Raw genomic sequence first — 53,743 nt, forward strand, 5'->3', positions numbered from 1 at the left:
GCAAACTGAAGAGAAGCTCGTCCTCGCGATTCGTCAGCCCTAAAGGCGAGTCGCGAGGACGAGCGCGAAACCGTCATACCCCGAGTCGCCGCCGCCCCGCCGCCGCCTCTCCGCCCGCGCGGACCGCGTTACCGCGATCCTGCTGCTCGTCCTCCTGCTCGTCCTCGGTGTCGTCCTGTCCTTCTTCGTCCTGGTCGACCACCTGGCGGTCGATCGGTGCGGCGGAGCCTCCGGCGAATGCAACTACGGGCTCCTGAACGCGACGACCGCGCTCGTCCCAGGAGTCGTCACTCTGACCTTCCTGGTGACGGTCATCGCACTCATCCGACCGAACAGGTCGCGTCGCATTTGGTCGATCCCCGCGATCGGCGCAGTGGCCGCCGTCCTCGCGTTCCTGCTCGCGTCGGGCCTGATCTTCGTCGCGGCGCACGGAACACCTCGACTGCCCCTCGGTCAAGCCTGGGCGTGGCGCGGGCGACAGATGTCGGTTGCGCAGACCAGAATCGCGGAGCTGAGAGGGGCCTCGATCGACCCGTCGGCGCCGACTCACGTGGTGCTCGTCGAAGCTTCGACGGGACTCCGGTGGATTTCGCGTGGGGCCTGTATGTCGTTGGGCCCGTGCCGCGTTCGGCGATCCGGTTGTGGGACGGCGCGGGCGACGGCGCCGGTCGTCGCGGCCGACGGCGACTCGGGGTATGACGGTTTCGCGCTCGTCCTCGCGACTCGCCTTTAGGGCTGACGAATCGCGAGGACGAGCTTCTCTTCAGTTTGCAGATCCCTTACCTACATCGAGGCGCAAGTCCGACACTGGCGATAGCCGCTGGTGCCCTGTCGCCTGTTCGCGGCAGGAATCTGTTGGCCGGTCGGGCAATCAGAGTGCACGTGGTGCACGTCCGGGTCGCTTGGATTAATGGAGTAGTACGCGTTGACTCGCATGATGTCTCCTTCGCTAAAACAGATGGCACTTCTTGAGTCATTAGATATCAGAGACCTCCCAAATCGCAAGAGATCGAAGGCAGCGCGCACCGGACAGGCCCTTCGTCAGTCGTCGCTGGATGGACTGAATTGAGCGGAACGATCGATCCAGAAGCCCGCGCAGCTAACGGCTTGTTGGACAATCAGCCCGCCTCGCGAGAAAAGTGCTGTTCGAGTAGCCCGCGTAGCGCGGCGCATCGAGATCTCGGTGAGCAGCACTAGCCAGCGAGAGCCTCGCTCGACCAGGCTTCACGCCCGCAGGACACCCGAGACGGACTCGCCCAGGCACTCCGATCGACCCCTACGACGTTGTCTCCGCGACCAACAACTCCCGGCTCGTCGTCGCCCTTGGCTGGGCTTAGCACCACAGAGCATAGGAGGTCTCGGACGGGCAGCGCATGGTGTCCGCTAGGGACCCGATGAATCATCGTTGCCGCCTCGGACGACACGAATCAGGCCATAGGGAGTGGCTACCGCGGGCCGCGGCGCTGTACTGCGGGTCTATTGAGCAGCTCGTGGGGCGGGCTCTTGCAGGCTAGCGATCGTGACGGTGGACTAGGCGTCGGTTGAAGCTCGAAGGCGCGTCTACCAAAGGAGTCGCGTCTACGAAGGCCGGTGGTCCAGGCGTCGAAACCTCCAAGTGGGGCACAGTTCTGACGTCGAAGCTCAGGTTATCACCTGAGGGAGTCGAGTTGCGCTTCGATTATGCGTACCAGGTCGTGTACCTGATCGGGGGATACGACCACAATCCGGCGGTCGTCAATATCCAGCACCGCCGCCCGCATGAACTGCCGCGGGACGACAACAGCGGCGGCGATAAAGTCCGGACTAGTAAGAACGCGATTCAATCGCTGACGAGTTAAGTTCGAGATCGATCGAGTCCAGTTGTTCTTGAATTCGACTGCCACCGACTTTCCTCGCAATGAGAAAACTGCGTCAACGCGAGGCGGCCTCCCCTTCGAAGGTACGGATACGTCGACCTCTGTTCGAAGATCGGGTAGATCTAAACGCCCAGCCGAATTCTGGTCGATTAACTCGTTCTCGAAGGACTTCTCGTCCTCACCAGACGCCTCAGCCGTTTTGACGGCCGCATCGACGGCGTCAGGAGTGCGCGTTCCTCCTCGTGCTAGCGCGGCGACCTGATCGAAAATGTCGGGAGCTTCCGCCTTCACTATGCTTAAGATTTCTTCCAAGGAATCACGTTTGAACTCGACCTCCCACTGACCCACGCTGAATCGGTCAGGAAACCTCCCGATCGCGGCGAGTAGGACCGCAACTGCACCGAGCGTGACAAGCGCGGTGCCCCCGATTTCAGGCGTTTGTGCGCGAAAAACCGCTGCAACTCCAATTCCGAAAGAAACGATACCGAACACATTGACAGCCACACGAAGCCCGTTCGCGAAGTGTTGATGCGATTCGCGTCGAGCGAACCAACCCGGACGCGGCTGAGCTTCTTTCACAGTGAATGACATCGTTCGAGTATATTGGTGACTATCGCCAGATCAAAGCGCTAGGGCTGAAATTACGCAGAACTACTCAAAGGATCAGCTGGGGTTCATTCGACCGGCTCGACCGCGCCGAAGTCGACGACTGTTGCAAGTGGATCAAATATGATAAATGCTGTTCCTCCTGGCCGATCCTGGTAGTGGGTAAGTCGGGATCTGCTTTCAATACATCTCGGCGGTGGCTATGGCGGTAGCGTGAGCTGCAGATACGAGTGGATCGAAGAAGTCGTTCGAGCCGACCAGCGCGTTGCGGTCGAGAAGCAGATTCATCGACTCACATGACGTCTCCGGCGCCATGAGGCAAGAGTGACAGGCTGAGAGATTCAATCCGCCGATGCTCTGTGGCGAGGACCCGGCACACACCGGATCGTTGGCATCAGCCACCGACATAAGAAAATGTCAAGACATCGATAGAGGCGTTCGAGCTTCCCGCACGGAACTGGGAGGGGAATGGCCTCCCGCTCGTAGAGCGCAGCATCACTTTCTTCAAATGCCGGCGTTCGCGAGTTGCAGCAGGACCATTCGATCGAGCACGTCGATGTCGTGAAGGCCGTAGAAGGCGAGGAGATGCTCCATCCGGCTCGTCTGATTGTCTTCCGGTGCGAGGCGGGCGGCTGCGAGCGCCTCGCGCAGGGGTACCTCCAGCAGACGTCGCGCACCGAGCGGACGCACTCGGACGTCTGAAGTCCCGACCACTCGTAGTGCTCGCTGGGAGCCCAACCCAGGGAGTTCGAAGTCGTCGGCCTCGATTCGACGTGCTTCGAGCAACGCCTCGATGGCGGAGCCCATCGCCGCGTCTGCGGAACCGAGGATCGATTCGTCCTCGACCGCTCCTGCGATCAGTCGACGCAGCCTCGACTGCAGAACAGGGCCCTCTATCGCGACGGCGCTCTCGATCATGTCTTCGAGTGCGGAGGACTCGAGGAGCTGAGTGGCCGAAAGCGCAGCCGGGCGGCTGTAGGCGAGGTAGGACGGTTCGACGAGACCGAGTGCCCGATCGGGAACGTCTGCGTCGGGGACGACCTCTGCCGAACCCGCGCCGCTCGCTGTCTGCTGATCCTTCGTGACCGCTGCCGTTCCGGTGACCGCTGCCGTCGAGAGTTGCACCACCTCTTCTACGAGAGTCCTGATCTCATCCGGCTCGAGAGCTGAGGACTGCACGAAGGCGAGGAGTCGCCTAATCCTCTTCGTCGTGTCCCGAACGACAGCTCGGCGCTCGTCGGAGACGTCCGCGAAGGACCGAGCCAGAGCGCGGACCAGGGGGCCGTCACCTCCGATCGATCGCCGTTCGAAGAGCTGATTCAGATCGCTCTCGGAGAGCTGACGGAGAAGCTCCGGTTCAGGGCGGAAGGCCTCACCCTGCCACCAGAGTCGAGCCCACGTGTGACGGGTCAGGTCGCTGCCGATCCAACGTTCCTTGTTCTTCCGGCCGAAGCGCCACTCCGTCAATTCGGGTAGGACGGCGAACGCGACGAAGGACCAGACGTCGCCGGCGGCCGCCTCCGCGAAAGGGACGTCCACGAGTTCTCTGACAACGAAGGCTGCTTCGCGGTCGAAGCGCCCGAGCGCGTCCGACGACGTCGACTCGGGGTAACCGTGGCTCTGCGCGAGCTCCGTCATTCGCTCGCGGAGCCGCGCAAACTCCTGTTCGTCCGCGCGATTACCGATTGCTCGCCACTGCACGTCACGGAGGAGGGAAGAGCCGGTCGCCGCCTTCGCGCTCTTCACCCGTTCCCATTCACCGGATGCGACTGCTCTACTCAGTCGGGGCCAGATGATCATGCGATCTGCCGCCCTACCCCGAGACCGCGAACCTTGGACATGATCGAGGAACGCCACATGGCCAGTTCCGCCGGAACGGTCGGCACGGATCCGAGATCATCCGCGCGGGTGAGGAGGGAATGTAGGACGTGGCCGACAGTGTCGTCCTCCCACGACGATTCCGCGGTCAGCTCGTGCTGGAGCATCGACGCGGATTCGAGAAGAAGCCCGAGCACGCCCTCTTCGAGCGCGTCGAGCAGCATCCGTTCGCGATCACTCGGGTTGCGAGAGCCGATCGCCTTCGTCAGTTCGGAATCACGCTCATTGATCTGCAGGCGGAATCCCGCCAAGAAGGTCTGGTCCAGCTCCTGAGACGTCTCGAGGTGCCAGCTCGCCTTGTTCGGCAACCGCGTCTTGGCGAAGTCGACGATCTCCACCGGGAACATTCCGACGGTGCCCTCGAGCGCGACGGTGAAACGGCGGTCGGTGAGGACGGATCCCCGTCGACGTGCCGTTCCGGCGCCGACGTCTGCACGGGGCAGCGCCACGACCGCGGTGGTGACCTCGACGTTCCCGTCCAGGCGATCGCCCGGCAGTGTCACGATGAAGTGAGTGACTCCGCTTCGGGTCAGGGCTTGTCGAGGAGCGGCGGCTCGGAATCGACTGGATGAGCAGGACCAGGAGACGACGAGCGCCATCTCGTCCAGGCCGAGGCCCGTCTCGGTCTCGACGGCTTGAGGATCCATCTCCACGGAACCGCGGATAGTCAGATCCATGGAAGGGTCCCACCCCTCGATCTCTTCACCGAGCGGGATCCAGGCGTCCCCGTCGAGGAGATCAGGCAGTGACCACTTGATCGTCCCTGGTCGGGGGGTCCTGTAGGGCGCGACAGAGTCGACCACGTCAGTTGTTCCAATCCACGGACAGGCGTACTGCCGCGTCGTCGACGACAGTGGCGGTCAGCCACCATCGCTCACCGGCGTCAGGAGCCGAAGGAAGTATCGGTCCCGCGATGAGGAGATCGTCCTGCTCGCTTCGCCATTCGAATTCTGGTCCGGCCGTCCCCTCCGGTGGGTCCTCCTCCGTTCCACCGCTCTCGAGCACGATCTGAGCGGTGGCGATCACGCTCTGTCCCTCGTCGCTACTCGGCACCTCGACGAGCGCCCGAAGAAAAGCAGTGTCGTTCTCCACGACTACGTCAGGGCCTTCGACGAACCGGGGTTTCGCGGCACGTCTCTTTCGGGACCCGCCACCCCCACCACTGCCCTCTCCCTCGCTACCGCCGCCGGTGGTGCTCGGTCCGTCCGCGCCTGCGCCGGTACCGGAGAAACTCCTGGTCACCGAACCCAGACGAGCTGCCAGGCGGCCCAGACCGGCGGTCTCGGACTTCGCCTTCGACGCTCGCCGAGGGTTCACCTCGTTCTGGATGCGCGCGCGGAGGAACGGACCGAGATCACGGACGACGCCGAGATCTGTACCCCGAAGACCGGCGAGGACCCACGCATCGTGTGTCGGCGGCTCCGCTCGCCCGAAGACCTCGTCCGCTTCTTCGGAGCCGATGAACACACCGGCGTAGCCGAATCGAGGATCAGGATGTTCCTCGCCGACGAAGTAGTCGACCACGAGCTCGACCTGCCTCATGCGGGCGACGTGACGCCTCGGACCTTCGAGAGGGCAGGCAGCACCGAACTCCTCAGAGTCGGAGGGATGCGCCTCCGAGATCTGGAGAGCCAACACGCCTACGTCGAACGGCTCGCGCTTCCGCTCGTACTTCTGGCCTTCCTGTCGGCGGGCCTTCTCGAGAGCGATGACGAACGCCTGCATCGAGGGGATCCGATCGGCGGACGGGACCTGGTCGACTAGCCCATTGACACTCGTCGAGAGGAGAACGACGCCCTCCTGAGCTTCGATCGTCTTCGGCCACAGGTGCCACACCATCGATGAGCGCAGATATGCTATCGCCTCTTCGACCGTGCGGTCTCGGTCCGTGTCGAACATTCCGAGGCTCGGATCGATGATGATCACGTCCGTGCCGTGCTCTCCCTCGGCGAAACCGGGAAGACCGAGTTCGGAGGACAGAGCTGCAGCCTCTTCACCGGTGACCGGGTCGGGAACGCCGCCCACGATGTCACCCCACCAGTGACGCCCGGTGTAGACCTCGTCGCCGTCTTCCCACTTGTGCGTCATCGCCGCACCCATGACGCGCCGCCCCGCCTTGCGGTCGACCGCGTGAGTATCGACGAGGATCGCGCTCGCCTTGCTCACCGAGTAATAGATGCCCTTCCCGAAACCGTAGGTGCCCCCACCCAGGGACTGATTGCGGGGTTCTCCGACGTTGCGGAGGAACTGGACGAAGTCAGGACGTTCGTCCTGCTCCACACGGAGATCGGCGCGGGTGGGACCACCGAGACCGACCGTCCCTCTGTCGCTCACGGTCATCACCAGAGTGTCGGCGTTCCACTCGGTCGAATTGAAGAGACCGCTCGCGCTCGGAAGATTCGACTGGAAGCGATCCCGCCACACGTCCGCGCGGTCCCCGAGGCGCGAGATGTCGATGTTGAATCGCACTTCTCGGCCGGCCCGAGCATCCCAGCTGTTCTGCGCGGCTTCGCGAGCCAGGACGGTCAGCGGGTCGAGCCGCGGCTGACCGAGCTGCTTCTTGATGCCGTCGGCGGCCGCCGATCCTTCGGGCGCGAAACGCTGTGACCACCACTCAGGCATGGAGGACCTCTTTCAGGAGTGTGTCGAGATCTTGTCCCGAGCTGTAGGGCAGGAGAGCCGCCGTCCGAATGCAATAGCTCACTCCGGAGAAGTCCTCCGAGGACGCACCTTCGGACACACTCAATCGTGGTGTGTCACCGGTGACCCGAATCACAATCACGAAGCCGGTGACGAATCGCGCGAGAGTGCTGTCATCCTGCTCCAGGTCGAGGCGAGCCGCGGACAGGGGGCTATGGAGATCGTCGCCGTACCGATCGCGTAGGCGTCGGGCCGTCTCGATGACTGTCGCCCCGTCGTCTGCTTCGGCAACTTCGACCAGAGCGAGATGAAGGTTCTTCGCCTCGTGTTCCGACAACTGCTCGAGCCCGTGTATCTCGACGGTCGCGGCACCGGCCAGAGCCTTGACTTCTATGCAGTCGCGGGCGAATTCGAAGTCATGCGATTCTCGGAACGGGCCGCGCCAGGACGGGATCGAAGTCGCGTCGATGCTCAGTGCGTGCTCCAGCAACATCAGCTCGGCTGCGAGACCCATCTGCTCGATGAACGACAGCCGTTTCGTGCGCTGAAGAGCCAGAAGGCGCCGCCAACGGTCGACGGCATCCAGCGCTGCCGCACCGGCCGTTTCGAGCGTCTCGATCGAGTCGGTCACCTCATCGATCAATAGGTCGAATTCACCGTGCACGGAGACGTCCGTGCAGGCGATGTCGAGGACGAGGCCTGTCTCGTCGCCGAAGGCCAGGGGCAACACGTCGAAGACCACCACCTCGCCGTTCTGCGGAAGCTGCTTCGGTCTCGCCTTGAGCGGAACGAGGAGATGGCGGTGACCTTCGTCGTCGAGGGCGGCGCGGACGTGCCTAGCGCCGACCTCTCTGAGTGAGTAGGACTCGAAACGGCTCTCGGAGGGTCGGCTGAGCACGGCCCAAGCGCCGGCCGTGGAGGATCGGGGACTCACGCCGGCGATTCCGTCTCCGTGTCTTCGCCGATACCTTCTGCACGGTCGTCCGGCGTCTCGATCTCCATCGCGGACAGGTCGACCGACACCTTCGAAGCAGCGACTCGCAGCTCTGACGAGGACTGACTGGGGAAGACGACGCCAATGCCTACAGGCGTCTCGACCGCGTTCATCGACAGTCGCTGCCGCTGCTGGCCCCCTTCTGCCCCCCCATTGGGGTCGATGAAATAAAGAACGAGGAGACCTTGGTACTTCAGAACACCGTCCTCATTACGGTGCAGATCCAGCTTCTTCTCGGCCAGCTCACGCGCCTTCGCTCTCGAGATGTCGAGATCGAGTACGCGATCTTCTTTGCTCATCAGCGTCTTGATGTCTGCTCGCCCCGGGTGTGGGTAGTCCTTATCATCCACTACACCTCGAGTCACCATGCGCACGCTCAAATCGCCGACGGTCGTCTCCTTGCCGTTCGGAGACTCCACGATCGCGACGGACCACCTGTGAAGTGAGCTCTCGGATGAGGCGTTGCTGCGGGCGATGTATTCGCTCATCAACGCCGTATCGACATCTTTCGAATCTTCATGGACGGAGTAGGCGCCGAGGAAACGCTGGACGAGGTGCACGGGTACATCACGATAAAGCCGAGCTCCGATCGTGCTCGTCCCCAAGGTGAGGTTCTCCTCTGCGCAGCTTTTCAACAGATCGCCGGCAGCAGCCAGATTCTGCTTGAGCCACTGGTCGTCACGATTGCGAAAGTACCGGGTCTGGAAGCGACGACCCTCGAACGAGACGAACAGGGGCGACGCTGCTCCCATTTTCGCAGTGATTCGTAACGCCGGATGAGTGCTGATGCGCACCGCGGCTTGCGCAGGGGTGATGTCTTCCCGTTGGAAGCGGTCGATGTCGTCCCGCATCTCGTACTCGACGCGGGACAGATGGCGGAAGTTCTCGCGCAGCTCGCCCGTCATCCAGATGCGGGGTAGTTCCTCGTACCCGGTCCGATACCCGAACCACCGTCCCATCTGCATCAGGGTGTCGTAGGTCCCGGCAGCTCGCACGAAGAAGCTCACGACGAGGCCCTCGAGCGTCAGACCACGCGAGAGGGTGTTGCCTCCGACGGCGATGACGACCTGTGATGCTTCTGCGTTGTAATCGAGTCGGTCAGTGCTGCGGAAGTTGTCGAGTACGACTCTGGAGTCATCGACAGCGCGTCGGAGGAACGGCAGAAGCTCTGCGAACGTGAATACTGCGCGATCGGCGGAAACGGGCCGTACCCGGCGGCTCTCGCGCTCCCAGGCCTCCTCCAAACGTCTCGCGGTTGCCGAGTCGTCTCTCGCGAGTCCGGTCGCGGTTGCAGCGCGATATTCCTCGATCATCGGCTTGAAGGCTTCGTGGACCGATGTCTTGACCGAAGTGTGCACCAGCATCGAGCTGTGGCCGACGTCGCCGCGAGCCCGACGCACCGCGGTCGCCAGCCAGAACCAATCGAGCGCGTCGGCGAACCCCGCCGTCAGCTCCGGTTCGAATGAGGCCGCATCCTTCGTCCCAGGTCGAAGCTTCGGGACGTCGTCGTCAGGCACGATGCGCACCATGTCATATCCGTCCTCCGGCTCGTCCGAAGGGCCGAGGTCGGAGGCGACGACATCTCGGCCGAAGATCTTCTCCGGTCCGAAGTATCCGTCGGGACGGGGCAGGCTGAGGATGAAGTCCCGCGGGTAGAGGTCGCTTGTGTCGTAGGGGTCGATGAAGACGTTCGCGAACGGGGTGGCTGTGTAGCCGATGTAAGTCGACTTCGATGCGAGCTTGAGGAGGTCGGTGATCAGGGGGTTGATGGTCTTCGTCTCGATGGACGCCTGGTCGGCCTCGTCGTCGATGATCAGCATCGGACGCTCCTTGAGCGCCGTTCGAGCACCGTCCGTCTCGAGCCACTTCTTGAGCTTTCTGAGTACGGAAGCATTCTTCTTCACCACCGCGACGCCGGTCTGATTTCCGGAGAGAAGGGCGGCCGCGTCGAACGAGGGCAGGCGGAAGTCGCGGTTCAGTTCGGTGAGGCGGAACCAGTCCTTCGCAGGAACACCAGCAAGGGCCTCTTCCAGACGCATCTGTGTCTGCTTTCGAAGGGCGTTGTGGATACCCGAGAGCACGATGATGAGCCCGTACTCGAGGTCGGCCATTTTGGCGGCCGTGGCGAGGAAGTTCGTGGTCTTGCCGCTCTGCACGTACCCGACCACGAGTCCGCGCGTCTTCCAGCTCGATTTGTCCGTGCGCTCCGTGTGCGCGACGACCTTGTTCGAGGATTTATTGACGCTCAGCAGCCTCTCGTCGCTCCACTCCTCCGACTGGAACTGGCGGTAGAGGGCGTTCCAGAATTTGTCCTTCGGCGTGGGGCCCGGGTACCAGTCGGGACGACCCGCGGAAATGATGACCGGTCCGCCCTCCTCGACCTTCTTTCGGTCCGAGTCGAACCGCTCGCGGAGAGCGGAGAGCATCTCGACCGGCAGGACGCCCGCCATGGATTCTGCCGCTGCTTCAACACCGTTTTGACGAGCGTAGAGAGCGAACATTCCGTAGAACATGTCGGTGCTGATGAGACCACTGATCCTTCGTTGGACGATGATCTTCGAAGCCTATAACGACGACAGGCGTCGTTCAGAACGGACGAATGCTCAAGAAGACACCCGGGTCAGAAGAGAGGAACACGCTCCTCCCGCGGCACCGACGCCCGCTCAAGAGGGCGGAACACTACGGGGCCGAGCGCCGCTGGAGTTTCACCGTTCAGCACCTCGACGAGCTGCTTCGCGATCGCCGCGCCGAGCGGGATCGGTACCGCGTTGCCGATCTGCTTCGCGATCGCCGTCCGCGACCCGACGAACTTGTAGTCCGTGGGGAATCCCTGCAGGATCGCCGCCTCGTAGAGCGAGATCGACCGCATGGCCTCCGGGTGCAGGTACCGCCCCTTCTCGGGCTTGAAGAACTCCGTCCGGATCGTGACCGCGGGCTTGTCCCAGTGCAGCCTGCCCATCACATCCGCGGAACCGGTGCGGTGCTTCCGCCAGCAGTCGGCCTGGAGCTCATAGGGCAGATCGAAACGGTTCCCGCCGGCGGGGATCTCTTCGAAGCGCTGAAGCGACAGCGGTGAGTACTTCCTACTGGTGTGGAGCTCGAGTCCGGAGTACGGGCCTTTGAAGATCTTGCCCGCGAACTCGATCGACCGTTCGGCGAGACTGCGCTCGTCGATCGTCTCGAAGGAGACTCGGTGCTCCATCATGAGAACGTCTCGTACCGTGCGGTGGTTCCCGAGATGGGTAGGGACAGGGAAGCCCGGCGCAGGGAGGTCTCGCCGGTGTCCGATCAGCACGGCACGCTTGCGCGCCTGAGGCGCTCCGTAGTCCGCTGCGTTCAGGATCCGGCACTCGAACGCGTAGTCCTCGAGGATCTCGCCCGGCTGGACTGCGGCCTCGAACTCGCGGAACTGCGGCGACTTGATGAAGGCGGCGACGTTCTCGACGACGAAGTACTTGGGACGGACCCGATGGATCGTCTCCGCGTAGGTCCTCCAGAGGTCGTTGCGCTCGTCCTCGACGTCCTGCTTCCCGAGCGTCGAGAAGCCCTGGCAGGGTGGACCACCGATGACGATGTCGATGTCCGTCGGCATCTCCGACTCGGCCAACCAGCTCTGGATGCTGCCGGCCCAGGCCTTCCCGCGACCGAAGTTCGCTTCGAACGAAGCGGCTGCCGCGATCTCCCACTCGACTGCTGCGACGGTCTCGATCCGAGGTGAGGCTGCGTGGAAACCGGCGGTCAGGCCTCCCGCGCCGGCAAAAAGATCGAGGGTGCGGATGGGGCCGGAAGTCATGTGACAAAGCTACCGGCGCAAATCAGCTGATGGAGGCCCGGCCCCAATACGATCGACCGATGTCCTGGGCCTCGAGCGACGGTGTCCGGCGATCGATGCTCTCGAACCGCGGGCGCGACACGAAGGTCGAACTGCGAGTCCGATCAGCGCTCCACGCTGCAGGTCTCCGCTATCGCCTCCAACTCAAGGTGCCCGGTTCCTCGAGGCGGACGATCGACGTCGCGTTCCCGAAACAGCGGATCGCGGTGTTCCTCGACGGTTGCTTCTGGCACGGCTGCCCCGTGCACCACACGGTGTCGAAGACCAACGCCGGCTTCTGGGCGGAGAAGGTCAGCAGGAATCGTGAACGCGACCGCGACACCGACCGTCTCTTGCAGGAGGCGGGCTGGACCTCCCTCCGTTTCTGGGAGCACGAGGACGTCGACGAGATCGTCCGGATCGTCGAGGAGGCCGTCCTCCGAGAGCGTGAAGCAGCCGAAGGACGCCGGAACGGGGCCGGTCCCGCCGCTCCGCCGCGTCTTTGACGCCCCACCCGCCCCCGTGTTACGTTCGCTCTCGGACATGTGACTGGTCGTGCAGGCAGGATCCGACGAAACGCGTATTGAGCGTCGTCGGGTCCTTTTTTTGTGCCCGGACGCCTCCTGACGCTCCGCCGGAGCACCGATGACGGTGCCGGAGGGGGCGGGGACGGCGACGGACGGCCGGGCAGCACAGCGCAGGGAAGCGCGCGTCCCCACACACCCGGAGGAGTACCGATGAGTACCCAGGAGAGCGCGAAGGCGATCCTCGAGCACGTCGGCGGCGCCGCCAACGTGGCGAAGCTGCAGCACTGCTCGACCCGTCTGCGGTTCGCGCTGGCGGACGACGCGAAGGCCGACGTCGAGGCGTTGAAGGCGGTGCCCGGCGTGATCGGCGTCGTCACCGGCCCGCAGACGCAGGTCATCGTCGGCAGCGGCGTCAGCGAGATGTACGCGGCGGTCGAGAAGCTGCGCGGCGGCACCACCACGTCGACTGCGCAGGCGAAGCAGCCGCGCTCCCTCAAGCGCCTCGGCGCGACGATCATGGACTTCGTGGTCAGCGTGTTCACGCCGATCATCCCGGCCATCGCGGGCGCCGGCATCTTCAAGTCGTTCCTCGTCCTCGCCTCGGCGCTGGGCTGGCTCGACCCCGCCTCCGACAACTTCAAGCTGCTGTCCGCCATCCCGGACGCGGTGTTCGGCTTCCTGCCCCTGCTCGTCGCCTACACGAGCGCGAAGAAGCTCGACGTGAACCGGCCGCTCGCGCTCGGGCTCGTCGGCGTCCTGGTCTTCCCGGCGTTCACGACGCTGCTCAACCAGGAGGGCGGCGTCGCGCTCTTCGGCATCCCGGTGCCGGTCATCGCCTACAACGCCCAGGTGTTCCCGGCCATCCTGGCCGTGCTGCTGCTCTCGGTCGTCGAGCGCTTCTTCACGAAGCACTCGTGGGGCCCGATCCGCACGTTCTACGTGCCGCTGATGTGCCTCGTGATCGTCGCCCCGGCCACGATCTTCCTGCTCGGCCCCCTCGGCTACTGGCTCGGCTCGATGCTCACCGGCGCGATGATCGGCCTCTACGGGGCGCTCGGCTGGGTGGCCGTCGCGCTGCTGGCCGGCGTGCTCCCGCTGATCATCTCGGTCGGCATGCACAAGGCCTTCATCCCGCCGACCATCGCGACGATGGCCAGCGCGGGGAAGGACACCTTCTACCTCGCCTCCTCGCTCGCCCACAACGCGGCGGAGGCCGGCTCCAGCCTCGCGATCGCCCTGCGCACCAAGAGCGCGACCCTCCGCGCCACCGCCTTCTCGGGCGGCCTCTCGGCCCTCTTCGGGATCACCGAGCCGGCGCTCTACGGCGTCACGCTGCAGAACAAGCGCGCCCTCGTCTCCGTCATCACGGGCAGCGTTGTCGGAGGCGCCTACATCGGCGCCACGCAGGTCGCTGCGTTCGCGCTGGTCAGCCCCGGCGTCGCGAGCATCTCGATGTTCATCGACGGGCTGAACCCCTGGAACCTGCTCAACGCCGTGATCGGCCTGCTGATCTCGGTCGCCGTCTCGTTCGTCGTCTCCTTCGTCATCTGGCGCGACGACGCCTCCGCCAGCGTCCAGGCGCTCGGCGACGTGGCGGCCGCCGCCGGGAGCCCGCTCGCGCTGCAGGCGCCGCTCACCGGCTCCGTCATCCCCCTCTCGGAGGTGCCGGACCCCGTGTTCTCGGCCGGCGTGCTCGGCGAGGGGCTGGCGATCCGCCCCACCGACGGAGCCGTCCGGGCGCCGTTCGCGGGCGAGGTCATCGCGCTGCTCTCCTCCCGCCACGCCGTGGGGCTCCGCCGCGCGGACGGCGTCGAGGTGCTCATCCACGTCGGCATCGACACGGTGCAGCTGGACGGCGCGCCGTTCGAGGCGCACGTCGCGGTCGGCGACCGGGTCGAGGCCGGGCAGCTGCTCCTCACCGCCGACCTGGCCGCGATCACCGCGGCCGGCTACGACACCACGACCCCGGTGCTCGTGACCAACTCCGCCGAGTACACCGTGCTCGTCGAGGCCGCCGAGCGGATCACCGCCGGCGACCGGATCATGACCGTGACGCAGAGAGAGAAGGAGCTCGCCGATGGCGCTTCCTGACGGATTCCGATGGGGCGGCGCCCTCGCCGCCAACCAGGTCGAGGGCGCGTGGCGCGAGGGCGGGCGCGGCCCGGCGGTCAGCGACGTCGCCTCCTACAAGCCGAAGGCGGACCCGAAGGAGTACGCGATCCACCACCGCAACACGGTGGAGAGCATCACGGCGGCGATGTCCGACGACGACACCGAGTACTACCCCAAGCGCCGCGGCATCGACTTCTACCACCGCTACCCCGGCGACCTCGCGCTGTTCGCCGAGATGGGCTTCACCACCCTCCGCGTCTCGATCGCCTGGACCCGCCTCTACCCGACGGGGGAGGAGGCGGAGCCGCTCGAGGAGGGCATCGCCTACTACCTCGCCCTCTTCACCGAGATGCGGCGCCTCGGGATCGAGCCGCTGGTCACGCTCTCGCACTACGACCCGCCGCTCGCGCTCGCGCTGAAGCACAACGGCTGGGTCGACCGCCGCACGATCGGGCTGTTCGAGCGCTTCGCCCGCACCTGCTTCGAGCGCTTCGGCCACCTCGTCGACATGTGGCTGACGTTCAACGAGATCGACGGCATCATCCGCCACCCGTTCACCTCGGGCGGGATCATCGAGGAGACCGTCGAGGGCAGCGTGGAGCAGGCCTGCTACACGGCCCTGCACCACCAGTTCGTCGCCTCCGCCTCGGTCACGAGGACGCTGAAGGAGCTGTGGCCCGAGTCGCGGATGGGCTGCATGCTCACGATGCTGACCACCTACCCCAACACCTGCCACCCCGACGACGTCGCGGCGACGCAGGCGAAGGAGCGGATGCTCTACCTCTGCACCGACGTCCAGGCGGGCGGCGCCTACCCGCGCCTGGCGCTGCGGGCGCTCGAGAGCCGCGGAGTCGAGATCCCGTTCGAGGCGGGCGACGTCGAGCTGCTGCGCGAGCACCCGGTCGACTTCATCTCGTTCAGCTACTACATGTCGATGACGGAGTCCGTGCGCCCCGACGCCGAGCGCACACCCGGCAACACGGTCCTCGGCGTCAAGAACCCGTTCCTCGAGTCGAGCGAGTGGGGCTGGCAGATCGACCCCGCCGGCCTGCGGATCTCGCTGATCGACCTCTACGACCGCTACGGCAAGCCGCTGTTCATCGTCGAGAACGGCCTCGGGATGCGCGACGAGCTGACCGAGGACGGCCGGGTCCACGACCCGTACCGGATCGACTACTTCCGCGCGCACTTCGAGCAGATGATCCAGGCGGTGGACGAGGGCGTGGAGCTGCTCGGCTACGTGAGCTGGGCGCCGATCGACCTGATCAGCGCCTCCAGCTCGCAGATCTCGAAGCGCTACGGGTTCGTCTACGTCGACATGGACGACCTCGGCCACGGCAGCACCGAGCGCTACCGGAAGGACTCGTTCTTCTGGTACCAGAAGGTCATCGCCTCCAACGGCGCGGATCTGGGATGATCCTCCTCTGCCCGGAGGCGCCGTCCGGCTCTCCGGGCAGAGGCCCCGCCACCCCCACCCCAGCCCTGACGCGGCCGTCGACGGAGACACGCATGCAGACCATCAAGAAGGTGCTCAACTCGAGCGTCGTCCTCGTCGTCGACGAGCGCGGCGTCGAGCGCGTGCTCCTGGGCAGGGGGATCGGCTTCGGAGCGAAGGCCGGCGAGGCGATCGAGCCCTCGAGCGTCGACCAGGTGTTCGTGGCGCTGGACGACTCGGATCAGCGCAACCTCGTCGAGCTCCTGGCGCAGATCCCGCCGGAGTTCGTCGAGCTCACCCGCGCGGTCGTCGCCGACGCGGAGGAGCAGGGGCTGAAGCTCGACCCGCACGTGTACCTCGCGCTCACCGACCACCTGCACTTCGCGGTGGAGCGGCAGCGGCGCGGGCTCTCGGTCGCCAACCGGCTGGCCTGGGAGATGCGGACGGTCTACCCCGTGCAGTACGCGGTGGGGGAGCGGGCGGTCGAGCGGATGCGCGAGCGCCTGGACGTGGAGCTGCCCGCCGACGAGGCCGCGAACGTCGCGTTCCACCTCGCCAACGCGGAGCTCGGCAAGGTCGGGATCGACTCGCTCCGGATCGTGCAGCTCATCCGCTCGGTGACCGCGATCATCCAGCACTCCAGCGGAGCCGCGCTCGACCGCGACGACCTCCGCTCCGCCCGCTTCGTGGCGCACCTGCAGTACTTCGCCGAGCGCTTCTTCTCGGGCGGCCTGCTCGAGAGCGAGGACGACTTCCTCTTCACCAGCCTCAGCGCCCGCTACCCGCGCGCGATCGCCTCCGCCGAGCGCGTGCGCTCCTTCGTGGCGGCCGAGTACCAGGCCGCCCTGCCCAACGAGGAGGTCGCCTTCCTGGCCCTCCACATCGCGCGCGCCGCTCCGGAGTAGCGCGCTGACCCCGGAGAACCGCATGCACCGCACCACCTCCGCCCGCCCGACGACGCCCGCGAGCGCGCGCCCGTGACCGGCACGATCCACCTCGTCCGCCACGCCGAGACCCTCTTCAACGTCGCCGGCCAGCTGCAGGGCTGGTGCGACTCGCCGCTGACCGAGCGCGGCGAGCGCCAGGCGGCGGCCCTCGGCGAGCGGATGCGCGAGGTGCCGCTCGTCGCGGCGTTCACGAGCGACCTCACCCGCACCCGCACCACGGCGGCGGCGGCGCTCGCCGGGCACCCGTCGCTCGAGGCCGAGCCGATGGTCGAGCTCCGCGAGTGGCACTTCGGCGCCTTCGAGGGGCAGCCGAACGCCTCGCTCTGGGAGCCGGTGTTCGCCGATCACGGCTACTCCTACGTGCCCTCCTCCGCCGACTGGCCGCGGATGACCGACGCCGGTCTCGACTCGGTGCTCGACGCGATCCACCGCCACGACCCCTCCGGCCGGGCCGACAGCGGTGCCACCGTGCGCGCCCGCGTGGAGGCCGCGATCGCGCGGTTCGCGCCGGCGGCCGAGCACGGGGACGTGCTGGTCGTGACGCACGGAGCGGTGCTCGGGAGCATCCTCCGCGCGCTCGACCCCGCGCACCGGCCGCAGCGGGGCTACCCGAACTGCGCGGTCGTGTCGGTGACGGACGGCGTCATCGGCGAGGTCGACGGGAGCTGCGCGACGGCCTGACCCCGCCCCTCCTCCTCCACGGACGCCCCTGTGCGCTCCGGTCGCCGACCGGACGAGCACGGGGGCGTCCGTCGTGCTCGGGACGCAGGCGGCCCGCACCCGGGCCGCCCCCGGACCTGCACGCGCGGCCGCCTCGGGACCTGCACGTCCGGTGATGCGGGACCTGCACTTTCGGCCACCTCGGCGCTGTACCGAAGTACAGGAGCCCGTCGCGAGAGCGTCCGTAGCGTCTGAGGAGTCAAGAGAAACGACTTCGAGGAGATGACATGCGAGGGCTTCAGCTCAGCGGCGTGAGCCGTGCATTCGGCGGCCACCGGGTCCTGCACGACGTGGACCTGTCCGTGGGCCGCGGCGAGATCGTCGGCTTCATCGGCGGCAACGGCGCCGGCAAGACCACGACGATGCGGCTGATCCTGGGCCTGCTCACCCCCGACACGGGGACCATCACCTGGGACGGCGCGCCGATCACCGCCGAGGACCGCCGCTCGATCGGCTACATGCCGGAGGAGCGCGGCCTCTACCCGCAGATGCGGGTCCGCGAGCAGGTGATCCACTTCGCTCTGCTCGAGGGGCACGACGCCCGGGGAGCCCGTGAGACCGCCGAGGAGGTGATCGACGCGCTGGGCCTGGCCGAGCGGGCCGACACGCTGGTGCAGGACCTCTCGCTCGGCAACCAGCAGCGCGTGCAGCTGGCCGTGTCCCTGGTGGGCGATCCGTCGCTCCTGGTGCTGGACGAGCCCTTCTCGGGGCTCGACCCGGTCGCCGTGGAGACGATGGCCGGCCTGATCCGGCAGCAGTCCGCCCGCGGCGTCGGCGTGCTCTTCTCCTCCCACCAGCTCGACCTGATCGAGCGCCTCTGCGACACCGTCTGCGTGCTCGACTCCGGCCGTGTGACCGCGAGCGGAGCGGTGGCCGAGCTGCAGGACGACGGCCGCAGCCGCTGGCAGCTGCAGTTCTCCCGCCCCCTGGACGACCTGCTCGTCGCCGAGCTCGGCGTCACACCGGGACTGTCGGCCGAGCCGGTCCCCGGTGAGCCGGAGTCGCTGCTCGTCTCGATCGAGGGCAGCGGCCGGGACGTCCCCGAGCAGGTGCTCGCGACCCTCACCCGCCACGGCGGCCTCCGGAGCATCCGCACCGCGCAGCGCTCGCTGACCGAGCTGCTGTCCGAGCGGCTCACCGCCGCCTCCACCCCTGCGGCCGAGCGCCGCCTCGAGATCCAAGGAGCAGGACGATGACCACCACGCACCCCCGCGCCGCCCACGCCCGGACCGCCGAGAGCTCCGCTCCTCCGACGCCGGCCCGGGGAGCCGCGACGATCGTCCGCCGCGAGATCCTGACCCGCACCGGGAACCGCACGATCCTCACCGCGACCCTCGCGCTGGCCGCGATCGCCGGCCTCGGCGCCGGGATCGGCGGCTGGTTCCTGGTCGACGCGACGAGGGAGGCGGGGACCGTGGTCCTCGACACCCGGATCCTGTTCGCGACCGCGATGATCAGCGCCCTGCTCGCCGCGATGGTCTACTCCTCGTCGAGTCTGGCCTCGGGGGTGGTCGAGGAGAAGTCGTCCCGGATCGTCGAGATCCTGCTGACGAAGATCGGCGTCGCCCCGCTGCTCGCCGGGAAGATGATCGGCGTCGGCCTGGTGACCCTGGCCCAGCTGCTCGTGATCGGCGGCGCCGTCGTCGGCGGGTTCAGCGTGGTCGGCGGGTGGTCGGTCCTCGAGATCGAGCTCGGCCCGAGCCTGGTCTGGTTCCTCGTCTGGTTCCTGCAGGGCTACGTGCTCTTCGCGCTCCTCAGCACCCTGCTCGCCTCGACCGTGTCGAGGCAGGAGGACCTGGGCACCGCCGCCATGCCGCTCTCCGTCGTGCAGATGGCGCTGCTGATCATCGCGCTCTACGTGGTGCCGGCGAACCTCGACGAGGCCTGGGTGCACGCGCTCTCCTTCGTCCCCCTCTTCTCCTCCTACCTGATGCCGATGCGCTTCGGCCTCGACTCGGTCGGCACCCCCGAGATGGTGATCGCCGCCGTCGTCGCCGCGATCACGGTGCCGCTGCTGTTCCGCCTGGTCGTCCGCGTCTACCGCAACAACGCGCTCCGCACCGGCTCCCGCGTCTCGCTCCGCGCCTCCCTCAAGGCCGCCGACGCCTCCTAGGCCCGGCTCCCGATATCCACCACCACCACCCCTCGGAAGGACACCACCATGACCACCTCGCGCACCGCCTCGACCCGCCCCTCGCCCCTCAAGAAGCTGCTCGTCAACACCGCCCTCCTCGTCGGGGGAGCGGGCGGCGCCTACCTCGTCGTCACCTACCTCTTCTGATCCGCTCGACCGACCGAAGGACACGATCGTGACTCTCCTCGCGACTCCCGGGCTCCGCCCCGCGACCCCCGGGCACCGCCCCGCGGATCCGGCGGCCCTCCGGGCGGCGGCCTCGACCGAGCGGCTGCTCGGCGGCGGACGCCACCGCGTCGCCGCGATCGACCGCCCCGCCTTCGCCGGCCGGAACGCGTCGTGGACGATGACCCTCGACGACGGCGCCCGCGTCTTCGTCAAGCACGTCTCGCCCCGGACGGCGGGCCCCGCGGCCTTCCGCCGCTCCAGGGACTTCGCCGGCTTCGCCGCCCGGAGCCCCGAGCACGCCCCGGCCGGACCCCGCCTGCTGGCGGCCGACGAGGACGACTCCCTGCTGGTGTTCGAGCACTGCCCCGGCACCAGCCTGGCCCTCCTGCTCGTGGAGGAGCGCGTCCCCGCGGACTTCCCCGAACAGGCCGGCCGGCTCCTGGCCCGGCTGCACGCCGGCCCGGCGGCGGGCCTCACCGCGACCTCGCACCCCAGCCCTCCCGTCGAGATGCTGCGCGTCGGCATCCCGCACACCCGCTACGTCGACCTCACCCTCGCCGAGCTCGCCTTCTGGGGCGACCTGCAGCACGACGAGCAGCTCGTCTCGGCCACGGAGGATCTCCGCGAGTGGGAGAGCGGCAACCGCACGGCCCCGATCCACGGCGACCTCCGCCTCGACCAGTTCCACCTCCGCGACGGGCGCCTCCAGCTGCTCGACTGGGAGGAGTTCGGGATCGGGGATCCGGCCCGCGACCTCGGCACGCTGGCGGGGGAGTGGATCCACCGCGCGGTGCTCGACACCGTGACCACCCGGGAGGGCGCCTCCGCTCCTCCCCTCGCCTTCGACACCGCGGCCGCGGACGCCCGCATCGCGGAGCGGATGGCGGCACTGGTCCCGAGGATCCGGCGGATGTGGCTCGCCTACGCCGCCGAGACCGCCGGCGCGGACGACGCCCTCGCCGTCCGCGCCACCGCCCACCTGGGCTGGCACCTCGTCGACCGCACCCTCGCCCGGGCCTCGATGGTCTCCCGCCTCCCCGGGATCGAGCGGGCCGCCGCCGGCATCGGCCGCCGCGTCCTGCTCGCCCCCTCCGCCTACTCCACCGCCCTCGGATTCGACAGGAGCCCGCGATGACCGCCCTCATCATCCGCTCCGTCCTCGACGAGGCCGTGATCAGCGTCGACGCCGCCCGGCTGCGGGCCGAGGTCGACGGGACCGTGATCGAGGCCACCGGGCCGATCGAGCTGCGGGCCCGACTCGCCGCCACCGTCTACACCCACCTGCACCTCCGGAACCCGCTGCTCGGCGAGACCGCCGGAGGCGACGGCCAGGACCTCGCCCCCCGGCTGATCGACGCGATCCCGCACCGCACGGTCCGGCAGCCCGCTCCCTCCGGGGTGCTCGGCTCCGCCACCGTGCAGGGGGAGGAGCGCCGGGTCGTCGAGCTGGGCCGCGTCCGGGTCCTCGTGCCCGAGGTCGATCTCGTCCGCTCCGCCGACGGGGCCGTCGCCGGCGTCCGGCTGCCGAGCTGGCGCACCCGCACCACTCCCGGCTACCTCCTCGCCCTCGGCCCGATGGGACTCGATCCCGCCGACCGGGTCGTGCGCCTCTCGCTCGTCGCCGACTCGGCGGAGGACGCGCTCGCCCTGTGGGGCCCGCTCCTGGAGGCGCTCGCCGCCTCCGGAGCCCGCCACCAGGCCAAGGCGCTCTCGGACCCGCGGGCCTTCCCCCGCTCCGACGCCCTCGTCGTCTACCTGCCCGCCGACTCCGCCGACGACGTCGCCCGGAGGATCACTCCGCTGCTCGATGCCCGGCCCTCGCCCCGCACCGCCGTCTCGGCCTTCGCCGAGAGGCTCGCCGACGGCCTCGCCTACGCCGAGGACCCGGCCGACGAGCGCTCCTCCTACCGCGGACTGAGCTTCGGCCAGCACCGCTCCCGCGTCCTCGCCGAAGCGCTCCTGCGCTCCTCGGCCGAGACGATCCCCGCCGCCGACGCCTGGGCCGACGCCGCCCGCGCCGCGCGCATCGACCCGGACCGCCCGGGACTCACCGCCCGCTAGGGCCCCACGAACCTCCCCTCGATCCCGAGGGGACCACCACCTCAGCCCGAGGTACTCCACGAAAGGGACACATCATGACCACCATCTCCACCGACGCCCAGTCCGCCGACCTCACCGCCCTCGCGGGAGCGCACGACACCTTCGCCACCGTCGACGAGCTCGGCTCGGACGCCGCGACCGAGGCGCCCGCCACCACGCCCCTGTGCGTCGGCATCATCGTCGGCGCCACCCTCGGCGCGGGCTGCTGACCCGGCCCTCCTCCCGCCCGGGTGCTCCCGCAGCACCCGCTCCCCGGCCCTCCGGCCGGACCACCCGCACCACTCCCCGCACGATTCGGCGGATCCGCCGCCACCACTCATCCAAGGAGAACACCATGTCGACCATCACCGCCCAGACCGTCCAGTCCGCCGACCTCGCCGAGCTCGCCACCGCCCACGACACCTTCACCGCCGCCGACGAGATCGGCACCGACGCCGCCTCCGAGGCGCCCGCCACCACCCCGTTCTGCGCCGGCGTCATCATCGGCGTCACCCTCACCGCAGGGTGCTGACGGGCACGGGGCGACCGGTCCTCGACCGCGTCGCCCCGGCCCCTCCCGGGCGCGTGCCGTCCGCTCGCGCCGTCCGCCCATCCCCGTCCGCCCTTTCCGCGGGCACGGTCCGCCCATCCGCCGCCGTCCTCACCGCCGGCCGTGACCCGATCCGCCCTCCCGCCCGCCGCCCTCTGAGGAGACCGCCATGACCACCCCGCCCGGTGCGCAGAGCGCCGCACTCTCCGACCTCTCGCTCGGCCGCTTCGGCTACTCCCGGGTGGCCCTCGTCCTGACCGGCTCCGCCATGACCCAGGTCATGCCCTACTGGATCCAGTGGGCGCGCGCCGCCGCTCCGGCGACCGAGTTCCGCGTGCTCGTCCGCGACTCGGCCTACCGCTTCACCACCCGGCACAACCTGGAGTCGCGACTGCGCGGCCGGATCCAGGACGACCGCTGGGACGACGAGATCGTCGTCGCCCACGTCGACCTCGCCGAGTGGGCCGACCTCATCCTGATCTACCCGGCCACCCTCGACTACGCCTCGCGCCTCGCGCACGGCATCACCGACTCCCCGTCGCTGCTCGCGGCCCTCACGACGGAGGCGCCGGTGTGCATCGCTCCGTCGCTGCCGCCGCGGGCGCTCGGCAACCCGGTCGTCGAGTCCACCCTCGCGCTGCTGCGCGAGCCGGCCAACTTCACCGTCATCGACCCCGTGCCCGGGCCGAGCGAGTCCAGCGACACGGCGCTCGCCTGGGTGCCGCCCGCGTTCCCCGCGGTGCTGCGCCACCTGGAGTCGCTGCGCGCGGCACCGGCGGCCGCGGAGGAGGCGAGGTCGGCGTGAGCACCACCGCCCCTCCGCGGGCCCTCGTCACCGGGCTGCTCGTCACCGAGCTCTCGGAAGGACCCGACGGGACCACCGTCTGGACCCGCCGCCTCGGAGAGCAGGCGCCGCTGCCGTTCTCGCCGGTGCCCGTCCGCCTCGCAGCGCCCGATCCCCGGATCGTGCCGGGAGGCGCCGACCCGTCGATCCGCCGCTACCGCACCACCGCCCGCGCCCTGCTGCCCGCGCTCCTCCACGAGCTGTCGGAGGAGGCGCTCGTCTCCGTCGGCCGCGAGTGGAAGGGCGCGCTGGACGCGCTCCACGGCGCCCGGCCCGCCGGGGAGCCGCTCCCTCCGCGTCCGCTGCAGCGCGCCCGCGGCTGGCTCGCCGGTGGCTGGGCGCCCGCCGCCGAGGAGCTCGGCGCCGGCGGTCTCCTCGAGCTCGCCGACTGGGCGGAGGCGGTCGTCGCCTCGCCGGCCGCGGTCGTGGTCCACGGCCACCCCGGCCTCGCCCACCTCGTCGTCGGCGGGACCCGCGTCGCTCTGCTCACGGGCGAGGACGTCGGGCTCGCCGACCCGGTCTGGGACGCCGCCTGGGTGCTCGGGGAGCTCGCAGAGCTGCACGCCTTCCACCCCGCGCTCCGCCCGGCCCTCGACGCGCTCCGCCGCGGACTCTCGCTCGAGGAGGACCACGACGCCGAGCTGCTGCGCGTCGGCACCGCGTTCCGGCTGGCCCAGCACGCCGTCGACTGGCACCGCTCCGGGGGCGCCAGCAGCGATCAGGCGCGGCTGCTGCTGCGCCTGTCCGCCGCACAGCTGGGGGAGCGGGCGGAATGAGCGCCCGCGACGTCCCGACCCTGTCCGCCGCCCTGCCCTCCGGCGCCCGCGCGCTCGTCGTGCTCCGGCCGGAGGTCCGCAACGACTCGGTCGCCCTCGCCGTGCCCGCCGGTATGCGCCACGAGCGCGACGGCGAGGAGGGGATGCTGCACCTGATCGAGCACCTCGTCTACCAGGACAGCGAGGGGGTCGCCGGTCTCGTCCGGCAGACCCGCGTCGCCGAGAGCGGCGGCGTCCTCGGCGGTCACACCCACCTCGACTACTCCGAGTTCTTCGAGACGGGCTCTCCCGGGTCGGCCGCCGTGATCGCGGAGCGGCTCGTCGAGCAGGTCTTCCGCCCCGCCTTCCTGCCGGAGCAGATCGCGGAGCAGATCCGCGCGGTCGCCTCTGAGCGGGCCGCGCGCCTCGCCCCCGCTCCGGGCGGCGTGCTGCCGTGGCCGCACCTGACCGCCCGCTACTGGGCCGACGCCCCCAACGCGCACGACGGCAGCGGCGACCTCGACCTCGAGGGCCGCGCGACCGAGCCCGTCCTGCGCGCGCTGCACCGGCGCCACTACAGCCCGGCCGGCTCCGTGCTGGTCGGCGTCACGGCCGACGACCCCGCCCGGCTCCTGGACCGCCTGGTCGCGGCCCTCGCGGAGGCGCCCGATCGCGCAGCAGGACCGGTCGCCGTCCCACCTGGGACGGCCCGCCCCGAGTACCGCGCCGAGCCCGCCGCCCGCCGGCTCGCCGCGACCGCCGCCGCGCCGTCGACCCGCGTCTCCGACGAGCTGCTCGGCGACCTGATCGCCGCCGAGGCGCTCGCTGCGCAGGCCGGACTCGACGCGAGCGCCGGACTCTTCGGCCCGGGCGACACCGTCGCCGACGACCTCTTCGTGCTGGTCGACGACACCGCCGTGCCCGTCGATCCGTGGCACCGCCTCCGCGCCCTCGCGGTGAGCGACGACTCCGCCCTCGAGCACGCCCGGCATCGCGCGCTGCTGCGTGCGGAGCGGCTGGTGCACGACGACGAGCGTCTGGCCCGCACCGTCGCCCGGGATGCCCTGCTGCGCGGTGCGCCCGGCTTCGCGGGCGAGCTCGTCGACTCCCTCGCCGCGCGGCCGCCGCGCCCGCTGCTCGCGGACGCCGCGGCCCGCCTGGCCGAGCAGCCCTTCGCCGCACTGGGCGTTCCCGCCGCCTCCACCCCTCCAGGAAGGAGGAGCCCATGACCGCCGCACCCCCGCTCGCCGTCGTCGACGAGCGCTCCCGCTTCGCCGTCGTCGCCCTCGGCTGGCGCGACCCGGCCGGAGACGACGGGCCCGACCGCGCTGCCCGCCTCCGCTCGGCCGTTCCCCCCGGAGCGGTCTCGCTCGCGTGGACGGCGACGGCCGGGGCGCAGAGCCTCACCGCGGTGCTCCCTCCGGAGGGCGCCGCGGCCTGGACCGCCCTGACGCTCGAGCGCGCCCAGGGAGCCGGGGATCCGGTGCTCGCCGTGGTCGGGCCCGAACGCGCCGTCTGCGAGACGTCCCGGCCCGTCTCCGTGCCCGCCGCGGCTCCGCTGCCGAGCGCTCTGCACCAGTCCCGCGAGCAGGGCTACGAGAGCACGATCGTCACCGGCGCGGACCCGTCCGGCGAGGTCGGCCACGCCGCGACATTCCTGGCGCTGTGCCGCCTCACCGCGGGGGCCGAACCGCTCGTCCCCGCCGCACTGCGCTCCGCCGGCGGCGATGCGGTCGCCCAGGTCGCGCGGGGCCTGCGCTCGAGCCGCCCCTCCCTCACCTGGCAGGTCGTCTCCCCGGCCGGCCAGGGCATCCCGACCCTCGAGACCGTGCTGCGCACCGTCCTCGACGGCCGCGCCGCGCACGGGGAGGGAGCACGCGCCGCGCACGCGTTCGCGCGGGCGAACCTCCTCCGCGCCTGGCGGTCGCCCGAGACGCTCGCGCGCACCCTGGTGGAGTACGAGGTGATGGGCTGGGGCGGCGCCCTGGTGCTCGATCCGGAGCCGGCGCTCGCCGCGGTCGACGAGAGTGCGCTCGAGCGGGCGGTCGCGGGGCTCGTGCGGCCCGTCGCCGACGTGGTCGGCTGGGGCTGAATCCGGCGGGCTCGATCAGCTCCGGCCGGGACGCGTCCCCAGGTCGACGAGCCCGTGCTCGATCGCCGAGACCAGGATCTGCACCCGGTCGCGCACGCCCAGCTTCTCCATCACCTTCACGAACCGCGCCTTCACGGTCGACTCGGTGACGAACAGCTCCTGCGCCATCTCGCGGTTGCTCATCCCGCGGGCGAGCAGGCGGATCACCTCGAGCTCCTTCTCGGTGAGCGCCTCGAGCAGATCGGGGTCCGGCACCGTCTCCGCCGGCACCGACTCCTCGAGCCCCTTCACCACGTGGCGCGTGACCTCGGCGGAGAGCACGGACTCGCCCGCGAGCACCGCGTGCACCGCCGCGATGATCTCCCGCGGCTTCGTGTCCTTGACCAGGTAGCCGGAGGCGCCCGCGCGGAGCAGGTCGACGACGTAGCGGTCCGTGGTGAACGTGCTGAGCCCGAGGATCGCGATGCCCGGGTGCTCGGCGTGGATCCGCTCGGTCGCAGCGACGCCGTTCATGACCGGCATCTGCATGTCCATCAGGATCAGGTCGGGCTGGAGCGTCGCCGCCTGCTGCACCGCGATCCTCCCGTCGGAGGCCTCGCCCACCACCTCGATCGCCGGGTCCTGCGAGAGGTAGTCGCGGAGGATCTCGCGGGTCATCGATTCGTCGTCCACCAGCAGCACGCGGGTCATCGCTCTCGTCCTTCGTCGGTCGCCCCCGCGACGAGCGCACCGGACGCCCGGCCCTCGAGGGGGATGGTCATGGTCGTGGTCCAGCGGCCGCCGCGGGCTCCCGCGTCCAGCCGCCCGCCGAAGACGGCGCAGCGGGCCGACATCGCCTCGATCCCGAGGTGCGAGGAGACGATCGGAGCCGCGGAGGCGATCGCGTTGGAGGAGCTCAGCTGCACCTCGCCCCCCGACACCTCGAGCCGGAGCTGCACCTCACCGGCGGTGTCGCCGTGCTTGAGCACGTTCGTGCCCAGCTCCCGGACCGTGCGCCGCAGCACCTGGCGGAGGCTCGCGGGCACCTGCGCCACGGAGCCCGCCACGTCGAGGCGGACCCGGAAGCCCGCGCGCTCGATCGCGTCGGCGACGTTCCGCACGTCGTGGACGAAGCCGACAGCGGTGGTCGTGGCGCCCGAGACCTCCGGGGTCCCGAGCAGGTCGGAGTCGCCGCGGGCGGGAGCGCCTGCCTCGTCCTCGTCCTGGAGGAGCGTCACGAGGCTCCGCAGATCCTGCAGCGCCTGCTGCGCCGCGTCGCCGATGCTCTCGAGGATGCGCTCGGTCTTGGCCGGGTCCTCGACCGAGGTCGCGCGGCGGGCCTGCATGGCGATGATGGTGACCTCGTGCGCGACGATGTCGTGCAGCTCGTGCGCGAGCCGGGTCCGCTCCTCGTTGCGGATCCGCGCCTGCTCCTCCTGGATGCGGTCGGCCCGGCGCTCGCTCCGCTCGCTGCGGCCCCGGAAGGCGTTCAGGCCCAGCCCGGCGGTGCCGCCGAAGAGGACGAACGCGCCCAGGACGTAGACGGCCGTGCCCATGGCGCGGTCGACGAGCAGCACCGCGGGCAGGAGGACGAGGGTGCCGAGCACGAAGACGAGCCCCGCGCGCCAGGGGAGGAGGAAGGTGACGAAGCCGACCACCACGATGGTCGGGAAGATCAGCGCCGCGAGCAGCAGCGGCGGGGCGCCGAGCATCAGGACGACGGCGTAGACGAGGTAGAGCGAGACCGCCGCGGGGATCGCGCCGGCGAGCAGCGCCAGGAGCGGCAGGTAGGGGAGCGCCAGCTCGATCCAGCCGCGGACCGACGTGAGGTCGACGCTGCCGCCCATCAGGTCGATGACGACGAGGAGCGCGAAGGAGCCGAGGAGGAGGGACCGGGTGATCCAGCCGCCGGGCAGCGTCCGCACGTCATTCGTCCACCGCGTCGTCCCCACCACGGGACCAGGGTACCGAAGCCTTCTCCGAGCCCCGTCGGCCTTCCGTACAAGGGCGGACTGGTCTTTCGTACAGGAGCGGTGCGATGGGGCGTCGCCATGCTGGTGGAGCGGTCGAGCCGATCGCACCCCTCGATCACAGGAGAACGACCATGGCCCCGATCCTCGCCGCCGCCGCACTCGCCCTCGGAGCCGTCCTCGCTCCCGCCGCTGCTCCTGCCGCCGCTCCCGTGCAGGCCGCCTCGTCCGCCGGCGTGCAGACGGTCGCCGCCTCCTACGAGCTGCCGAAGGTGCAGAAGCCGGGCGGCATGGAGTCGATCCAGGACCGCGGCGCCCTCTGCAACCTCTTCGGGATGTGCTGAGCGCAGCTCTCGGACCGGGTCAGCCCTTCAGCGGGTCGTTGCCCCAGTTCATCAGGGAGTAGCGCCACTTCGTCTCGGTGACATCGCCCGAGGGACGCTGCTTCGCGTGCCGGTGCACGTAGCCGACGACCTTCGTCATGTGGGCGTAGTCGTCGTCGCTCAGGTCGGCCTGCTTCGTGCCGAGCAGGTCGACGATGCGGCGCCCGCTCTCGTGGCCGACGGACTCGCCGCCGCCCTCCGGCTTCTGGCCGACCTCCTTCGACTCGTCGGTGCCGAGCCACTCCTCGAGCTCCTTCGCGGTCATGTTCACGGCGTCGTGGAACTCGTCGCGGGTCGTCCGCTTCTCGTCGTCGGTGGGCATCGCGGGGCTCCTCGGGTCGGTCGGTCCGGGTCGGTCGGTGACCTCCAGCGGAGCGTGTCGGAGGGGGAGAGGTCAAGCCCCGTGCGCGGTTCCAGGGCGCGCGTAGCGTCGGAGGAGTCCGCACCAGCCGACCACCGCCGGCGTCCGCCGCCGGCAGAGAAGAGGCCCACATGCCCTCCCGCAACACCCTCGTCCGCAGTCTCCACGACCTCGGAGCCGCCGCCTGGTTCGGCGGCTCGCTCATGGGCGCCGTCGGCCTGAACGGCGCCGCGTCCACCTCGTCCGACCCGGCGGAGCGCCTCCGCCTCTCCTCGAACGGCTGGGCCCGCTGGACCCCCGTGCAGCTCGCCGCGATCGCCGCCCACGGCGTCGGCGGCATCGGTCTCGTCCTCGCCAACAAGACCCGCCTGGCCAACCAGCAGGAGAGCCGCACGAACACCGTCGTCAAGACCGTCGTGACCGGGCTCGCCGGCGCCGCCTCGGTGATCGCCGCGGTCGCCGGAGCGACGCAGGCCAAGCACGCCGACGAGGGCGCCCCCGGCGTGACCGAGGCGTCGGAGCAGAACTCGCAGGAGCTGACCACGGCCCTCCGCGTGCAGAAGGTCACCCAGTGGGCGATCCCCGTGCTGACCGCCGTCATCATCGTCCTCGGCGCCCAGCAGGGCGAGCAGCAGCGCCCCGTGAAGGGCCTCTTCGAGACCACGGCGCGGATGTTCCGCAAGTAGTCCCCGCGCTCGCGCGCAGACCGTCGGCCGAGAGTGCCCGCCGTCCCCCGAGGGTGGAGGGCGGCTGCTCTCGGCCGACGTTCTGCGTGCGGGGTCCGGCTAGCGGCGCGAGGGCCGGCGGCGGACGGTCAGCGCGAGGGCTCCCGCTTGCGAACACGTCGCCTGGTCGGCGTCGGAGCCCTCGGTCCCCTTTTCGACCGTCTCCGGGAACACGCGCCCACCGATCGCTGCCTCTCGATCAGGCGCTACGCTCCGGCATCCCGCTGCTCCTTCTCGGACGTCAGAGCGTCGATCCCGTTCTCGTGCCCGACACAGCTGGCGACCGTGTCCGGATCGATGCCCAGCGCGTAGCGGACCTCTTGTCCGGCGCTCTGCTGTTCAGTCGTGGCCTCAGGGAACGTCGAGTAATAGGCGTCACTGAAATCGGCCGAGTTGGCCATCGTGTTGAGAGTGGACATCTCGGCGATGTAGGAGCCGCGGATCGTCGCGATCTGCTCGGAGACATCGCTCGGCCAGTGGTAGTACGAGTCGTCCAGGAGCGTGAGTGTCCGTCTTGTCAGATCGAGCCGAGCAGACGCAGCGGCGTGCACGCCGGAAGGGTCCGGGTCGCCACCGTTCAGAAGCTCGTCCTCGCCGGATGAGAAGGCGTCGCTCAGATTCTTGATCGCGATGTTGTTGGGGCAGACGAGGTCGAGATAACGGGACGCCGCTTGTGCGGTGTCGAGCTCGACGAACGCAGGTGTCGCGGGCGCCGCAGGTGCAGGGGTCGTCGACTCGGCCGGAGCTGCTGCGGGCGCGGAAGCCGTGCAGGCAGTCAGGAGGAGCATTGCCGCACTGAGAGCTGCAGGGAAAAGGGCTTTACGCACGGCGGCTACTCCGGGGTCGCCGAGCAGAGCGCCGACGCGAAGGCCCCGGTGCTGGTCTGCTCGGCGATGACCTCGCCGTCGAGGGTGATTCGGCAGCTGATCTCGCCTTCGTCATCGCTGCCGTTCGAGGCGGTCAGCGTGAAGCTCTGGAAGGTGAAGTCGCCTCCGGTCTGGACTTGCAGCTCCTTCGTGAAGGGGAGCGCCTGACCGGTGGCCTGCTCGGAGCCGGAGGTTCCTCCGTCGTAGGTCGACCAAGTGATGGAGGCCGCGGTAGCCGAGCCGGTGACCTCATAGACGAGCGTCCGCGGCACGGCAGCGGCCTCGGAGCTCTCGGCCTGCGCGGTGGCGATCGCGTTCGAGACGCCGCTCGCGAATCCGGCCGTGTAGACGATGGCGAGAATGATCGAGAGGACAAGCGCGATCACGTTGAGGACGGTGCCGGCGATGGCCGTGCCGCGAGAGCGGCCCTTGAGGAAGAGGCCGATGATGCCGAGGACGAGTCCGATGAAGGCGAGGAAGCCCGAGGCGTAGTTGACGATCGGGATAAGGGCGCCGATGAGCGCGAGGATTCCGATGATGAGGGAGGCGAGGCCCAGCCCGTTGCCGGTCTTCTTCGGAGCGGAGGGGGCGGAGCCGGGGAATACGGCGGGGTTGAACTCGGTCATCTGCGGAGTATGTCAGAGGCTGACAGGCTGCTGAGAATCCAGAGAGCGGTATTGCTTAGAGATGCCGTCCCGCCTGTGTTGACCCGGCTATCTCTACATAGATAGCCTCAATCCCGTGCAGCCACTCCCTCGCCTCACGCCCGCCACGGCGGACGTCCTCCGGACCCTCCTCGATGCCGACGGCCCGACCTGGGGCATGGTCGTGATCAAGGCCACCGGGCGACCGGCGGGCAGCGTCTACCCGATCCTGGAGCGGCTCGAGGGAGCGGGCTGGGTGGTCTCGGAGTGGGAGGCCGCGAGCGAGCGGAGCGGCCCGCGTCGCCGGCTCTACGAGCTGACCACGGAGGGCGCCCCGGCAGCCCGGGCCGCCGTCGAGCGGATGAGGTCGACCGCGCGGACGGCGCCGCGAGCGGCGGAGGCGACCGCGTGAGCGCGCTCCTGCGGCTCCTGTCGCTGCTGCTGCCCCCGCTCGCCCGCGAGCGCTACCTCGAGGAGTGGCGGGCCGACCTGGCCGGGGCCGCCGAGCTGGGACTGCCCCGGCGCGGCGTCGTCCTCGGAGCGCTCGCCCTGCTGGTGAGCGTCGACCGCGACCTGCCCGCGCACACCGGCGAGGCGCGGGGCACGCTCCCGCGCCGCCTCGCCCGCCGAGGACTCGCGCTCTTCGCCGCGGCGGCGCTGATGCTGAGCGGCATCGCGCTGACCGGCGGCGGGATCGTCCCCGAGCCGGGTGCCGCCTCCGACACCGCCCTTGCGGCCGTCGGCGCCGTGCAGACCGCGGTGCTCGTCGCCGCCGTCGCGGTCGCGGTCCTCGGCGCGGTCCACCTCCTCGGCGCCGCGGCGTCGGCCCGCACGGTGCTCGCGCGGATCTCCCTGGTCGCCGCCGTCGTCGGCCCGGTGCTCACCGCGGCCGGCCTCCTCCTCCCCGGACCCCTCGCCCTCGTCGGCCTGCCCGTCTCCCTCGCCGGACTCGTCTGCGGGGCGATCGTCCTCGGCGGCTCGCGGACCATCGCCCTCGCACCGCGGACGGCGACCCGCGCTCAGCGCCTCCCCGTCGCCCTCGCGGGCCTCGCGCTCGTGGCGGGCGTCACGGTGGTGGGCGCCGTCGACCTGCTGGTCTGGAATCCGCAGGCGAAGGTCCCCGGCGTGGCCCTGGCGGAGATCTACGCGACCATGTCCGAGCGCGACGGCTTCGAGTTCGGCTCCCACGCGATCTGGGTCACCGGGTGGGCCGCCTTCTGGACGGCCGCCGCGATCGTCGTGACGGCCGGCGCCCTCGTCGGCCGGAGGTCGCCGCTCACTCCGCGGCGGATCGCTGTGCTCATGCTCGCCCTGGTCGCCGGCGCCGTCGTCTTCCGCTTCTTCGCAGGGTTCGGCTTCGGGATGTCGGTCGCCGACACCTTCGTCACCTCCGGCGGCGACGGCTCCCTGGTCTCGGCGATCCTGCCGCCGCTCGGACAGCTCGCGCTCGCCGGCGCCGCGATCGCGGTGGGCTGGGCGCCCCGGGTCGCCCGACCGGCGGCGGCCTCCGCGGCCTGACAGTGCTCGTGCCGGCGGAGACTTTCGCCCGGCCGGCTCGGGATCCGCGAGAACGGGACTGCCTGCCGACGTACTTCCCTTCGTGGTGAACACGAACGGCCCGTTCCGGCGCGGCCGAGCGGCCGCCGGCCTACTCCAGTCGCCGCAGGAAGCGGGCCGGCTGGTCGAGGAAGCCGCGCCAGGTCCGCACCAGGTCGAGGTCGTCGTAGCGGCAGGGGCGCAGGCCCGTCTCGTCGAGCTCGTAGAGGTCGGCTCCGGGGAGGGCCGCGAGGATCGGCGAGTGCGTGGCGAGGACGACCTGCGAGCCGCCGGCGACCAGGTCGCGCAGCTGCCCGATCAGGGCGAGGCAGCCCGACACCGAGAGGGCCGACTCCGGCTCGTCGAGGAGCCACAGCCCGCTGATCCGGGAGCGGTTCGCCACGATGTCGAGGAACGACTCGCCGTGGCTCCGCTCGTGGTATCCGCCGTCGATCCCCACCTCCTCCAGGTAGCTGAAGAAGCCGTGCATCGTCTCGGCGCGGAGGAAGAAGCCGCGCTTGGACGCCCCGGCCCCGCGGACCAGCTGGAGGTGCTCGGCCAGGTCCGACTCCGAGGCGCGGGAGGAGTGCATCGCACCCGTGGATCCGCCCTCCGCGTTCAGCCCGTAGGCGAGGGCGACCGCCTCGAGCAGCGTCGACTTGCCCGAGCCGTTCTCGCCGGTGATCACCGTCACCTGGCCGAGATCCCAGCCCTCGGCCAGCACCTGCCGCACGGGCGCGAGCGTCGCGGGCCACCGCGCGAGGTCGGCGGGGTGCTCGGGTCGGGCCTGCACGCGGCGCACCGGGAGGGTCGAGAACACCCGGTCAGTCAAGCAGGTCGACGCTCCAGCCGGCCTCGGCCAGCGCGCGGGCCGTGTCGGCGCGGGGCGAGTAGGGGAGGTCGTCGGCGCCGACCACGCGGTAGTCGGTGTCGCCGGGGCCGACCCAGAGGACGGAGTCGGACGGGCCGGCCCGGTGCAGGGCGGCGCGGACGGCGTCGGCCGGCTCCGCGATCTCGAGCACCTCGCAGCGCTCGACGCGGCGGGCGCCGTCGACCAGGGCGCGGCGGATCCGCGCGGGGTCCTCGAAGCGCGGGTGGTGGTCGGTGACGATCACCAGGTCGGCGCGCTCGGCGGCGGCCCGGCCCATCGGCGCGCGCTTGCTCGGGTCGCGGTCGCCGTCGGCGCCGAGGAGGACGAGCACGCGGCCGAGCGTCACCTCGCGGAGGGCGTCGACGGTGCGCGCGACCGAGTCGGGCGTGTGCGAGAAGTCGAGGAAGACCCGCGGCCCGTCGGCGCCGGACACGAGCAGCGTCCGCCCGGGCACGGTGACGTCGATCCCGGAGCCGACCGCCGCGGCCACCCGGTCGCGCGCGTGGCCCGCCTCGATCAGCATCACCAGCGCGAGGGCCGCGTTCGAGGCCATGTGGCGGCCGAGGAGCGGGACGGTGGTGGTCGTCGACCAGCCGTCGCGGGCGGTGAGCCGGAAGCGGGTGCGGTCGACCGCGGTCTCGAGCACGTCGATCCGCCAGTCGGCTCCGTCCCCGGCCGAGAGCGTGACGACCGGGACCGAGGCTTCGCGGGCGACCCGGCGCCCCGCCTCGGTGTCGACGACCACGACGCCGCGGCGGCTCCGCTCGGGCGTGAACAGGCGCTGCTTGGCGCGGAGGTACTCGTCCAGGTCGCCGAAGTCGTCGAGGTGGTCGTGGCTGAGGTTGGTGAACCCGGCGACGTCGAGCACGATCCCCTCCATCCGGGAGCGCACGAGCGCCTGGGCGCTGACCTCGATCGCCGCCGCCTCGACGCCGTCCTCCGCCATCCGGGCGAGGAGCGCGTGCAGCTCGGAGGCCTCGGGCGTGGTGAGGCGGCTGGCGACGACGTGGTCGGCGCTGCGGCGCTCGGCGGTGGAGCTCAGCCCCGAGACGACGCCCAGCTGCCGGAGCACCGCGTCGAGGAGGTGCACGGTGCTGGTCTTGCCGTTGGTGCCGGTCACGCCGAGGAGCACCGGTCCGCTCCTCGTGCCGTACACCTGCGCGGCGACCGGGCCGAGGGCGGTGCGGGGGTCGTCGCTGAGGAGGACGGGCAGTCCGGAGGCGCGCGCCTCGTCGAGCCCGCCCGCGTCGGTGAGCACGGCGACCGCTCCTGCCGCCGCCGCGTCGGCCGCGAACCGGGCCCCGTGGCTCCTCCTCCCGGGGAGCGCGGCGAAGAGGGCGCCGGGGCCCGCTTCGGTGTGCGCGACGGTCACCGCGGTGATGCGGACGTCGGAGCCGTCGCCGTGGAGGCGGAGCCGATCGCTCGCGAGGTCGGCGAGCGCGACACCGGCGGCGTGGAGCGGTTCGAGGAGCCGGAACACCGGCATGCGGGCCTCCTGCGGGGCGGGCGGGGCGGCGTCGCCGAGGGCCCGCGGGCGCCGCCGGGCGACCGGAGGGGGAGGGCCGAGAGGCCCATGCCTCAGCCTGCGCGCCGCTCCCCCCGATCGGGGAGGCCCTTGCCACCGCCCGCGCGGGCCGCTACCCGCCTCCGCCTACTGCCGCGAGAACGCCTCCTGGTACAGCGCCGCGAGCTCGGGGGAGCTCTCACCGCTGAGGCCGCAGGTCAGGATCGTGTCGCCGTCGGCCGCGACCAGGTAGTCGACCCCGGTCTCGAAGACGATGGGGGCCCCGTCCACCGCCGTCTCCCTGCCCTGGGTGACTGTGACGCCGTCGCCGACCTCGCCCGCGTAGCGCTCGAGCACGTGCAGGGTGACGGTGCTCCCGTCGATCGAGCGGACCTCGGCCCGGAACGCGAGCTGAGCGGGGGCCAGCGCGGCGGCCGTCACCGGCGAGCACGCGGCCATCGGCCCGCCCGTGCTCGGCAGGATCAGCGTCGAGGTGCTGCCCCCGCCCACGCCGAGCGCGAAGGGCAGCAGGAGGGAGGCGGCGGCCCCGGCGCTCAGCGCGCCGACTCCCACGATCAGCCAGGGGGAGCGGCGGCGGGAGTGCACCGTCCGCGTGCCCTCGCCCGTCGCGGCGGCGATCTGCTCGGCGAGCTCGTCGCGGTCGAGCGCGGGGAGGCTCCGCGCGGGGTCGACCGTGCGGAGGAGGCGGCGGACGTCCTCGTCGTCGGTTCCGGTCATCGGAGTCCCCCTTCGGGCGCGTGCGGGTCGGTGGAGTCGTAGAGCTCGGCGAAGCGGCGCCGCGCGCGATGGAGGCGGATCGAGACGGCGTTCGCCGTGACTCCGAGGACCGCGGCGATCCCGCGGACGTCGAGCTCCTCCCACGCCCAGAGGCGCAGCAGCTCGGCGTCCTGCTCGCGCATCCGGGCGAGCACGAGGCGCACGGTCTCCTCCGCGCCCGACGCCTCGCCCTCGTCGATCTGCACCTGGGGCGGATCGACGACCGCGATCCGCTGGGCGAGCATGACCTGGCGGCGCTGCATCCGCCGGGCGTTCTGCAGCTGGAGCCGGGCGACGCCGATCGCCCACGGCACCGGGTCGTCCTCGGGCACGTCGGCGCTGCGGCGCCAGAGCACCGAGAGCGTCGCGGCGAGCACGTCGTCGGCGGTGGCGGAGTCGGTGCGCCGCCAGAGGTAGCGGCGGACGGGATCGGCGACCGCGGCGGCGACCGCGGCGAACCGGTCGGGACCCGCGAGGGGAGCTGGCATGTGCCTCATGCTCCCTCCTGTCCGGGATCGGCGCACATCTTTCACCGGCGCGCCGGGCGGGACTCCGCGCTCTCCCAGCAGCACGGGAGCGCGGGTCGGCACTCAACGCCGCGAGGCGCCGACGAACTCCAGCCAGCCGGCCACGAACGGCTCGATGTCGTCCACCTCGTCCAGCGCGAGAGCGTCCAGATCGACTCCGCGGCACTCCAGCGTGAGGACGTGCCCGCGCACCCACGCGGCCGCGCGCACCGCGCCGGCTCCCTCCCAGACCTCGAAGGGCTCCGGAGCCCCGTCGACCGGGATCTCCGCGATCCGCGTGGGGGCGGGCAGCGCCTCCGGCTGCACGAACGAGACGGGCGCCTCCTCCCGGCAGCAGAGCAGCGCGACGTCGTGCCGCGGATCGCCGAGGGTCGTGCGGATCTCGACGGAGGGCCCCGGCCCGCCCGGGACCGCCTCGTCGGCGAGGAACGAGAGCCCCCGGGGGCCACCCGTCAGCGTCCACTCCGCCAGCAGCCGCGGACCGCTCCAGCCCGAGACCGCCCAGAGCGGGAGGTCGCCGAACGACCCGCGGATCCGCGCGACCCGCTCGGCGAGGTGCGCGGAGAACTCCTCCTCGCCGAGACGCCGCGCTCCGTCCATGGCCCGATCGTAGGTCGGGTGCCGCGGCACGGCCAGACCCCTCGCTACTGTGAACGTCGACCCCCGCCTCCCTTCCCCGCCGAGGAGCCCCATGCCCATCTGGACCCTGCACGGAGACGGCCGCACCGTCGAGCCCGGCGCCGTCGTCGCCCCCGGCGAGCGGCTCGCCTGGCCGGCCACGATCGCCATCGGCATCCAGCACGTCGTCGCCATGTTCGGTGCGACGTTCCTCGTGCCCGTGCTCACCGGGTTCCCGGTCGCCACGACCCTGCTCTTCTCCGGAGTCGGGACGCTGCTGTTCCTCCTGATCACGCGCAACCGGCTCCCCAGCTACCTCGGCTCGAGCTTCGCGTTCATCGCGCCCGTCACGGCCGCGACCACCGTCGGAGGGACGGGGTCGGCGCTCGCCGGAGTCGTCGCCGTGGGCCTCCTCCTGGCCGCCGTCGGCGTCCTCGTGCAGGTCGTCGGCCTCGGCTGGATCGACAGGCTGATGCCGCCGGTCGTCGCCGGCGCGATCGTGGCCCTGATCGGGTTCAACCTGGCTCCGACCGCGTACCTCAGCTTCAAGCAGGCGCCGATCACCGGGACGATCACGCTCGCCGCGATCATCCTGTCGAGCGTGTTCCTCCGCGGCTTCCTCGGCCGCGTCTCGATCTTCCTCGGCGTGGTCATCGGCTACGTCGTCGCCCTGCTGCGGAACGAGATCGACTACTCCGCGGTCGGTGCGGCCGACTGGTTCGGGCTGCCGCCGTTCACCTTCCCCGACTTCGCCTCCGGATCCACGTGGTCGGGCATCGCGATGTTCCTGCCGGTCGTGCTCGTCCTCATCGCCGAGAACGTCGGACACGTCCGCGGCGTCGCGACGATGACCGACGCCTCCGCCAACGCCAGCACCGGCCGGGCCCTGATCGCGGACGGTGTGGCGACCACCCTCTCCGGCGCCTTCGGCGGCTCCGGCACCACGACCTACGGCGAGAACATCGGAGTGATGGCGGCCACCCGCGTGTACTCGACAGCCGCCTACTGGGTCGCCGGCGTCACCGCGATCCTGCTCAGCCTCTCGCCCAAGGTCGGCGCCGTCTTCAACTCGATCCCTGCCGGAGTGCTGGGCGGCGCGACCACCGCGCTCTACGGCCTGATCGGCGTGATCGGCATCAAGATCTGGATCGACAACCGCGTCGACTTCTCGCGCCCGGTCAACCAGTACACCGCCGCGGTCTCCCTCGTGATCGCGATCGCCGGCTTCTCGTTCTCCTCCGGCGGCTTCGAGCTCGGCGGCATCGTCCTCGGCGCCGGCGCCGCCCTCGTGATCTACCACCTGGGCAACGCCATCGCCCGCTGGCGCCGCACCGGCGCCGACGACGGCGGCCCCCTCCCCGCCATCGGCCAGCTCGGCGGCGACCCGCAGGACCGCTGACCGCGGCCTGCTCCGTCCTGCCGCTCCCGAGACGCCGCCGTGCCGTCCGGACGCCGCCCTCCCGCGGACGTCCCGGCGCGCGCACCGCAGCACCGCCTCCGCTTACCACGTTCGGGGCAGTCCGCAACCCGGTGCGCTCCCAGGCGGCTCCCGCCTAACGTCGAGCGTGACGACCGCAGCAGCGGAACGCCGCACACCGAGTGAGACAGCAAGGAGCACCACCGTGCCGCAGATCATCGAGACCGTCGACGTCAACGTCCCCGTGTCCGTCGCCTACAACCAGTGGACCCAGTTCGAGGAGTTCCCGCGCTTCCTCGACGAGGTCGAGTCGATCCAGCAGGTCACCGACACCCTCACCGTCTGGAAGGTGAAGGTCGGCCCCGTCGAGCGCGAGTTCGAGGCGAACATCACCGAGCAGCACCCCGACGAGCGCGTCGCCTGGAACAGCACCGGCGGCGAGACCGACCACGCCGGCGTCGTCACCTTCCACAAGCTCTCCGACACCGAGACCCGCGTCACCGTGCAGCTCGACTGGGAGCCGAAGGGCTTCCTCGAGACGCTCGGCTCGCTCGTCGGCGCCGGCAGCCACGCCGTGAAGAAGGACCTGAACAACTTCAAGGAGTACATCGAGAAGCAGGGCACCCCCGACGGTGCCTGGCGCGGCGACGTCGAGGCCTGAGCCGTGACCGACGCAGCCACCTCGTCCGAGGGCGAGAAGAAGGCGAACGGTCTCGGCGACGACGAGACCATCCCGCACTCCGAGGACGGGCTGGCGGTGGGGGTCTCCGGAGACTCGCACTTCAACCCCGAGGAGGACGCTCCCGAGGAGCCCTCCGAGAGCTGACGTTCTCCTCCGGGGAGCCCGACCGCTCTCCTCCGCGAGATGCCACTTGTGCACATGACACGCCGCGAGGCGTGCGCACAGGTGGCATCTCGCGGTTGAAGGCTCAGCGCCAGGCCCGGGTGTACTGCGGGGGCACCGGCAGGTCCGCGCCGAGCTCGTGCGCCATCCGCACCGGAGCGTTCGGGTCGCGCAGCAGCTCGCGGGCGAGCAGCACGACGTCGGCATCGCCGTTCGCGACCACGCCCTCCGCCTGCTCCGCCGTGGTGATGAGTCCCACGGCGCCGACCAGCGCACCGGTCGCCTTCCGCAGGTCGCGCGCGAACGGCACCTGGTAGAGGGGCGCCACCGGGATGCTGGCGTGCACGAGTCCGCCGGTCGACACGTCGAAGAGGTCCACGCCCTCGGCGCGCGCCCACTCCGAGACGGTGATCGTCTCCTCCAGTGTCCAGCCGCCCTCGGCCCAGTCGGTCGCGGAGAAGCGGACGAGCAGCACGAGCTCCCCGATCTCGGCGCGGACCGCGCGGACGACCTCGAGCAGCAGGCGCGCCCGGTTCTCGAGCGAGCCGCCGTAGGAGTCCTCGCGGGTGTTCGAGAGCGGCGACAGGAACTGATGGAGCAGGTACCCGTGCGCGGCGTGCAGCTCGATCACGTCGAAGCCGGCGTCCGCGGCGCGGCGGGCGGAGGCGCGGAACGCCTCGACGAGGCCGGGCAGCTCCTCCGCGGCCAGCTCGCGCGGCTCCGCGTAGCCCTCGAACGCGACTGCCGAGGGAGCGACGGTCGGCCAGCCGCCGTCCTCCAGCGGCACGGATCCGCGTCCGCTCCACTCGCGGTAGGTCGACGCCTTCCGGCCCGCGTGGGCGAGCTGCACGCCCGCGAGCGCGCCCTGTCCGTGCACGAAATCGACGATCGGAGCCCAGGCGTCGCGCTGCTCGTCGTTCCACAGCCCCGTGTCCCAGGGGCTGATCCGCCCCTCGGGGACGACGGCGGTGGCCTCCGCGATGACGACGCCCGATCCGCCGCGCGCGAGCCCGCCGAGGTGCACGAGGTGCCACGAGGTGGGCACGCCGTCCTGCGCCTCCACCGAGTACTGGCACATCGGTGCCGCCCAGAGGCGGTTGCGCGCGGTCCTCGAGCGGAGCGTCAGCGGCTGGAACAGGGCGGTGTCGGTCATGTCTCTCCTGTCGTGCTTCTCCGCGGAACGCCGCTTCGGTAGGCGATACGCCGGTGAGGGCGCACGCCGGCGGCATCTCGCGGAGGGGGTCACGTGCTCCAACCGGGAGGAGAGCCCGGCTATGCCCGGATCAGCGCGACCAGGTCGCCCCGGGCGCGTCCTGCCAGACGGTGCTCGGCGGAGCGAGCGACTCCAGCTCCTCGAACAGCGCGTCGGGGATCTCGAGCGCGTCGTCGGCCACGAAGGAGTCGTAGTGCTCGGCGGAGGTGGCGCCGACGACCGTCGTCGTCACGCGGGGGTCGCGCGTCGAGAACTGCAGCGCGGCGGCGGCGAGCGGCACGCCCGCCCGGTCGCACGCCGCTCCCATCGCCGCGACGGCGTCGACGATCTCGCGCGGCGCCGGCCGGTAGGCGTAGGAGGCGACGGGCTCCGGCCAGCGCGCGAGGGCGCCTCCGCCGTAGACCGCCGCGTTGACCACGATCACGCCGCGGTCCACGGACGCGTCGATCAGCTCCTCGGAGGAGCGGTCGACGAGCGTGAAGCGGTTGTGGGTGATCACGGCGTCGAACAGGCCGGTGTCGACGTAGTGGCGCAGCATCGGCGCGGGTCCGCCCGAGATCCCGATCGAGAGGGCGACGCCCGCCTCCTTCATCGCGACGAGCGCGCGGACCGGGCCGTCCTCGGCGAAGGCCTCGTCGTAGGAGATGCGCTCCGGGTCGTGCAGGTAGAGCAGGGGGAGGACGTCCATACCGAGGCGCTCGCGGCTCTCGTCGAGGCTGCGGCGCATCCGCTCGGCCGAGTAGCTGCCGGTGCTCGGGTCGCGGTCGAGCTTGGTGACCACGGTGATCCCCTCGGGGACGCCGCCGCGGGCCAGCAGGGCCTCGCCGATCAGGCGCTCGCTGTGGCCGCCGGCGTACTCGTTGGACGTGTCGACGACGGAGACGGCGCGGGTGGCGGCGTCGGAGTCGAGGACGCGCTCGAGGGCCGGCACCCGGTCGAGGTCGGCGACGCGCTCGGGGCGCCAGGAGGTGCCGAGGGTCAGCCGGGTGACGGTGGCGCCGGACGGGCCGAAGGGCCGGAGGCGGGAGGACTGCGGAGTCATCCGCTCAGCCTGGCAGCGCCGGGGTCCTCCCCGCATCCCGCGGCGGATGAACGGTCAGTGGACGAGAGGGCTCTGCCCGACGACGCCGAAGCCCAGGAGCGTCGTCGCGAGCGTCCCGGCGGAGAGGTGGGCGATCCGGAAGACGGTGTCGGTGCGGCGCGGCCGCCTCCGAGGTCGACGCGGTGTCGTGCTCGACGGGATCCCTCCGCGGGGCCTTCCTCGGGGCGCGATGACCGGCGGCGGACCGGCGCGAGGCCGCCCTGACGGCCGGACGCGGGCCGGTGGTGCGGCCTAGGCTCGGCGCGTGACCGTCGATACCGCCGCCGCCGACTCCTCCGCCCGCTCCGCCGTGCTCGACGCTCTCGCCACTCCGGCGCTGGTGCTCGACGAGGCGGTACTCGACCGCGACATCGCCGCCGTCGCCGCGGCTTCCCGCGAGCGGGGCCTGGCGCTCCGCCCCCACGCGAAGACGCACAAGTCGCTCGAGATCGCCCGGCGCCAGCTCGCCGCGGGGGCCGTCGGCCTCACCGTCGCGACCGTCTCGGAGGCCGAGGTCTTCGCCGCGGGAGGGATCCGCGACCTCTTCATCGCCTACCCGCTCTGGGTCGACGCCGAGCGCGCCGGGCGGCTCCGCCACGTCCTCGCGAGCGCCCGTGTGCGGGTCGGCGTCGACTCGGCGGAGTCGGCCGAGCGCCTGGCCGCGGCCCTGCCCGAGCGCGAGGGGCTCGAGGTCGTCGTCGAGATCGACTCCGGCCACCACCGCAGCGGCGTGCTCCCCGCCGAGGCCGGCGCGATCGCCGAGGCCGCCGTCTCGGCCGGGCTCGACGTCGCCGGCGTCTTCACCTTCCCCGGCCACAGCTACGCGGCCGGAAACGGAGCGGCGGCCGCCCGCGACGAGGCGCGCGCGCTCGCCGAGGCGGTCGCGTCGCTCGCGGCGTCCGGAGTCGAGGCCCGCGTGATCAGCGGAGGCTCGACCCCCTCGGCCGCGTTCGCCGACTCCTCGGTGCTCACGGAGCTGCGCCCCGGGGTCTCGGCCCTCGGCGACGCCCAGCAGTGGGAGATCGGCACGATGACGCCCGAGGACATCGCCGTCACCGTCCTCGCCACGATCGTGTCCCGCCGCGGCGACCACCTGATCGCCGACGCGGGCAGCAAGGTGCTCTCCTCCGATCGTGGCGCGGCCTCGAGCGGCTTCGGCCGCCTTCCGGAGCACCCGGAGGCGCGCATCCCGGTGCTCTCGGAGCACCATGCGACGATCACCGGTGTCGACCTGCCCGTGGGGACGCGGGTGCGGATCGCGCCGAACCACGTCTGCGTCGCGGTGAACCTGGCCGACGAGTACCGCGTCCTCCTCCGCGACGGCGGCGGCGCCGTCTGGCCCGTCGACGCCCGCGGGCGGAACAGCTAGGCGATCCGCGAGCGCGGGATCCGCAGGCCGAGCAGCGCGCTCGCCGCCAGCAGCACGAAGGCGGAGGCGAAGGCCGCGGTCGGCGATGCGGCGTCGGCGAGAGCGCCTGCGAGCAGCGGCCCGATCACGCCGCCCAGGTCGGACGCGGCCTGGAACACCGAGACCGGCTTGCCGCCGCGCTCGCCCGCGGCGTCACCGACCAGCGCACCCGGGGCCGTGCCCATGAAGGCGGCCGCCGCTCCGTAGACGCAGAGCAGCACGACGAGCAGCCACAGCTCCGAGACGAACGGCATCGCCAGCATCGCCACCGCCGCGACGGAGAATCCGCCGATCAGCGCCGGGCGCCGGCCGACCGTGTCGACGAAGCGGCCGGCGGGCGTTAGCGCGATCGTCTGCACCACCGCGGCGATCGCGAAGGCGATGCCGGTCCAGGCGGGCTGCCCGCCGAGCCCCTCGATGACGAGCACGGGGACGAGCGTCGCGCGGACGCCCATCGCCGACCAGCCGAGGGCGAAGTTCGCCAGCACCGCGCTCTGGTACCGGCGGTCGCGGGCGACCTCGCGCAGGGGCTTCGTCCTCGCCGCGGCGGACGGTGCCGCGTCGCGCTCCGGCCGCTGCAGCAGGATCAGCCCGACGAGCCCCGCGATCGCGAGCGTGCCGGCGTAGAAGAAGAAGGGGGCGGTGAGCGAGATCGCCGTGAGCACGCCGCCCACCGCGGGGCCCGCCATGCCGCCGAGCAGGAAACCGCCCTGGTAGAAGCCGATCGAGCGGCCGCGCCGCTCCGGGCTCGCGGTGCGCAGGAGGAGCGTCATCGCCGCGACGGAGAACATCGCGGAGCCGATGCCGCCGACTCCGCGCAGCAGGAGGAGGTGCGGGTAGTCGGAGGCGAAGCCGACCAGCGCCGAGGAGAGCGCGACGATGCCGATGCCGACGGCGAGCACGACCCGCTCGCCGAACCGGTCGACGAGCGGCCCCACGAACGGATTCGCGACCAGCCGCATCAGCGCGAACGCCGAGACGACCGCGCCGACCGCCGTGTAGTCGACGCCGAAGCTGCGCACGTAGGTCGGCAGCACCGGCACGACGACGCCGAACCCCAGCATCACGAAGAAGGCGACGACCCCCAGCACGAGCACGTCCCGTGGCAGTCGCTCGCTGTCTCGGGAACGCCACGGGAATCGCACCTGTCGACGCTACCCCTTCTCGAGGGCCCGGCCCGCGCCTCGATGTGTCGAGTTCGCGCCGACCGTCCGACACCCTCTGCGCGATGGATGCGGTCCCAGGACCTGGCGGATCTGCCGGCGAATGAGGAGACGTCATGAAGAGTTCTCTGTGGTTCGTGTCCGGTCTCGCTGTCGTCGCGCCGGCGCTGACGTCGGTTCTCGGGGCGCAGGTGGCCTCGGCCGCTCCGATTCAGCCGAACAAGAACTGCGAGTACGAGTTTCAAGGGGGGTGCGTGAAGTGGTACACCGGCGTCTCGACCTGCGATCACATCGTCGAGACCAGTGCCCCGGAATATCGCGAGAAGGCCTGCGCGGTCTGGGTCGCGACGGGGACGATGCACATCGAGCGATGAACGATGGTGGACCGCACGACCGCCTCATCGGCGGTACTCGTATCCGTGCTGCTCCTCGTGGGCTGCACCGAGCCGGGAGGCGATCAGGAGGCCGCTCCCTGTGTCCCGCTCGAGCGCACGTGGAACGACTACGCGCCGGAACTCGATCCCGTTCTGCGTCCACCGTTTCGCGAAGCCCTCGAGGGCTTCGACGAGAGCTCCTCGAACTCGATCGCGTCCGACGCTGCTCGTCTCGCCACGAGCAATCTGCTCTCCGCGATCTCCGGGGATCGACGAGCGAGCGAGTACTTCTGGAACGCCATGGACCTGATCGGCCGTGCGTGCGCCGAGGCGGGAGTCCCGCTGTCGTTCGACCACCACGGCGAGCAGCTGACGACGGGGAGCAGCGCCGACCTTGGGCGCCCGCCCTGGGCTCTCGATCCGCCGCCTCAGCCGGAGAGCGGCACGATCGAGCCGACGATCCCGGAGTAGCTCACGTAGTAGAGGACGCCGTCGCGGTGGAGGACGCCGCGGCCGGGGTAGCTCTCGTCCGGTCCGTCGGGCCCGTCGAGGAAGCCCGGAGCCGCGGTGTCGTCGGCGGTGAACCCGTCGGCGAGGAGCGCGGCGCTCCGGTCAGGCCACTCCGCGTCCGGGACCGCCAGCTGCCCGACCACGACCGACACGTCGCCCTGGCCGCTCCACCGGCAGAGCACCCCGTCCTCGGCGATCTCCTGCAGGACGGGGTAGTCGGCGTCGTAGACCGTCGCCTCGGGCGAGAGGGCGAGGCCGTCCTCGGCGAGCGACGCCTCCTCCTCGGCGGTGAGCAGGTCCTCGCAGGGGAGCAGGGCGGTGGCCGGGGTCGCGGTGGGCAGCGGAGTCGCGCTGCCGGCGCTCGCGGTCGGCACGGCACTGCTCGGCGTCGGAGCGCTCGAGACCAGCGGTGGAGCTGTCGTCGGGGCCGTCCCCTCGTCGGCGCTTCCCGTGCAGCCGCTCAGCGCGAGCAGCCCCGCCGCGCAGGCGAGCAGCGCACCGGCGCCCCTCGCGGTCGTCGTCCGGATCATCGCGAGCCCCCTCGTCCGCGGCGGCCGCGTCGCCGCCCCCTCGATCCTCTCCTCCGCTCTCGCCGGCTGTCCACCGCCCCCGGCCGGCGCCGGGGCGACTACCGCTTCGGCCCCGCGCCGATCGCCCAGACCCGCGGCGGCACGGTGCCGTTGACCGCGTGGTCGCCGACGATCCGCGCCTTGAACACCCACGGATTGTGGCTCGCGGCCGTGCGAGCATTGCGCCAGTGCCGGTCGAGGTTCTTGCGGGTGCTCACCCCGGAGGCGCCCAGCGCGTCGAAGAGGTCGGAGGTCGCCCGGGTGGCCAGCTGCGTCAGGACGATCTGGGCCTGCGCCGTCTCGAGCTCGGCGAGGTCGTTCTGCCGCTCGTCCTCGAGCGGGTCGCCGTCGAGGGCCGCGTCGTGCGCCCGCTGCAGCGCGACCGCCGCGCGCTCCACGATCGCCGCTCCCGCGTAGGCGGCGGCCGAGACCTGCCCCACCACCTGCAGGATCTGCGGATCCGCCGCGAACGACTCGGCGTTCCCGTGCGAGAAGATCCGCGTCCGCGCTCGCACTTCGGCCGCGATCTCGCGCTCGGCCCCCGCGATCGAGCCCGCCAGCACGGCCAGCAGCACCGCCTGGTAGAACGCGGTCTGGTAGCGGAACCGGGTCTCGAAGTCGATCACGTCCTCGGCCGCGACCACCGCCTCCGTGAAGGTGCTCGTCCCCGAGCCGGTGGTGCGCTGGCCGAAGCCGTCCCAGTCGTCGGCGTGCTCGACGCCCGCCTGGCGAGCGTCGACGATCGCGATCACCTTCTGCCCGGTGTCGGTGCGCTGGGCGAAGGTGTCGATCCAGTCGGCGAAGACGCTGCCGGTGGAGTAGTACTTCGTGCCGGTCACCGTGAACCGCGTCGGGTCGCCCTCGACCGGAGCGACCTTCGTCTGCACGTCGCCGATCGCGACCGTGCCGACCTCGGTCCAGGCGTTGCCGCCGAGCTCGCCGTCGGCGAAGCGCCGGAGCCAGCGCTCGCGGGTCCCGTCGGTCGCGAGCAGCCGGTCCTCGACCAGGGCGAAGTGGCCGCGGAGCGCCTGGGGGAGGTTGGAGTCGGCGGCGGCCAGCTCCGTCAGCAGGCGGAACAGCTGGGGGAGGCTCGCGCCGGCCCCGCCGGACTCCAGTGGCACGCGCACCGCGCCGAACCCGGCGTCCGCCAGCGCTCGGATCTGCGCGACCGGCAGCTCGCGCGCGCTCTCCCGCGCCGCCGCCCCCGCCGCGATCTCGGCGAACAGCGGCCGGAACCGCCCCGCCAGCTCCTCGTAGTCCACCTCGGGCACGGCCCGCAGATCGGTCGCGGTCATCGTCGGCTCCTGTTCCGCTGCGCCCACCCCGGGCGGCTCGTGCTCGACGGTAGGGGAGGAGCCCGGTCCGCGGTCCGCCCGTGACGCCCGGTGTCCCTCCGTGACGCCCGGTGTCCCTCCGTGACCTCCGGTGTCCCTCCGTGACGCCCGGATCGGGGAATGCCTCGCCCCCGGGGCTGTTGGCCCAGGGGATGTCCTCCACCACTCCCGTCCCCCCGTCCGACCCCCGCAGCGCCCTCGTCGTCGGTGCGACGGGCATCGGCGGCTCCGCCCTCGTCGACCTGCTCACCGAGCAGGGGTGGCCGGTGACCGCCCTCTCGCGCCGCCCGATCGACGCGCTCCCCGGCGTCACTCCGCTCGCCGCCGACCTGCGCTCCGCCGAGGACCTGGCCCGCGTTCTCGCCGACCAGCGCCCCACGCACGTCTTCTTCACCGCCTGGTCGCGCCAGGCGACGGAGGAGGAGAACATCGCGGTCAACGGCGGCATGGTCCGCGACCTCCTCGCCGCGCTCGCGCACGCTCCCGTCGAGCACGTCGCGCTGGTGACCGGCCTCAAGCACTACCTCGGCCCGTTCGAGGCGTACGGGCAGGGCGCGATGCCCGACACCCCGTTCCACGAGGAGGAGGAGCGCCTCGACGCCCCGAACTTCTACTACGCGCAGGAGGACGAGCTCTTCGCCGCGGCCAGGCGCGCCGGGTTCACCTGGTCGGTGCATCGCTCGCACACGGTCATCGGGCACGCCGTCGGCAACGCGATGAACATGGGGCTGACCCTCGCGGTCGCGGCGTCGATCCACCGTGCCGAGGGCACCCCGCTCGTGTTCCCCGGCTCGCTCACGCAGTGGAACGGACTCACCGACATGACCGACGCGACGATCCTCGCCGAGCAGATGCTCTGGGCGTCGACGTCGGAGGCGGGCCGCGACCAGGCCTTCAACGTGGTCAACGGCGACGTCTTCCGCTGGCGCTGGATGTGGACCCGGATCGCGGAGCACTTCGGCGTCGAGCCGGTCGGCCCGGGGGAGGAGCCGCAGCCGCTCGAGCAGCAGATGGCCGATGCCGAGCCCGTCTGGCGGCGCCTCGTCGACGAGCACGGGCTGATCGAGCCCGACCTCTCCCGCGTCGCCTCCTGGTGGCACACCGACGCCGACCTCGGCCGGAACCTCGAGGTCGTCACCGACATCGGCAAGTCCCGCCTCGCCGGCTTCACGGCGTTCCACCGGACGGTCGACTCGTTCACGGCGCTCTTCGACCGCTACCGCGCGGAGCGCCTGATCCCCTAGCGGTTCGCTGCGGCGCCCCTCGCGATGAGCACGTCCGGCGAGAGCTGGTGGCGCACGAAGCGGAGCGTGAAGCTGCGGCGGTCTCCTCCGGAGACCCGCTCGGCGAGGACGCGGATGCCGAGGACGGCGACGACGCGCCACTGCTCGGTCTCGTGGGCGACGACGGCGCAGAAGAGGTCGCCCGGGCGCACCTCGTCGACGGTGGTGGTGAGGCTGTTCGTTCCGTGGGTCATCTGGCCGCTCCTGGTTCCGGCGGACCTCGCGGACGGCGCTTCGGGTGCGCCGCGCAGCCGTCCGCCGGTCGCTCGAGAGGGGGGCCCGAGCGGCCGGCGGCCGGTCATGCGTGCGACAGCAGGGACGAGCCCGCCGGAACGACCCCGTGCCGCAGGAGCAGTGTAAGACTGCGACCCTGACCGTGGCGCGGAATGTCAACCACTTGCGAGCGCGCTCCCGGGGTTCTCGGGCCCGGAGACGACGGAACCCGCCTCCCGGGCGGGAAGGCGGGTCGTGTCGGTGTGCGGCGGCGGCGCCTGATCGGGAGCGGCTCCGGCGCGGAGGGTCAGGCGGCGGGCTCGGCGCGGCGCAGCGGGACGGCGGCGTTGCTCGTCGGCTCGGGCACGATGCGGAGGCCGGCGCCGCTGTTGGCGCGCTCCATGAGGGCCTCGACCCACTCCGGGTTGATCGTGGGCTGGCGGCTGCCCTTGAACTCGAACTGGATCGGGATGGTCGGATGCATCCACACGCCGCGGCGGCCGGTGCCGGCCTGGGGGCTCGCGTCGAGGGTGAGCAGGAAGCGCTCGTCGCGGCGGAACTTGTTGATGATGACGATCTGGAGGTGGGCGAGGGCGCGGTCCTCGACCTCGATGGCGGCGGGGGGAGTGCCGTACAGGATGTTGCCCATGGTGTGCTCCGATCTGACGTGCGAGTGGCTGACGTCCGTCACTCTATATCGCTAGAAAGACTTCCTACTAGTTGAGCTAGCTACTTACGTCGCGGACTGCGTTTTCTGTCCATCGCCGCCGGTCGCCTCGATTCTCCGACGGACCCGGGGCGCGGCAGAAGTCCCTCGGAGTGAACTCTCGGGGACGCACGGCCACGGCCGCGTGGACGCGCGTCAGGCGCGGCGCTGCTCTAGCACGCCGTCGGCGTACTCGCCGATCGGCTCGCCCGCGAGCTCCTGGGCGGCGTCGACCGCCTCGGAGTCGGCCGGGCGCTCGACGATGTCGCGCATCGTCTGCAGGAAGCGGATGACGGTCCCGGCCTCGGAGGGGTTGAGCGTCTCGGCCGCCTCGAGCATGCGGCGGTGCATCTCGTCGAGCGTCTCGCGCACCTCGCGGTGGGAGGTGGGGGTGGCGACGATGCGGATGGCCCGGCGGTCGCTCGGGTGCGGCTCCCTGACCACGTGCCCGCTCTTGACCAGCCGGTCGATCAGCACGGTCGTGGAGGCGGAGGAGATGCCGAGGTAGGAGGCCAGGTCCTTCGGGCTGACGTGCACGCCCTTCTGCTGGCGGCGCATGAGGAACTGCACGGCCAGCAGGTCGTTCTCGCCCATGCCCATGGATCCGCGGGTCCGTCGGCGCATCGCGGCCTCCGCCGTGCGGAAGGCGCGCATCGCGGCGAGGACCTCCACCGCTCCGGGCTCGGTCGCCTCACCCGAGAACCAGAAGGCCCCGGGTCGCTTCAGCGTGACCTCATCCATGCCGAACAGTCTAGACAGTCTCGTAGCAAGAACATCTAGACAAGCCAACCTCCCCCGAGGTGCTTGCCTGGAAGGGCGGCGACCACTACGAAGGGACTACTAGTTAGACGAGCTAGTGACTCATTCGCGAAGGGAGCTGCCCGTGCTGGACGAACTCGACCGCCTGCAGCCGCTCCTGGCCGACGTCGTGGATCCGCTGGTCGGCTCCACCCTGGCCGGTCGCTACCTCGTGCTCGAGCGGGTGGGGGAGGGCGGCAGCGCCGTCGTCTACCGCGCCCGCGACCTCCGCCTCGCCCGCCAGGTCGCGGTCAAGGTCCACCGCGACGTCCCGGACACCCCCAACGAGCGGGCGCGTCGCGAGCGCGAGATCCGCTTCCTGATCGACTCGCGTCACGCCTCCGTGGTGGACGTCCTCGACCAGGGCGAGATCCCCGGCGAGGAGGGCGACCTCGCGTTCCTCGTCCTCGAGTACTTCGACCGCAGCGACCCGGCGGCCGACTGGTTCGGCTCCGGCGATGAGCGGCTCGTCGCGGAGGTCGGCGCTCAGGTGGCCGATGCTCTCGCGCACCTGCACGCGCAGGGCGTCCTCCACCGCGACGTGAAGCCCGAGAACGTCCTCGTCCGCTCGCGCGCCACCGCATCCGGCTTCTCCGCGCACGAGGCCAAGCTCAGCGACTTCGGGATCGCCCGCTCGGTCGACGACGCCCGGCTCACCCGCTCCGACGTGCTGGTGGGCACCGCCGCGTACCTCAGCCCCGAGAGCCTCGGCTCCGGCCCGGTCGGACCGGCGTCCGACGTCTACTCGCTCGGGCTGGTCCTGCTCGAGGCCGTCTCGGGCCGCAGGGCCTACACCGGCACGACGCTCGAGATCTCGATCCAGCGCCTCCACCACGCGCCCGTCGTCCCGGAGACGGTCCCGGCGGAGTGGCGCGAGCTGCTGACCGCGATGACCGCTCTCGATCCGGCCGACCGCCCCTCCGCCGAGGAGGTGGCACGCCGGCTCTGGGCGCGCCTGGCCGGCGGCCCCGCCGCAGCCCCCTCCCGCAGCGGAGTCACGGGCACGGTCGCCCTCGTCGCCGCGGGCCTGGTCGGCGCGGTGACGGCCCTCTCGCTCACCGGCTGGCTGGGCTGAGCGCCCCGAGCGGTCCTCGTCCGCTCAGGTTCCTCGCGAGCGTGCTCCCGTAGGCTCCGGGCGACCCTCGACCGACCCCGAGCCGCGTCGCCGCGGACCGAACGGAGCCGATCCCATGAGCCCGCGCCGCCTCTTCCGCCTGCTGTCGATCGTCGAGGCGGTGACCTGGACTCTCCTGATCGTCGGGATGCTGCTGAAGTACGCGGCCGGAGCCGGCGACTGGCCGGTGAGCGTCGCCGGGCCGATCCACGGGTTCGCGTTCCTCGCCTACGGAGCCGCGGCCCTGGTGCTCGCGGTGAACCAGCGGTGGTCGGCGGGCGCGACGGCGCTCGCGGTCGTCAGCGCGGTCGTGCCCTACGCGACCATCCCGCTGGAGCGCGGCTTCGAGCGCCGCGGCCTGCTGGAGGGCCCGTGGCGGACGCACGCGACGGACGACCCGCGCGACCGGCGTGTGACGAGCAGACTCCTCCGCTGGGCGCTCGCGCGGCCCGTGCTCGCCGGGGCGCTGGTCCTGGCTCTGGTCGCCGTGGTCTTCGCGGCGCTGCTCGTGGTCGGCCCGCCCGGGGGCGGCGAGGCCTGATCCCGCGCGCGGCGTGCCTCAGACGGGGCGCGTCTCCGCGTCGATGAGGATCTCGGCGGCGCGACGCGCGTGCAGGGCGGCCTCCGGGGTTCCGGCGATGGCCGCGGTGGTCTGGGCGCCCTCGGCGAGGATCGCGAGCTGCGCGGCGAGCTCGGCGCCGCCACCCGCCTCCTCGGCGAGGGTCGCGAGGAAGCGCTGGAACGTCTCCTTGTGGTCGCGCGCCATCTCGGCGACCATCGGGTTCGACGAGCCGAGCTCCCCGAAGGCGTTGATGAAGCCGCAGCCGCGGAACGAGTCCTCGGAGAACCAGTCGAAGAGGAAGTCGTAGATCGCGAGCAGCTTGCCGCGAGGTCCGTCCGCCGCGGCGACCCGGGTGGTCACGCCGAGGGTCCACTGCTCGTGCCGGCCGTGCAGGACGGCGACCACCACCGACTCCTTGCTCGGGAACTCCGAGTAGAGGCGCTTCAGCGAGACGCCCGCGGCCGTGCGGAGCTCGTCCATCCCGACGGACTGGATGCCGCGCTCGTAGTAGAGCCGGTCGGCGGCCGCGAGGATCGCCTCGCGGGGAGGGCGCTCGTCGAGGATCGGGGACATCCCTCCATGGTAGGCGGTACCAGAACGGGCGTTCTCGGTCGGCGGCCGCGCTCTCCGCAGGGGGTCCGGGGGCCGGGCGCTGCTGCTAGCGTCGCGCTCGGGCGCGCGGGCGCCCGGGAACGGGAGGCGGACGCATGGTCGTCGCGATGCAGGCCGAGGGATTCGACGGGCCGGAGGCGCTGCGCGCCGTCGAGGTCGATCCGGGGGAGCCGACGCCCGGCAGGGTGCGGATCGCGGTGCGCGCCGCGGGCGTGAACCCGGCCGATGCGAAGCTCCTGCGCGGGATGTTCGGGCGCGATCGGGTGCCGGTCCGGCCGGGCAGCGAGGTCTCCGGAGTCGTGACCGCGGTCGGCGAGGGGGCCGAGGGGCCGCTCGGCCCGATCCGCGTGGGCGACGAGGTCGTGGCGTTCCGGGTCTCCGGCGGCTACTCCGCCGAGCTGGTCGCGCCCGCGAGCGCGGTCCTGCCCAAGCCCGCCGGGCTCGGCTGGGCGGCGGCCGCGGGCCTGCTGCTGGCCGGGACGACCGCCGAGCACCTCGTCGAGGCCACCCGCGTCTCCTCCGGGGACACCGTCCTGGTGCACGGGGCGAGCGGGGCCGTCGGCTCGCTCGCGGTGCAGCTCGCGGTCGCCCGCGGAGCACGGGTGCTGGGCACCACGAGCGAGCGCGGCGAGGAGGTCGTCCGCCGCTTCGGCGCGGAGCCGGTCCGCTACGGCGCCGGGCTGGAGGAGCGCGTGCGCGCCCTGGCCCCCGGCGGCGTCGACGTCGCGCTGGACACGGCGGGCACCGACGAGGCGCTGGACGCCTCGGTGGCTCTGGTCGCCGACCGCTCGCGCATCGCCACTGTGGCCGGCTTCGAGCACGCCGCCCGCCTCGGCGGGATCCTGATGCTCGGCGGCGGACCGGGAGCCGATCCCGGCACCGCGCTCCGCGACGCCGCCCGGCCGGGCCTGCTCGACCGCGCCGGTCGCGGGGAGCTCGAGGTCGTGCTCGGGCCCTCCTTCCCGCTGACCGAGGCGGCCGCCGCGCTCGCCCTCGTCGAGTCGGGCCGCGCGCGCGGCAAGACGGTCCTGCTCCCCTGAACGAGACGTCCTCCCTCGACCTGCCGGCCCTCGGGCCCTTCGACTCCGCCGGCGCCGCGAGCCTCCTCCGCAACCACGCCCTCCCCGGAGTGGAGCGGGTCTCGGCCGACGGCCGGCGCCTGGAGCGCCTGCTCACCCTCGACGGGGCGACGCGGCCGATCGCGCTCGAGGTGACGGAGACCGGGCTGCGGGTGGAGGCGGAGCCGGACGTGCTGACGCCGGCGGCCGCGGTCGTCCGTGCCTGGTTCGACCTCGACTCCGATGTGGTGGCGATCGGCGCCGAGCTCTCGCGGGACCCGCTGCTCGCCCGCTCCGTCGCGGCCCGGCCGGGGCTGCGCGCGACGCAGTACCCGGAGGCGTTCGAGGCGGCGGTGATGGCGGTCCTCGGCCAGCAGGTGTCCGTCGCCGCGGCCCGGACCTTCGGCGGACGCACCGCCGCGGCCTTCGGCGCCCCGGGGGAGCGCGGTCTGCTGGCGTTCCCCGAACCCGCCGCCCTGCTCGCACCGGAGTTCGAGGCTCTGCGCTCGGCGATCGGGATCACCAACGCCCGGGCGCGGACGGTCCGGGCCGTCGCCGAGGCCTTCGCCGCCGGA

58 protein-coding genes (1 of these 58 cut by a window edge) are annotated in these 53,743 nt (G+C 71.3%); 30 read left to right on the forward strand and 28 right to left on the reverse strand.

Annotated elements, in window-relative coordinates; all coding sequences use genetic code 11:
- Positions 1-73: 73 nt before the first annotated feature.
- From C5C33_RS18500 to C5C33_RS10030, 9 genes are all read right to left on the reverse strand, one after another.
- Entirely contained in the window at positions 74-430 is a 357-nt protein-coding gene (locus C5C33_RS18500; protein WP_181136229.1) for a hypothetical protein, read from the reverse strand.
- Positions 431-1,649: 1,219 nt separating this feature from the next.
- Positions 1,650-2,447: a hypothetical protein gene (locus C5C33_RS18235; protein ID WP_146085771.1), complete on the reverse strand. Its 798-nt coding sequence runs from the start codon at positions 2,445-2,447 to the stop codon at positions 1,650-1,652.
- 195 nt (positions 2,448-2,642) lie between these two features.
- The gene (locus C5C33_RS10000) at positions 2,643-2,864 is read right to left on the reverse strand and encodes a hypothetical protein (RefSeq protein ID WP_146085772.1); all 222 of its coding nucleotides are present in this window, start codon (positions 2,862-2,864) and stop codon (positions 2,643-2,645) included.
- 102 nt (positions 2,865-2,966) lie between these two features.
- Positions 2,967-4,208, reverse strand: coding sequence for a DUF6339 family protein (locus C5C33_RS10005; protein ID WP_146082349.1), 1,242 nt, complete (start codon positions 4,206-4,208; stop codon positions 2,967-2,969).
- Positions 4,209-4,258: 50 nt separating this feature from the next.
- Positions 4,259-5,017: a hypothetical protein gene (locus C5C33_RS18505; protein WP_181069078.1), complete on the reverse strand. Its 759-nt coding sequence runs from the start codon at positions 5,015-5,017 to the stop codon at positions 4,259-4,261.
- Positions 5,018-5,144: 127 nt separating this feature from the next.
- Positions 5,145-6,962: a hypothetical protein gene (locus C5C33_RS10015; protein WP_104261022.1), complete on the reverse strand. Its 1,818-nt coding sequence runs from the start codon at positions 6,960-6,962 to the stop codon at positions 5,145-5,147.
- Complete coding sequence (locus C5C33_RS10020) at positions 6,955-7,914, reverse strand: PD-(D/E)XK motif protein (protein WP_308471174.1); 960 nt, start codon at positions 7,912-7,914, stop codon at positions 6,955-6,957. Before C5C33_RS10020 ends, C5C33_RS10015 begins: the two co-directional genes overlap by 8 nt.
- Positions 7,911-10,475: a Z1 domain-containing protein gene (locus tag C5C33_RS10025; RefSeq protein WP_181136231.1), complete on the reverse strand. Its 2,565-nt coding sequence runs from the start codon at positions 10,473-10,475 to the stop codon at positions 7,911-7,913. Before C5C33_RS10025 ends, C5C33_RS10020 begins: the two co-directional genes overlap by 4 nt.
- 119 nt (positions 10,476-10,594) lie before the next feature.
- The gene (locus C5C33_RS10030; protein WP_104261025.1) at positions 10,595-11,767 is read right to left on the reverse strand and encodes a DNA cytosine methyltransferase; all 1,173 of its coding nucleotides are present in this window, start codon (positions 11,765-11,767) and stop codon (positions 10,595-10,597) included.
- Between the two features lie 59 nt (positions 11,768-11,826).
- Here C5C33_RS10030 and C5C33_RS10035 point away from each other — a divergent pair, with 59 nt between their 5' ends.
- The 15 genes from C5C33_RS10035 (at position 11,827) to C5C33_RS10095 (ending at position 26,148) form a co-directional block, all read left to right on the forward strand.
- The gene (locus C5C33_RS10035) at positions 11,827-12,291 is read left to right on the forward strand and encodes a very short patch repair endonuclease (RefSeq protein WP_219814944.1); all 465 of its coding nucleotides are present in this window, start codon (positions 11,827-11,829) and stop codon (positions 12,289-12,291) included.
- A 231-nt stretch (positions 12,292-12,522) separates the two neighbouring features.
- A complete protein-coding gene (locus tag C5C33_RS10040; RefSeq protein ID WP_104249725.1) occupies positions 12,523-14,403 on the forward strand; it encodes a beta-glucoside-specific PTS transporter subunit IIABC in 1,881 nt (626 codons plus the stop codon).
- Entirely contained in the window at positions 14,390-15,841 is a 1,452-nt protein-coding gene (locus C5C33_RS10045) for a glycoside hydrolase family 1 protein (RefSeq protein ID WP_104261027.1), read from the forward strand. The genes C5C33_RS10040 and C5C33_RS10045 overlap by 14 nt, the downstream gene beginning before the upstream one ends.
- A 92-nt stretch (positions 15,842-15,933) precedes the next feature.
- Entirely contained in the window at positions 15,934-16,764 is an 831-nt protein-coding gene (locus C5C33_RS10050) for a PRD domain-containing protein (protein ID WP_104225973.1), read from the forward strand.
- A 72-nt stretch (positions 16,765-16,836) separates the two neighbouring features.
- Positions 16,837-17,487 (forward strand): histidine phosphatase family protein, encoded by a 651-nt coding sequence (locus C5C33_RS10055; protein WP_104261028.1) that lies wholly within the window; start codon positions 16,837-16,839, stop codon positions 17,485-17,487.
- Positions 17,488-17,777: 290 nt separating this feature from the next.
- Positions 17,778-18,722: an ABC transporter ATP-binding protein gene (locus C5C33_RS10060; RefSeq protein ID WP_258069216.1), complete on the forward strand. Its 945-nt coding sequence runs from the start codon at positions 17,778-17,780 to the stop codon at positions 18,720-18,722.
- On the forward strand, positions 18,719-19,639 hold the full coding sequence (locus C5C33_RS10065; protein ID WP_104225127.1) for an ABC transporter permease: 921 nt from the start codon (positions 18,719-18,721) through the stop codon (positions 19,637-19,639). The genes C5C33_RS10060 and C5C33_RS10065 overlap by 4 nt, the downstream gene beginning before the upstream one ends.
- Positions 19,640-19,835: 196 nt before the next feature.
- Entirely contained in the window at positions 19,836-20,963 is a 1,128-nt protein-coding gene (lxmK, locus tag C5C33_RS10070) for a class V lanthionine synthetase subunit LxmK (protein ID WP_258066405.1), read from the forward strand.
- A complete protein-coding gene (locus C5C33_RS10075) occupies positions 20,960-21,889 on the forward strand; it encodes a T3SS effector HopA1 family protein (protein ID WP_104261030.1) in 930 nt (309 codons plus the stop codon). The genes lxmK and C5C33_RS10075 overlap by 4 nt, the downstream gene beginning before the upstream one ends.
- 74 nt (positions 21,890-21,963) lie before the next feature.
- The gene (locus C5C33_RS18510; RefSeq protein WP_181027122.1) at positions 21,964-22,137 is read left to right on the forward strand and encodes a hypothetical protein; all 174 of its coding nucleotides are present in this window, start codon (positions 21,964-21,966) and stop codon (positions 22,135-22,137) included.
- 125 nt (positions 22,138-22,262) lie between these two features.
- Positions 22,263-22,439, forward strand: a complete 177-nt coding sequence (locus C5C33_RS18515; RefSeq protein ID WP_181027123.1) for a hypothetical protein — start codon at positions 22,263-22,265, stop codon at positions 22,437-22,439.
- 187 nt (positions 22,440-22,626) lie between these two features.
- Positions 22,627-23,262 (forward strand): flavoprotein, encoded by a 636-nt coding sequence (locus C5C33_RS10080; RefSeq protein WP_104261031.1) that lies wholly within the window; start codon positions 22,627-22,629, stop codon positions 23,260-23,262.
- Positions 23,259-24,077: a hypothetical protein gene (locus C5C33_RS10085; RefSeq protein WP_104225968.1), complete on the forward strand. Its 819-nt coding sequence runs from the start codon at positions 23,259-23,261 to the stop codon at positions 24,075-24,077. The genes C5C33_RS10080 and C5C33_RS10085 overlap by 4 nt, the downstream gene beginning before the upstream one ends.
- On the forward strand, positions 24,074-25,285 hold the full coding sequence (locus tag C5C33_RS10090) for an insulinase family protein (RefSeq protein ID WP_104261032.1): 1,212 nt from the start codon (positions 24,074-24,076) through the stop codon (positions 25,283-25,285). Before C5C33_RS10085 ends, C5C33_RS10090 begins: the two co-directional genes overlap by 4 nt.
- Entirely contained in the window at positions 25,282-26,148 is an 867-nt protein-coding gene (locus C5C33_RS10095) for a hypothetical protein (RefSeq protein WP_104225097.1), read from the forward strand. Before C5C33_RS10090 ends, C5C33_RS10095 begins: the two co-directional genes overlap by 4 nt.
- A 15-nt stretch (positions 26,149-26,163) precedes the next feature.
- On the opposite strand, the gene C5C33_RS10100 is transcribed toward C5C33_RS10095, so the two are convergent.
- Positions 26,164-26,838, reverse strand: a complete 675-nt coding sequence (locus tag C5C33_RS10100) for a response regulator transcription factor (RefSeq protein WP_104225096.1) — start codon at positions 26,836-26,838, stop codon at positions 26,164-26,166.
- On the reverse strand, positions 26,835-28,082 hold the full coding sequence (locus C5C33_RS10105; RefSeq protein WP_258069217.1) for a sensor histidine kinase: 1,248 nt from the start codon (positions 28,080-28,082) through the stop codon (positions 26,835-26,837). Before C5C33_RS10105 ends, C5C33_RS10100 begins: the two co-directional genes overlap by 4 nt.
- 149 nt (positions 28,083-28,231) lie before the next feature.
- Between C5C33_RS10105 and C5C33_RS10110 the strand changes: the two genes are divergently transcribed.
- The gene (locus C5C33_RS10110; protein ID WP_104225965.1) at positions 28,232-28,441 is read left to right on the forward strand and encodes a hypothetical protein; all 210 of its coding nucleotides are present in this window, start codon (positions 28,232-28,234) and stop codon (positions 28,439-28,441) included.
- Positions 28,442-28,460: 19 nt separating this feature from the next.
- On the opposite strand, the gene C5C33_RS10115 is transcribed toward C5C33_RS10110, so the two are convergent.
- Complete coding sequence (locus C5C33_RS10115; RefSeq protein ID WP_104246984.1) at positions 28,461-28,802, reverse strand: DUF3140 domain-containing protein; 342 nt, start codon at positions 28,800-28,802, stop codon at positions 28,461-28,463.
- A gap of 170 nt (positions 28,803-28,972) precedes the next feature.
- Between C5C33_RS10115 and C5C33_RS10120 the strand changes: the two genes are divergently transcribed.
- Positions 28,973-29,527 carry a hypothetical protein gene (locus C5C33_RS10120; protein WP_104225093.1) on the forward strand — a complete coding sequence of 185 codons (555 nt, stop codon included), beginning with the start codon at positions 28,973-28,975 and terminating at the stop codon, positions 29,525-29,527.
- 245 nt (positions 29,528-29,772) lie between these two features.
- Here the strand turns inward: C5C33_RS10120 and C5C33_RS10125 are convergent, their stop codons facing one another.
- Together C5C33_RS10125 and C5C33_RS10130 are read right to left on the reverse strand one after the other, a co-directional pair.
- Positions 29,773-30,354 carry a hypothetical protein gene (locus tag C5C33_RS10125; protein ID WP_104257117.1) on the reverse strand — a complete coding sequence of 194 codons (582 nt, stop codon included), beginning with the start codon at positions 30,352-30,354 and terminating at the stop codon, positions 29,773-29,775.
- A 44-nt stretch (positions 30,355-30,398) separates the two neighbouring features.
- The gene (locus C5C33_RS10130; protein ID WP_104261034.1) at positions 30,399-31,058 is read right to left on the reverse strand and encodes an MmpS family transport accessory protein; all 660 of its coding nucleotides are present in this window, start codon (positions 31,056-31,058) and stop codon (positions 30,399-30,401) included.
- Between the two features lie 115 nt (positions 31,059-31,173).
- Here C5C33_RS10130 and C5C33_RS10135 point away from each other — a divergent pair, with 115 nt between their 5' ends.
- On the forward strand, positions 31,174-31,488 hold the full coding sequence (locus tag C5C33_RS10135; RefSeq protein WP_104261035.1) for a PadR family transcriptional regulator: 315 nt from the start codon (positions 31,174-31,176) through the stop codon (positions 31,486-31,488).
- Entirely contained in the window at positions 31,485-32,594 is a 1,110-nt protein-coding gene (locus C5C33_RS10140; protein ID WP_104246985.1) for a hypothetical protein, read from the forward strand. Before C5C33_RS10135 ends, C5C33_RS10140 begins: the two co-directional genes overlap by 4 nt.
- Positions 32,595-32,724: 130 nt before the next feature.
- Here the strand turns inward: C5C33_RS10140 and C5C33_RS10145 are convergent, their stop codons facing one another.
- From C5C33_RS10145 to C5C33_RS10165, 5 genes are all read right to left on the reverse strand, one after another.
- A complete protein-coding gene (locus C5C33_RS10145) occupies positions 32,725-33,432 on the reverse strand; it encodes an AAA family ATPase (RefSeq protein ID WP_258069218.1) in 708 nt (235 codons plus the stop codon).
- Positions 33,433-33,436: 4 nt separating this feature from the next.
- Positions 33,437-34,969 (reverse strand): Mur ligase family protein, encoded by a 1,533-nt coding sequence (locus C5C33_RS10150; protein ID WP_104261036.1) that lies wholly within the window; start codon positions 34,967-34,969, stop codon positions 33,437-33,439.
- A gap of 165 nt (positions 34,970-35,134) precedes the next feature.
- Complete coding sequence (locus C5C33_RS10155; RefSeq protein WP_104237812.1) at positions 35,135-35,725, reverse strand: hypothetical protein; 591 nt, start codon at positions 35,723-35,725, stop codon at positions 35,135-35,137.
- Positions 35,722-36,252: an RNA polymerase sigma factor gene (locus tag C5C33_RS10160; RefSeq protein WP_160033683.1), complete on the reverse strand. Its 531-nt coding sequence runs from the start codon at positions 36,250-36,252 to the stop codon at positions 35,722-35,724. The genes C5C33_RS10155 and C5C33_RS10160 overlap by 4 nt, the downstream gene beginning before the upstream one ends.
- 102 nt (positions 36,253-36,354) lie before the next feature.
- Positions 36,355-36,891, reverse strand: coding sequence for a hypothetical protein (locus tag C5C33_RS10165; RefSeq protein ID WP_104225957.1), 537 nt, complete (start codon positions 36,889-36,891; stop codon positions 36,355-36,357).
- Between the two features lie 91 nt (positions 36,892-36,982).
- On the opposite strand from C5C33_RS10165, the gene C5C33_RS10170 reads away from it, so the two are divergent.
- From C5C33_RS10170 to C5C33_RS18520, 3 genes are all read left to right on the forward strand, one after another.
- On the forward strand, positions 36,983-38,308 hold the full coding sequence (locus C5C33_RS10170; RefSeq protein ID WP_104246990.1) for a uracil-xanthine permease family protein: 1,326 nt from the start codon (positions 36,983-36,985) through the stop codon (positions 38,306-38,308).
- 223 nt (positions 38,309-38,531) lie between these two features.
- A complete protein-coding gene (locus C5C33_RS10175; protein WP_104224157.1) occupies positions 38,532-38,987 on the forward strand; it encodes an SRPBCC family protein in 456 nt (151 codons plus the stop codon).
- A 3-nt stretch (positions 38,988-38,990) separates the two neighbouring features.
- Positions 38,991-39,152 carry a hypothetical protein gene (locus tag C5C33_RS18520; RefSeq protein ID WP_167299017.1) on the forward strand — a complete coding sequence of 54 codons (162 nt, stop codon included), beginning with the start codon at positions 38,991-38,993 and terminating at the stop codon, positions 39,150-39,152.
- Between the two features lie 103 nt (positions 39,153-39,255).
- Here the strand turns inward: C5C33_RS18520 and C5C33_RS10180 are convergent, their stop codons facing one another.
- Together C5C33_RS10180 and C5C33_RS10185 are read right to left on the reverse strand one after the other, a co-directional pair.
- Complete coding sequence (locus C5C33_RS10180) at positions 39,256-40,323, reverse strand: NADH:flavin oxidoreductase/NADH oxidase (protein WP_104254884.1); 1,068 nt, start codon at positions 40,321-40,323, stop codon at positions 39,256-39,258.
- Positions 40,324-40,453: 130 nt separating this feature from the next.
- Complete coding sequence (locus tag C5C33_RS10185) at positions 40,454-41,425, reverse strand: aldo/keto reductase (protein ID WP_181136232.1); 972 nt, start codon at positions 41,423-41,425, stop codon at positions 40,454-40,456.
- 304 nt (positions 41,426-41,729) lie between these two features.
- On the opposite strand from C5C33_RS10185, the gene C5C33_RS10190 reads away from it, so the two are divergent.
- Positions 41,730-42,833 carry an alanine racemase gene (locus C5C33_RS10190; protein ID WP_258069219.1) on the forward strand — a complete coding sequence of 368 codons (1,104 nt, stop codon included), beginning with the start codon at positions 41,730-41,732 and terminating at the stop codon, positions 42,831-42,833.
- Here the strand turns inward: C5C33_RS10190 and C5C33_RS10195 are convergent.
- Positions 42,830-43,969 carry an MFS transporter gene (locus C5C33_RS10195; RefSeq protein ID WP_258069220.1) on the reverse strand — a complete coding sequence of 380 codons (1,140 nt, stop codon included), beginning with the start codon at positions 43,967-43,969 and terminating at the stop codon, positions 42,830-42,832. The genes C5C33_RS10190 and C5C33_RS10195 overlap by 4 nt on opposite strands.
- 182 nt (positions 43,970-44,151) lie before the next feature.
- On the opposite strand from C5C33_RS10195, the gene C5C33_RS10200 reads away from it, so the two are divergent.
- Positions 44,152-44,409, forward strand: coding sequence for a hypothetical protein (locus tag C5C33_RS10200; protein WP_104261038.1), 258 nt, complete (start codon positions 44,152-44,154; stop codon positions 44,407-44,409).
- Between the two features lie 3 nt (positions 44,410-44,412).
- Entirely contained in the window at positions 44,413-44,880 is a 468-nt protein-coding gene (locus C5C33_RS10205; protein ID WP_104261039.1) for a hypothetical protein, read from the forward strand.
- Here the strand turns inward: C5C33_RS10205 and C5C33_RS10210 are convergent.
- Together C5C33_RS10210 and C5C33_RS10220 are read right to left on the reverse strand one after the other, a co-directional pair.
- Positions 44,838-45,449, reverse strand: a complete 612-nt coding sequence (locus tag C5C33_RS10210) for a hypothetical protein (RefSeq protein ID WP_146085773.1) — start codon at positions 45,447-45,449, stop codon at positions 44,838-44,840. The two genes, C5C33_RS10205 and C5C33_RS10210, sit on opposite strands and share 43 nt — an antisense overlap.
- A gap of 98 nt (positions 45,450-45,547) precedes the next feature.
- Positions 45,548-46,783, reverse strand: coding sequence for an acyl-CoA dehydrogenase family protein (locus tag C5C33_RS10220; protein WP_104261042.1), 1,236 nt, complete (start codon positions 46,781-46,783; stop codon positions 45,548-45,550).
- Between the two features lie 191 nt (positions 46,784-46,974).
- Here C5C33_RS10220 and C5C33_RS10225 point away from each other — a divergent pair, with 191 nt between their 5' ends.
- A complete protein-coding gene (locus tag C5C33_RS10225; protein ID WP_104261043.1) occupies positions 46,975-48,066 on the forward strand; it encodes an SDR family oxidoreductase in 1,092 nt (363 codons plus the stop codon).
- On the opposite strand, the gene C5C33_RS10230 is transcribed toward C5C33_RS10225, so the two are convergent.
- The 3 genes from C5C33_RS10230 to C5C33_RS10240 form a co-directional block, all read right to left on the reverse strand.
- Complete coding sequence (locus tag C5C33_RS10230; RefSeq protein ID WP_104225949.1) at positions 48,063-48,299, reverse strand: hypothetical protein; 237 nt, start codon at positions 48,297-48,299, stop codon at positions 48,063-48,065. The two genes, C5C33_RS10225 and C5C33_RS10230, sit on opposite strands and share 4 nt — an antisense overlap.
- A 326-nt stretch (positions 48,300-48,625) precedes the next feature.
- Positions 48,626-48,967 carry an ATP-dependent DNA ligase gene (locus tag C5C33_RS10235; RefSeq protein WP_104224199.1) on the reverse strand — a complete coding sequence of 114 codons (342 nt, stop codon included), beginning with the start codon at positions 48,965-48,967 and terminating at the stop codon, positions 48,626-48,628.
- Positions 48,968-49,180: 213 nt separating this feature from the next.
- Positions 49,181-49,765, reverse strand: coding sequence for a MarR family winged helix-turn-helix transcriptional regulator (locus tag C5C33_RS10240; protein ID WP_104261044.1), 585 nt, complete (start codon positions 49,763-49,765; stop codon positions 49,181-49,183).
- Positions 49,766-49,907: 142 nt separating this feature from the next.
- On the opposite strand from C5C33_RS10240, the gene C5C33_RS10245 reads away from it, so the two are divergent.
- Positions 49,908-50,897 (forward strand): serine/threonine-protein kinase, encoded by a 990-nt coding sequence (locus tag C5C33_RS10245; RefSeq protein ID WP_181132665.1) that lies wholly within the window; start codon positions 49,908-49,910, stop codon positions 50,895-50,897.
- 115 nt (positions 50,898-51,012) lie between these two features.
- Positions 51,013-51,477 (forward strand): DUF3817 domain-containing protein, encoded by a 465-nt coding sequence (locus C5C33_RS10250; RefSeq protein WP_104247001.1) that lies wholly within the window; start codon positions 51,013-51,015, stop codon positions 51,475-51,477.
- Between the two features lie 18 nt (positions 51,478-51,495).
- Here C5C33_RS10250 and C5C33_RS10255 read toward each other — a convergent pair whose 3' ends face one another.
- Positions 51,496-52,071 (reverse strand): TetR/AcrR family transcriptional regulator, encoded by a 576-nt coding sequence (locus tag C5C33_RS10255; protein WP_104224170.1) that lies wholly within the window; start codon positions 52,069-52,071, stop codon positions 51,496-51,498.
- 134 nt (positions 52,072-52,205) lie between these two features.
- Here C5C33_RS10255 and C5C33_RS10260 point away from each other — a divergent pair, with 134 nt between their 5' ends.
- Both C5C33_RS10260 and C5C33_RS10265 read left to right on the forward strand, forming a co-directional pair.
- On the forward strand, positions 52,206-53,150 hold the full coding sequence (locus C5C33_RS10260) for an NADP-dependent oxidoreductase (protein ID WP_258069221.1): 945 nt from the start codon (positions 52,206-52,208) through the stop codon (positions 53,148-53,150).
- Between the two features lie 20 nt (positions 53,151-53,170).
- Positions 53,171-53,743, forward strand: partial view of a DNA-3-methyladenine glycosylase gene (locus C5C33_RS10265; RefSeq protein WP_258065620.1) — the 5' portion only. The gene runs 258 nt beyond the window's last position; 573 of the gene's 831 nt are visible here — the first part of the coding sequence; it begins with the start codon at positions 53,171-53,173; its stop codon lies off the right edge, out of view.

The organism is Rathayibacter sp. AY1H3 (genome assembly GCF_002932015.1).

Coding starts and splice junctions, on each gene's coding strand:
- C5C33_RS10165 (WP_104225957.1), bottom strand. CDS start 36,891: ATGGACGGAGCGCGGCGTCTCGGCGAGGAGGAGTTCTCCGCGCACCTC.
- C5C33_RS10235 (WP_104224199.1), bottom strand. CDS start 48,967: ATGGGCAACATCCTGTACGGCACTCCCCCCGCCGCCATCGAGGTCGAG.
- C5C33_RS10180 (WP_104254884.1), bottom strand. CDS start 40,323: ATGACCGACACCGCCCTGTTCCAGCCGCTGACGCTCCGCTCGAGGACC.
- C5C33_RS10045 (WP_104261027.1), top strand. CDS start 14,390: ATGGCGCTTCCTGACGGATTCCGATGGGGCGGCGCCCTCGCCGCCAAC.
- C5C33_RS10095 (WP_104225097.1), top strand. CDS start 25,282: ATGACCGCCGCACCCCCGCTCGCCGTCGTCGACGAGCGCTCCCGCTTC.
- C5C33_RS10030 (WP_104261025.1), bottom strand. CDS start 11,767: ATGACTTCCGGCCCCATCCGCACCCTCGATCTTTTTGCCGGCGCGGGA.
- C5C33_RS10065 (WP_104225127.1), top strand. CDS start 18,719: ATGACCACCACGCACCCCCGCGCCGCCCACGCCCGGACCGCCGAGAGC.
- C5C33_RS10250 (WP_104247001.1), top strand. CDS start 51,013: ATGAGCCCGCGCCGCCTCTTCCGCCTGCTGTCGATCGTCGAGGCGGTG.
- C5C33_RS18515 (WP_181027123.1), top strand. CDS start 22,263: ATGTCGACCATCACCGCCCAGACCGTCCAGTCCGCCGACCTCGCCGAG.
- C5C33_RS10210 (WP_146085773.1), bottom strand. CDS start 45,449: ATGATCCGGACGACGACCGCGAGGGGCGCCGGTGCGCTGCTCGCCTGC.
- C5C33_RS10100 (WP_104225096.1), bottom strand. CDS start 26,838: ATGACCCGCGTGCTGCTGGTGGACGACGAATCGATGACCCGCGAGATC.
- C5C33_RS10220 (WP_104261042.1), bottom strand. CDS start 46,783: ATGACCGCGACCGATCTGCGGGCCGTGCCCGAGGTGGACTACGAGGAG.
- C5C33_RS10115 (WP_104246984.1), bottom strand. CDS start 28,802: ATGCCCACCGACGACGAGAAGCGGACGACCCGCGACGAGTTCCACGAC.
- C5C33_RS18510 (WP_181027122.1), top strand. CDS start 21,964: ATGACCACCATCTCCACCGACGCCCAGTCCGCCGACCTCACCGCCCTC.
- C5C33_RS18505 (WP_181069078.1), bottom strand. CDS start 5,017: ATGGATCTGACTATCCGCGGTTCCGTGGAGATGGATCCTCAAGCCGTC.
- C5C33_RS10130 (WP_104261034.1), bottom strand. CDS start 31,058: ATGACCGAGTTCAACCCCGCCGTATTCCCCGGCTCCGCCCCCTCCGCT.
- C5C33_RS10050 (WP_104225973.1), top strand. CDS start 15,934: ATGCAGACCATCAAGAAGGTGCTCAACTCGAGCGTCGTCCTCGTCGTC.
- C5C33_RS10080 (WP_104261031.1), top strand. CDS start 22,627: ATGACCACCCCGCCCGGTGCGCAGAGCGCCGCACTCTCCGACCTCTCG.
- C5C33_RS10230 (WP_104225949.1), bottom strand. CDS start 48,299: ATGACCCACGGAACGAACAGCCTCACCACCACCGTCGACGAGGTGCGC.
- C5C33_RS10120 (WP_104225093.1), top strand. CDS start 28,973: ATGCCCTCCCGCAACACCCTCGTCCGCAGTCTCCACGACCTCGGAGCC.
- C5C33_RS10225 (WP_104261043.1), top strand. CDS start 46,975: ATGTCCTCCACCACTCCCGTCCCCCCGTCCGACCCCCGCAGCGCCCTC.
- C5C33_RS10185 (WP_181136232.1), bottom strand. CDS start 41,425: ATGACTCCGCAGTCCTCCCGCCTCCGGCCCTTCGGCCCGTCCGGCGCC.
- C5C33_RS10205 (WP_104261039.1), top strand. CDS start 44,413: ATGGTGGACCGCACGACCGCCTCATCGGCGGTACTCGTATCCGTGCTG.
- C5C33_RS10155 (WP_104237812.1), bottom strand. CDS start 35,725: ATGACCGGAACCGACGACGAGGACGTCCGCCGCCTCCTCCGCACGGTC.
- C5C33_RS10200 (WP_104261038.1), top strand. CDS start 44,152: ATGAAGAGTTCTCTGTGGTTCGTGTCCGGTCTCGCTGTCGTCGCGCCG.
- C5C33_RS10015 (WP_104261022.1), bottom strand. CDS start 6,962: ATGCCTGAGTGGTGGTCACAGCGTTTCGCGCCCGAAGGATCGGCGGCC.
- C5C33_RS18235 (WP_146085771.1), bottom strand. CDS start 2,447: ATGTCATTCACTGTGAAAGAAGCTCAGCCGCGTCCGGGTTGGTTCGCT.
- C5C33_RS10125 (WP_104257117.1), bottom strand. CDS start 30,354: ATGCTCCTCCTGACTGCCTGCACGGCTTCCGCGCCCGCAGCAGCTCCG.
- C5C33_RS10170 (WP_104246990.1), top strand. CDS start 36,983: ATGCCCATCTGGACCCTGCACGGAGACGGCCGCACCGTCGAGCCCGGC.
- C5C33_RS10255 (WP_104224170.1), bottom strand. CDS start 52,071: ATGTCCCCGATCCTCGACGAGCGCCCTCCCCGCGAGGCGATCCTCGCG.
- C5C33_RS10260 (WP_258069221.1), top strand. CDS start 52,206: ATGGTCGTCGCGATGCAGGCCGAGGGATTCGACGGGCCGGAGGCGCTG.
- C5C33_RS10090 (WP_104261032.1), top strand. CDS start 24,074: ATGAGCGCCCGCGACGTCCCGACCCTGTCCGCCGCCCTGCCCTCCGGC.
- C5C33_RS10035 (WP_219814944.1), top strand. CDS start 11,827: ATGTCCTGGGCCTCGAGCGACGGTGTCCGGCGATCGATGCTCTCGAAC.
- C5C33_RS10160 (WP_160033683.1), bottom strand. CDS start 36,252: ATGCCAGCTCCCCTCGCGGGTCCCGACCGGTTCGCCGCGGTCGCCGCC.
- C5C33_RS10240 (WP_104261044.1), bottom strand. CDS start 49,765: ATGGATGAGGTCACGCTGAAGCGACCCGGGGCCTTCTGGTTCTCGGGT.
- C5C33_RS10025 (WP_181136231.1), bottom strand. CDS start 10,475: ATGTTCGCTCTCTACGCTCGTCAAAACGGTGTTGAAGCAGCGGCAGAA.
- C5C33_RS10150 (WP_104261036.1), bottom strand. CDS start 34,969: ATGCCGGTGTTCCGGCTCCTCGAACCGCTCCACGCCGCCGGTGTCGCG.
- C5C33_RS10040 (WP_104249725.1), top strand. CDS start 12,523: ATGAGTACCCAGGAGAGCGCGAAGGCGATCCTCGAGCACGTCGGCGGC.
- C5C33_RS10110 (WP_104225965.1), top strand. CDS start 28,232: ATGGCCCCGATCCTCGCCGCCGCCGCACTCGCCCTCGGAGCCGTCCTC.
- C5C33_RS10075 (WP_104261030.1), top strand. CDS start 20,960: ATGACCGCCCTCATCATCCGCTCCGTCCTCGACGAGGCCGTGATCAGC.